The sequence below is a fragment of the Mesobacillus boroniphilus JCM 21738 genome, assembly GCF_000517385.1.
Taxonomy (GTDB): domain Bacteria; phylum Bacillota; class Bacilli; order Bacillales; family Cytobacillaceae; genus Mesobacillus; species Mesobacillus boroniphilus.
Genome location: NZ_BAUW01000009.1, coordinates 1 through 57,150, shown reverse-complemented (window position 1 = coordinate 57,150; position 57,150 = coordinate 1). Strand labels below are relative to the sequence as shown.

Genomic DNA, 57,150 nt, shown 5'->3' with positions numbered 1-57,150 from the left:
TGTCTATAGTGAATATCATACTTTTTGGAATCGCTTTCAAAAATTCAGAATCTTTATACCCAACATGAGAGTGGAAAGGTTTAAATTGTTGCGTTCCGGCTGCTTGCAAATTTAATCTACATAGTTTTAATGCCGGTTTATAAATAAACAAGGGGGATTTTTTATGAAAAAATCAGTAAAAGTTATTTCTCTTGTCCTGGCCAGTGCATTGCTATTGGCAGGATGCGGAGGAAAAGAAGCATCAAATGGTTCAGCTGACAAAAAGCAGTACAAGATTGGCTTGACCCAGTTTGCGGAGCATCCATCTCTTGATGCCGCAACTGAAGGCTTCAAGAAAGCTCTCGAGGACAAAGGCTTCAAAGAGGGTGACAATATAAAATTTGATTTCCAGAACGCGCAGGCTGATATGAATAATACGGCAAGTATTGCGAACAATTTTGTCGGTGACAAGGTCGACCTGATCTTTGCTAACGCCACACCAAGTGCTGTTGCGGCACTTAATGCAACAAAAGACATCCCGATCATCTTTACTTCGGTGACAGACCCTGTAGGTGCGGGACTTGTTGAGGCATTCGATAAGCCTGGCGACAATATCACTGGTACGACCGACAACCATCCGGATGCTACCAAAAAGACCATTGACTTTATGACGAACGAAATTGGTGCCAAGAAGATAGGCGTAATCTACAACGCTGGTGAACAGAACTCGGAAGTCCAGTTGAAGGAAGTCAAGAAGCTTGCGGAGGCGAATGGTGCGAAGGTTGTTGAAGCTTCAATCTCGACATCTGCAGAAGTTAAGCAAGCGGCAGAGTCACTTGTCGGACGTGTTGATGCTATTTATGTACCAACTGACAACACAGTAGTTTCTGCTCTTGAATCAGTTATTTCAGTAGCGAATGGCAAAAAGATTCCATTATTTGTTGGCGAGCTTGATTCGATGAAACGCGGTGCTGTCGCAGCAAGTGGATTTAACTACTATGACATTGGTTATCAGTCAGGCTTGATGGCTGCTGATATTTTATCAGGCAACAAGAAAGCTTCTGAAATCCCTGTTGAACTTCCAAAATCATTAGCACTGACAATCAATAAAAAAGCCGCTGAAGAACAGGGCGTCGAAGTGAAGGAAGAGTGGGGAGAAAACGCAGAGTTTTACGAAGAATAAAAGAAAGGATGATTCACCTTGTTTACTTCAATATTTGGAGCGTTTGAGTCTGGCATTATCTATGCGATCATGGCTCTGGGCGTATACTTATCCTTTCGGGTACTTGATTTTCCTGATTTGACGGTTGACGGCAGCTTCGTGACTGGGGCTGCGGTTGCCGCGATAATGATTGTAAATGGCGCGAATCCATTCGCTGCTACAATTGTTGCGCTAGTTGCCGGATTTATTGCCGGCTGTTTAACAGGGATTATCCATACAGTCGGGAAGGTAAACGCACTTCTGTCAGGGATCCTGATGATGATTGCTTTATACTCTATTAATCTCAGAATCATGGGCAAATCGAATGTTCCCCTTTTGAACACAGATACTGCCATGACATCGGTGCGGGAATTCTTCGATAAGACGGGAATCGATGGGTTCTTCAATGCCATTTTAACGGCAATCGGACTTGGAGACAGCCTGCCACGCACATGGGGAATCCTGCTGTTCATGATCGTTGTGACCTTTGCGATAAAATTCCTTGCAGATGCATTCCTGAAGACAGAAATCGGATTGGCGATCCGGGCTACTGGGGATAACAAGCGGATGATTCGCAGCTTTTCCTCCAATACGAATCTCATGATCATTCTCGGATTAGCCTTTCGAATGCAATGGTAGCTTTTTCAGGAGCATTGATTGCACAGCAGGGCGGCTTCGCAGACGTAGGTATGGGAATCGGGATGATTATCATCGGTCTTGCTTCGGTCATTATCGGTGAAGCACTGTTTGGGACAAAATCGATTGCAAGAACAACACTTGCGGTCATTGGCGGAGCGATCATCTATCGAATCGTTGTCACCCTGGCACTGAGGGTAGAATTCCTTGAACCGGGCGACATGAAGTTGATCACAGCGATTATCGTAATCCTGGCACTGATAGCTCCAAAAATGATCGAAAGCTACAAAGAGAAAAAACGGAAGGTAAAAAGACAGCTTGAAAACATGCAGATGGTAGCTGTTCCTTCTGAGGGAAAGGGTGAGGCTGGTGCTGCACTTAAATCAGATTCATAGAGTCTTCAATGAGGGCACTTCAGATGAAAAAATCGCCCTGGATAATATTAATCTCACACTGGATAAGGGTGACTTTGTCACAGTGATTGGCAGTAACGGTGCCGGAAAGTCAACGTTAATGAACATTATTTCCGGCGTATTGCTTCCGGACCATGGGCAGGTGGAGCTGGCCGGTAGGGATGTAACCTACATGACTGAATACAACCGCTCCAAAATGATTGGTCGTGTCTTCCAGGATCCAATGGCTGGCACAGCACCGAGTATGACAATTGAAGAAAACCTTGCGATTGCTTATTCAAGGAACAAGCGTCGCTCCCTTCGTATAGGCGTCACGAAGAAACGCCGTGAGCTTTTCCAGGAGGTGCTTGAGGCACTGAACCTCGGTCTTGAAAATCGACTGAATGCGAAGGTTGGACTGTTATCAGGAGGAGAACGTCAGGCATTATCACTGCTGATGGCGACATTCACGGAACCATCGATCCTATTATTGGATGAGCATACCGCGGCACTCGATCCTGCACGTGCCGAGTTGATTACCAATTAACTAGGGAAATCGTCGACAAATACCATCTTACTACGCTGATGGTAACGCACAACATGCAGCAGGCGCTTGACCTCGGCAACAGGCTGATCATGATGGACAATGGCCAGATCATCCTGGAAGTAAATGAAGAACAAAAAGCAAAGCTGACAATCGAAGACTTGCTCAACGAATTCCAGCGAATCCGCGGAACAAAAATGGCAAGCGACCGGGCTTTATTAAGCTAAACAAAAAACAACCAGCAGAAGTAGCTGGTTGTTTTGTTGTAGAAAGAAAGAGATTTATCATTGTGAGAACGGAAATATAAATTGTTTTGTATAGAAAGAGAAAATAGGTTCCTGGATGAGTTAATTATTATATCAAAATTATTTTTAAGAAAATACCAAAATTTCTTACAATTTATTGACCATTTATTTAACGAAATGTTATGATAACGTTAAATAAACGTTATACATATTTGTAACTTGGAAAGGTGGGATATGATGCTAGATGGTTTGATTGCTGGGCGAACGGCCTCTATCGGTTTCATTGTTACACCAGATATGTTTGCCCGCTTTGAGGGAAAAGTCGTCCATCCAGTATACTCCACTGTATCGATGGTGTATCACATGGAGTGGGTATCGAGGCAAATTATCGTTCCCTTCTTAGAGGATCATGAAGAAGGGATGGGCGGCGCGGCAACAGTTAAACACATAGCTCCATGTACCGAAGGGGCCGAGGTTACCGTAACTGCAACTGTCACAGGCCTTCGAGCCAATACCATTCTTACTAATGTAAGAGCTGAAAGCAATGGTCGCCTTATAGGAGTGGGAGAAGTAAAGCAAGTGGTCCTTCCTAAAGAAAAGATAACTGAATTACTCACAGGCAGCTAAAAATTGCGCAAAATGTAAGCGCTAACATGGTTTAACGGAATAAAGGAGGAAAGAATAATGGATATGTTTGAACAAATTCGTGAGCACGAGCAGGTAGTATTTTGTAATGATGAAGCAACTGGATTAAAGGCGATAATTGCGATTCATAGTACACGGTTAGGGCCAGCATTGGGCGGTTGCCGTATGTATCCTTATAAATCAGTGGACGATGCACTTGAAGATGTACTGCGGCTTTCAAAAGGCATGACGTATAAATGCGCTGCGGCTGATGTGGATTTCGGTGGAGGAAAGGCAGTTATCATTGGTGATCCTACAACAGATAAGAGTCCTGAACTGTTCAGGGCATTCGGCCAATTTGTTGAGTCGATCCAGGGGCGATTCTATACAGGAACAGACATGGGGACAGATCCAGAAGACTTTGTCCATGCATTAAAAGAAACGAATTGCATCGTTGGTGTAGATGAAGTATATGGCGGAAGCGGTGATTCTTCAGTACCAACCGCTCAGGGTGTCATCTTTGGATTGCAGGCAACAAGTAAAGCGGTTTGGGATACGGATGATTTGTTCGGAAAATCTTATGCGATCCAGGGACTAGGCAAGGTTGGCTACAAGGTAGCAGAGTATCTTCTCGAAAATGGTGCAGACCTGTATGTAACTGATATCAATCAAAAAGCAATCGACCAGATTGTCATGAAAGCTGAGGAAATGGGAGCGGGAATCAAGGTCGTAAAAAGCGACGAAATTTATTCCCAGCCCGCGGACATTTTCATCCCATGTGCAATGGGCGGCATCATTAACGATGACACAATTCCACAACTCCAGGTAAAAGCAGTCGTTGGTTCTGCGAACAATCAGCTCAAGGAAGAACGTCACGGTCACGTCCTTCAGGAAAAGGGAATCCTTTATGCACCTGATTACATCGTCAATGCTGGAGGGTTGATCCAGGTGGCAGATGAGCTGTACTCACCAAACAAGGAACGTGTCTTGAAGAAGACGAAGGCTATCTATAATTCTCTTTTGAATATTTATAAGCAGGCAGAGCGTGAAGGAATCACCACTGTTGAAGCTGCGAATGAATTTTGTGAAAAACGGATTGAAGCCAGAACAAGACGCAATAGCTTCTTTTCTCATATGAAGCGTCCAAAATGGTCAGTGAGAATGTAATGGAATCATAGACTTTTAATAAAGGGTGAGCCGATGGAAAAGCATTTTCCGATTTTTCAAGTGATGGACCAAAACGGAAACATTGTTTCCGAAGAACATAAGGATTTAGTGACCGCAGAGCGAGTGAAGAAGTTTTATTCGGAAATGGTGAGAATCCGGACACTGGACAGGAAGTCTATCAGTCTTCAGCGCCAGGGTCGGATCGGGACGTACGCGCCATTTGAAGGGCAGGAAGCTTCCCAGGTTGGAACCGCTCTAGCGCTGCAAAGTGATGATTGGATGTTCCCGACATACCGAGATCACGGCGCTGCCATGGTGTTTGGCCACTCTCTGAGAAATATTTTGCTGTTCTGGAATGGGCGAAATGAAGGCTGTGTTCCGCCGGATGGGAAAAAGATCTTCCCGCCAGCCATCCCGATTGCAACCCAGATTCCACACGCAGCGGGTGCAGCTTTTGCTGAAAAACAAAAAGGAACAAAGAATGCGGCTATTTGCTATTTCGGTGATGGAGCGACTTCGGAAGGCGATTTCCATGAAGGATTGAACTTTGCAAGTGTCTTCAAATCTCCGGTCGTATATTTTTGCCAGAATAATCAATATGCAATTTCAGTCCCAATCAGCAAACAGATGAATTCTGCAACCATTGCTCAAAAAGCGCTTGCTTATGATATTCCGGGTGTAAGGATTGACGGCAACGATATCTTTGCCGTTTTTGCTGAAACGGAAAAAGCACTTGAGCGAGCCCGCAATGGCGAAGGTCCCACATTGATTGAAGCGTTGACGTGGCGGTATGGATCACATACAACTGCTGATGATGCTTCAAAATATCGTGACCAGGGTGAAAGTGCGCTCAAGCGAATGGAAACAGACCCTTTGCTAAGGCTGGAACGCTGGCTGAAAAACGAAGGGCTTTATGATGAAGCATGGATGAAGGAAATAGAAGAGCAAGCAGCTGCTGAAGTTGATGGTGCTGTACAGGAAATGGAAAAGTTCCCTAAAGCTGACCCGGCAGTGATCTTTGATTATGTTTTCGAAAAGCCTACATGGACAATTGAGAAGCAAAAGCGGGAATACCTTGAGCTGATTGGATGTGAGGCGTGATGAATACGGCGATACAGACAAAGACATTGACGCTTGTCCAGGCGATTACCGATGGCCTTGATACGATGCTCGGTGAAAGCAAGGAAGTCATCCTCCTTGGTGAGGATATCGGAAAAAATGGCGGGGTTTTTCGGGCAACTGATGGCCTTCAGGAAAAGTATGGAGAGGATCGCGTCATTGACACCCCTTTAAGTGAAGCAGGTTTTGTAGGGGCAGCGATCGGTATGGCAGTTAATGGATTCCGGCCTGTTGTGGAAATTCAGTTCCTTGGCTTTATTTATCCTGCCTATGAACAAATCATGACCCATGCTTCGAGACTCCGGATGAGGACTCTTGGCCATTTTACTGTACCGATGGTGATTCGGGCTCCTTATGGGGCCGGTGTCCGCGCACCTGAGATTCATTGTGACAGCACGGAATCACTTTTTACCCATATGCCGGGAATGAAGGTAGTCTGTCCTTCGAATGCCTATGACGCAAAAGGCTGATGATTGCTGCAATTGAAGATCCAGATCCTGTCCTCTTCTTAGAGCCAATGAGAAGTTATCGTTCCTCACGCGTTGAGGTTCCGGAAGGGAAGTATACAGTTGAAATAGGAAAAGGAAATAAATTGACTGAAGGCGATGATGTGACGGTTATTGCCTGGGGCGCGATGGTTCCGGTAGCGATGAAGGCTGCTGAAGATATGAAACAAAAGGGTGTCCAGTGTGAGGTCCTTGATTTAAGGACACTTTATCCGATTGACAAAGAACTTGTCATAGAGTCAGTCCAGAATACCGGACGAACGGTGATTGTCCATGAAGCACATGCAACGGGAGGCACTGGCAGTGATTTGATTTCACTGATCAATGATGAGGCATTCCTTTATCAAAAGGCTCCGGCCGAAAGAGTTACAGGCTATGATACGCCTGTGCCGTACTTTGGGTTTGAAGATCATTATCTGCCGACCCCGAAAAGAGTCGCAGCTGCAATCGAAAAAGTAATGAAGTTTTAGGAGGCGTGCCGATGGTTGAAGTAAAGCTCCACGACATTGGGGAAGGCATGACCGAAGCGGACATCAATTGTTACCTGGTGAAACCAGGGGATTTCGTCAAGGCTGATGATCCATTGGTTGAAGTCCAGACAGACAAGATGACCGCGGAGATTCCCGCTCCCTGTTCAGGTGTAATTAAAGAACTATTGTTAACCTCGGGGCAAACGGTAAAGGTAGGGACTACCCTGCTGATCATGGAGGATCGTTCCGGTGGAGTTCAAACTAGCGAGTCCCAGATGGCCGCTGATGCTGTAAAAACAGAATCCGAACCTGCAGAAGCTGCAGTAGCTGTATTGGACAGACCCGCTGAATTCAAGGTGCCTATAGGTGTAAGCGCGCGACTTGGCAGATCCTGGCATCTCCCTATACGCGGAAAGTTGCCAGGGAAAACGGCGTAAACATTATGGAAGTCAAGGGAACTGGACCAGCAGGCCGGATTATCGAAGAAGACATAATGGCTTTTGTTAAATTAAGAGATTTTGGGGTTGCGAGCAATTCGGAAGCAGGTTTCGAACAGCATGTTCCGAGAGTTTCGCAAGCAGGTTCCGAACAAGAGGTTCCGAATGTTTCACAACCTGCTTCCGAACCGAGGGCTCCGAAAGTTTCAGAAGTGGGTTCTGAAGGAAGGGCTCCGACCGAGAAAACGCTCAGCAATCCGGATATAATGCCATTCCGCGGCCGCCGCAAGCAGATTGCGAAAAAGATGGTCCAATCCATGTATACGATCCCTCACTGCACCCACTTTGAGGAAATAGATGTTAGCGAATTGATCGCTTTACGAGAAGAAATCAAGGGTTCCGGAAGCTCTATATCTGCGACGGCCTTTTTCATTAAAGTTCTATCCATTGCTTTAAAGGAATTTCCGGTCTTTAATGCGAAGCTCGATGAAGAAAATGAAAGCATCCAGTTGTTGCGCAAACATCATATCGGAATTGCCGTGGACACTCCAGAAGGCTTAATTGTCCCGGTTATCAGGAATGTTGAGCAGAAGAACCTTAAGCAAATTCATGATGAGATGAAGCGTCTGACAAAGCTTGCCCTGGATGACAAGCTTACAGTTAAGGATATCTCGGGCGGTACATTTACTATCAGCAATGTCGGTCCTCTGGGCGGCAGCATTGGCGCTACACCAATCATCCAGCATCCGCAGACAGCGCTTGTTTCCTTCCATAAAACAAAGAAACGGCCTGTTGTGACGGATCAAGATGAAATTGCCATCCGGTCAATCATGAATCTTTCAATGGCGTTTGACCACAGAGTTGCAGACGGTGCAACGGCTGTTGCTTTTACAAACCGTTTCGCACAGTTGATCGAGAATCCGAAAATGATGCTGTTGGAATTGATGTAACTTGTATTTAGGGTTCATACTGTACCACGCAAAAGCATTATAGCTTTACATCGCGCTCTTGAGAGGGCAGTGATAATTACTATAAAATAATTTTAAATATTATAAATATTCTTTCAGGAGGTTTTACAATGCAAGAGAAAGTTATGGTATCGGGGCAAAGCACTGAGGATTTTTTCCCGGTTCAGGATGTTGACTATTTAGAGCTTTATGTAGGAAATGCCAAGCAAGCGTCTCACTTTTTCCAGACTGCTTTTGGCTTTAAGGTAGTAGCATATTCAGGTCTTGAAACTGGCAATCGCGAAACGGCATCCTATGTGCTTCAGCAGCGCAAGATCCGACTTGTTGTGACTGGCACATACAACGATTCATCTCGTGTAGCACAGTTTGTCAAGACTCATGGCGATGGTGTCAAGGATATCGCGCTGGCAGTCGATGATGTCGAGAAGGCATACGTGGGAGCGGTTAAGCGAGGCGCAATCGAAATCCAGCCGCCGCATGAGGTTTCTGATCAGCAAGGTACTTTAAAGAAGGCCGTCATCGGTACATATGGAGATACAATCCATACACTGGTTGAAAGAAAAAATTATAAAGGCCTTTTCATGCCGGGATTTGTTGAGCACGAAACGACTGTTCCTGTGAATGACGCAGGTTTCATTGGCATCGACCATGTTGTCGGCAATGTTGAGAGAATGGAAGAATGGGTTAACTATTATGCGAATGTCATGGGCTTCAAGGAAATGAAGCACTTCACTGATAAGGATATCGTGACTGAGTATTCAGCATTGATGTCCAAAGTAATGCACAATGGCGGCCGAATCAAGTTCCCGATCAACGAGCCGGCAGAAGGAAAACGCAAATCACAGATCCAGGAATACCTTGAATTCTACAACGGACCAGGCGTCCAGCACCTTGCGATTTTGACAGAGGATATTGTCAGCACAGTAGCACAACTCCGTGAGAATGGAGTGGAATTCCTGAGCACACCTGATTCATACTATGAAATGCTTTCAGAGCGTGTTGGCGAAATTGACGAAGAGATTGATAAGTTAAAAGAACTTAGCATTCTAGTAGACCGTGATGATGAAGGCTATTTGCTGCAAATCTTCACGAAGCCAATCGTAGACCGTCCTACGCTTTTCATTGAAATCATCCAGCGTAAGGGCGCAAGGGGTTTCGGTGAAGGAAACTTCAAGGCTCTATTCGAATCAATCGAGCGTGAACAGGAAAGACGCGGCAACCTTTAATAGCCGGGACAGAAGGGGGCGATTCGCTCCCTTTTCGTTATAAACGGCGGCAGAAAAAATGGGGGATGAACATGAATATTAAAGCAAGAGCAGAACTTGAAGGAATCACACCATATGCCCTCGGCCAGACGATTGAGGAAATCAAGGAACAGTATGGAATCACAACAGTAAGGAAGCTTTCGGATAATGAGAACGTCTATGGCACATCATCAAAGGTCAGAGAAGCAATCATGCAGGCTTCCGCTAATCTGTCATTCTATCCGGACGGAATGACAACAGGGATCGTAGAGAAACTGTCTTCACATTATCAATTAGACCAGAAGCATTTTCTTGTTTCGAACGGTTCAGAAGAAATCATTCGCCTGCTTACACGGGCATATATCGATAAAAATGATGAAGCGGTCATGGCGGAGGTAACTTTCCCTCGCTATAAAACGAATGTACTAATCGAGGGCGGCAGAGCTGTCACGGTTCCGATGGTTGACGGCAGGCATGATCTCAAAAAAATGCAGGAAGCCATCAACGAAAAAACTAAAATGGTATTCGTCTGCAATCCGAACAATCCGACTGGGACGATCGTCGCCAAACAGGAATTGCTTTCGTTTATCGCCAATGTGCCTCCAAACGTCCTGATCATCATGGATGAAGCTTATTTTGAATATGCAGATTCGGAGGAATACCTTGATACGATGTCGTTGCTTGATCAATATCAAAACATTGTCATCCTGAGGACTTTTTCAAAAATCTATGGGCTTGCAAGCCTGCGTGTTGGCTACGGCATCATGCATGAGGAAATTGCGAGGGAACTCCACAAAGTCAGGGATGTATTCAATGTCAACCAGCTTGCACAGGCAGCAGCGGTGGCTGCACTGAAAGACCAGGCTTTCGTCCAGGACTGCTCAGCTAAAAATAGTGCAGAAAGAGACTTCCTGAGTGCGAAGTTAAAAGAGTTGGAGATTGATAGTTTTCCATCACAATCCAACTTCTTATTTGCTTTTTCTAATAGACCGGTAATCCAGAAACTGACGGAAAATGGTGTCCTGGTTAGAGAGATGCCGCTTCCAGGTTACAAGGAAGCATTCCGAATCACACTCGGCACCCATGAAGATCATGAATTCATTCTGCAAATCGTCAGCCAGCTTTTTCACGAAAGGGCGGTGTAAGACATGGAAATCAAAACTAATACGCTTGAATGGAGAGACGCCTATAAGCTTTTGCAAGGCTCTGTCCTGCCGCGGCCAATCGCCTTTGTCTCCAGCCAGGATGAAAACGGGAACGCCAATTTGGCTCCATTCAGTTTCTTTACAGTCATCAGCGCGAATCCCATGATGATCTGCTTTTCGCCAATGAGAAGAGGGACAGATGGCGCAAAAAAGGATACTCTGAAAAATATTGAAGGCACAAAGGAATTTATCATCAATATTGTCAGTGAGGAGTTCGTCCAGCAGATGAATGACTGCGCTACTGAATTCGGATCCGATGTCGATGAATTCGAGGCTTCTGGCCTGAACAAGGCCGATAGTGTGGCGGTTAAGCCGTCACGGGTCAAGGAGTCTAAGGTCCACCTTGAATGTGTTCTTGATCAGGTCCTTCACTTTGGCGGAGAAGAAGCGGGAGCAGGCAGCCTTGTCATCGGCAAGGTCGTTCATGTACATGTAGCGGATGAACTTTATGAAAGCGGGCGCATCAATTCGGAAAAATTGAATCCGGTAGGCAGGCTGGCAGGAGCGACGTACACGCTGCCGCTGGCAAAAACCTTTGAGCTGCAAAGGAAATAGGTGATGATATGAGATTCATTACATTTATGAAAAAAGACGGTTCAATCCGTGCGGGCTGGATTAATTCAAAGAGTCAGGCTGTCGATATGCACGAAGCATCAAACGGCATATTGCCGGACAATATGCTTGCATTCATCGAAAACCACGAAGTATTCAGGGGGTATATCGAGGAAAATAAAGGTCTGATTGAAACTGGCAATGGTTCATATACCTTGGAAGAAGTCAACTTAAAATCGCCGCTGCCGAATCCGAAGAGTGTCCGTGATTTTTACGCTTTCGAGCAGCATGTAAAAACAGCACGGGAAAACCGAGGCCTTGAAATGATTCCTGAATGGTATGAGATTCCGGTTTTTTATTTTACCAATCACCTTGCCATCAGGGGTCCCGAGGAAGAAATCAACCGGCCCCAAGCCTGTGAATGGATGGATTACGAACTGGAAATCGCCTGTGTCATCGGCAAGGAAGGCCGGAATATCAAGGCGGAGGATGCCGAACAGCATATTTTTGGCTTTTTTATCATGAATGACTGGAGTGCCCGCGACCTGCAGCGACAGGAAATGAAGGTCGGACTTGGTCCGGCGAAGGGGAAAGATTTCGCTACTTCAATCGGTCCGCATCTGGTCACTAAAGATGAGCTGGAATACCTCAAAGCGGGGAAAGGCTATGACCTTGAAATGGTTGCCCGTGTCAACGGCAAGGAGCTGTCTAAGGGAAATATGAAGGACATATATTATTCATTCGGTGAAATGATTGAGCGTGCATCAACGGGTACGACTCTGTATCCTGGTGAAGTGATCGGCTCAGGAACAGTCGGAACAGGCTGTATCCTAGAACTTGGCACCGATGTCCATCGCTGGCTTGAGCCGGGTGATGAAGTAGAACTTGAGATTACAGGACTTGGTGTCCTGAAAAACAAAATTATAGAAGAGTAGAAAGAAGGTGTTTTCATGTACTACCGCCAGCTGGGAGAAATCCCGAAGAAACGCCATACCATTTTTAAAAAGGAAGATGGTTCGCTGTTCAGGGAGCAGGTAATGGGAACAAAAGGTTTTTCTGGCACACAGTCTATTCTTTATCACCACCATATGCCAACAGAGGTAGTGAAAAGCGAATTGATCGGCAGCTACCTGCCTGAATATGAGGAACAGGGTTCACTGAACCATCGGCACTTCCTGACTGACCAGATCACGCAAACTGGGGACGCGTTAAGTGGAAGGGAATATATCCTTGGCAATGACGATCTTTTGATTGGATTTGCGAATATTACCGAGCCGATGAAGCTATTTTACCGAAATGGCGATGGAGACGAGATGTTCTTTTTCCATCATGGATCCGGCAAGGTAGAAACAATGTTTGGAACTATAAACTATCGTCCTGGTGATTATGTCGTGATTCCAATCGGCACGATGTACAGGGTTGTTACAGACGGTTCCAAGCCGACAAAGGCATTGATTGTTGAATCGTTCAGCCAGATTACTACTCCAAGACGATATCGAAATGAATATGGGCAGCTGCTCGAGCACAGCCCATTCTGTGAACGTGATATCCGCGGGCCGGAAACGTTGGAAACCTTCTCTGAAAAAGGGGAGCATGAAGTGATCACGAAGACGCGCGGCTATCTGCACCGTCATGTGCTGAACCACCATCCTCTTGATGTTGTCGGCTGGGATGGATATTTGTATCCATGGGCATTCAATATCGAGGACTTTGAGCCAATCACTGGCCGAATCCATCAGCCGCCGCCAGTCCATCAGACGTTCGAAGGCCATAATTATGTTGTATGTTCCTTCGTCCCAAGGCTTTACGATTACCATCCTGAAGCGATCCCGGCGCCATATTACCACAGCAACGTCAACAGTGATGAACTGCTGTATTATGTAGAAGGCAATTTCATGAGCCGCAAGGGAATCAAGGAAGGCTCGATCACATTGCATCCAAGCGGAATCCCGCACGGACCACACCCAGGCAAGACAGAAGCAAGCATCGGCAAAAAAGAAACGCCGGAGCTTGCCGTCATGATCGATACATTCCGTCCCTTGAAGACAGTGAAGAAAGCAAAAGCTATTGAAGACGACCAGTATATGTATACATGGATTGAAAAATAAGTAAAGACGGCCAATTCGCTATTGAGCGAGTTGGTCATTCTTTTGACGAAAAAGAACTGGAAAAAACCTCGCTTTTTTTCCAGTTTGCGAATAAAATCATTTTTTTGCGAATAAATATATAGATTTTGCGAATAAAATCATTTTTTTGCGAATAAACTTATAGGTTTTGCGAATAAAATTTCTAATTTACGAATAAACATTTGGATTTCGCCAATACAATTGTAACTCCGCCAATAAAACGGATTTGCAACTCATTAAAGGGTATCGAAAGTATGGGTTATTCCTCTTCAAGCCTAAATAATCGGAAAAACAATTGGCAATACTAACAAAATCGATTACGGATTAGGAGGATTTGACGTGACTTTATCAATATTCGCCTTGGGCGGCATCAATGAAATCGGAAAAAACATGTATGTTGTCCAATATGAGGACGATATTTTTGTGATTGACTGTGGCGGGAAGTTCCCAGATGAGAGTTTGCTGGGAATCGATTTGATCATTCCTGAAATGACCTACTTGGAGGAGAACAGAGAAAAAATTCGCGGTCTGATTTTGACCCATGGCCACGAAGATCATATTGGCGGGGTGCCATACTTCTTCAAGAAGCTGAAAGCGCCTGTTTATGCTACGAATTTCACACTTGGATTAATCGAGTTGAAGCTAAGTGAGCACAAGCTTTTAAGAGGCACTGAACTGAAAAAAATCAACTCGGATTCAGAATTTGATTTTGGCAAGGTCAAGCTTTCTTTCTTCAAAGTTAGCCATAGCATACCTGATTGCCTGGGTGTTGTTATCTACACTCCAGAAGGGAATGTTGTCCATACAGGAGATTTCAAATTCGACCTTACTCCCGCAAATGATGAGCAATCGGAAATTCATAAGATGGCTAGAATCGGGACTGAAGGAGTTACGGTTTTATTATCAGAGAGTACCAATGCCGAACGGCCTGGTCTGACGCCTTCGGAGCGGATGGTGGAGAGCCATTTGGAAGAAGCATTCATGAGAGCAGATGGGAAAATCTTTGTTTCTACCTTTGCCTCGAATGTGAACAGGCTCCAGCAGGTTGTCGAAGCAGCGATCAAGACAAACAGGAAGCTTGCACTGCTTGGCAGGAGCATGGTGAATGTTGTAGACGTCGCAATTGAAAGAGGTTACTTAAATGTTCCGGAAGGCATGCTGATCGAACCAAAAGCTGCCGATCAGCTTGAACCTGATAAAGTAGCGATTTTATGTACAGGAAGCCAGGGGGAACCAATGGCAGCTCTTGCCAGGCTCTCCACCGGGAATTTCCGTGATGTTTCGGTTTACCCGGGAGATACGGTGATAATGGCAGCGTCCCCGATCCCTGGGAACGAAAAGGATGTCTCAAAAATAATCGACAACTTGTTCATGCTTGGCGCGAAAGTGATATACGGACTAGGAAACTCAACTGGCATGCATGTTTCCGGCCACGGCTACCAGGAAGACCTTAAGTTGATGCTGACCTTGATGAAGCCGAAGTATTTCATCCCGATTCACGGGGAGTACAGGATGCTGCATCACCACCGCTTGCTGGCAGAATCCGTTGGTGTAGAAAAAAGGAATACATTCATCGTTAAAAATGGCGATATTGTTGACATTGAAAATGGAGAAGCGCGCCAGACCCGCAATGTCCCAGCGGGTGATACGTATGTTGATGGTGTAAGTGTCGGGGATGTCGGTGAAATCGTGCTCAGGGACAGGAAGCTGTTATCCGAGGATGGAATGCTGGTCATTGTCCTGACATTAAGCAAAGCCGAAAGAAAAATCATTTCAGGACCGGATACTATATCCCGTGGGTTTGTCTTTGTGAAAAACTCGGAGGACTTGATGAAAAATGTAAACAATCTCGTGACGAAAACAGTAACGGAACTTCAAGAAGACAATGTCCATCGCTGGAATGTCATTAAGCAGGGCATCAAAAAAGCAGTTGGTCAGCACATCTTCCAAAAGACAAGAAGAAGGCCGATGATTTTGCCGATTATTATTGAGATTTAATTTAAAAGTGGACCAGGTACTATACTTTGTGCCTGGTTCATTTTGTTAACATGACACTAAAAGGTGTTATAAATTTATAAAGTGACACCAAATAGTGTTATTAGATAATGGAGGCTAAAAATATGGATACACAAAGAGAAATTCGTAAAACTATCGCTTTAAATGCGCCTTCCTATTGAAAAAGTATGGAAAGCAGTCGCAACATCAGAAGGAATTGAAGCCTGGTGGATGCCAAATACATTTGAAGCCGAAGTTGGTAAGGAATTCATTCTCCACGCAGGTCCATTTGGTGACTCACCATGCAAAGTGACAGAATTGGATCCACCGAATCGTCTCGGCTTTGATTGGGGGAAGGAATGGCACCTTGTGTTTGAACTGAAGGAGCTGGAAGGGAAGACAGAGTTCACCTTAATTCACTCAGGTTGGGATCCTGATAAGGTTACGGAATTTGGTCAGCCTCATACTGTTATCCAGGGAATCATGGATAATGGCTGGGATAAAATCATTAACGAAGCACTTCCATCCTACATCGAGGGTTAACATGCCATCTACTGCAGCGAGACATGATGTGTTCCAGGCAGTCGCGGATCCAAATAGACGAAAAATCCTGAAGCTGCTCGCAGACAAGGAGATGCCGGTTGCATCCATAACCGAAGAATTTCCGATCACCAGGACGGCCATTAATAAGCACTTATTTGTGTTATCTGAAGCAGGTCTGGTATCGAGTAAAAGAATTGGACGTGAAACTCGATATACATTACAGCCAGAACCGCTTCAGGAATTGCAGGAATGGCTTTCGTTTTTCGAGGTATATTGGGATAAAAAACTATCAGTACTTAAAAATTATGTAGAATCTAATGATGAATAGCTTGCATTCCTTTTTTAAAGAGCATGGAGAATTCTCCATGCTCTTTGCATTCCTGCTTAACAAATGAGCAGATAAAGTCTACACTAATAAATATTGATTAATGCATCTTCGAGGAGGGAGCAGAGCATGGATATAAAACTAAATCAAAAAGTCATCAAAGATATATGCGGAACTGTTTCCTTCAAGCGTGGGGATGCGTTTTACCGTGCGGGAAAAGTTGAGTTTACTGACTTCAATGAGCAACGGGTGATTGCAACTGTGACAGGGACAGATGTATTTCATGTCACTGTCACCAGTAATGGGGACGGCCGTTTCACAACTGAGTGCAAATGTCCAAAGCTTGCGTCTGTCAAACATGAGTGCCAGCATGTGGCCGCAGTATTGCTCGCTATTTTGGATGAGCAAAAGCAGGGGGCATCAAATGCGATAAAAAATAATGATTGGCCTGGAAATGGGCTCGCAGAAGGAGTGCTGAACATTTTCAGTGAAGAACCTCGAAGGACAAGCGGCCATCAGCTCCATTTTGAAAACAGAAAGGTACTGAATACCCAGTTCAATATCAAAACGGTTGAAGCAAGTGATCAGCAAATGATGCTGGGTGTCTCGATGAGCATTGGTCCAATCATAATCGAGGATATTTCGGGATTTCTGAAGAGTGTGGCGAACCGGGAGACTGCATTGCTTTCTGACTTGTTCACCTATAACCCAAAGCTTCATTGTTTTCAAAACGATATCGACTCTATCATCAAAAAGCTTATCGAAATCGTCCAGGACTCAGAGTTATCGTTGAAAGATGAGAATGACTACTCCATATTGATAATTCCGCCATCTTTTTGGCATCTGTTAGTGCCGCTGCTGGAAAAGGCTACGGATGTTAAATTAATTGAGGCTGGCGAGGTTACCGGGAGGTTTTCTGTTTCGAAAAAAAGGCTTCCGCTTTTGTTCAATTTTGAAAAGCTCACTGAGAAAGATTATACGTTAAAAATTGCTGGAATCTCCGATCTGATTGTTCTTCATAAATATGACCTCGTTTGGTTGAAAACCCAGTTGATCCAGCTCAGCACCGAGGATTGCAGCAGATTATTTGAACTGAGAAATATGCTTGCGCAATCAAAAACAGATAGCATACCGATTTTACAGGACCAGATGGGCTTCTTTGTGGAAAAAGTGGTACCAGGCCTGCGCCATATTGGGAAAGTCCAAATAGATGGCGACATAACAAAGCAATTTCTAACTGAGCCGTTGATTGCAATGCTGTATCTTGATCGGGTGAATAACCGATTACTGGCAGGAATCGAATTCCAATATGGAAAAATTCTTTTCAATCCGCTCGAGGAGAGGGAACCGAAAGTGAATTCGCTGTTAATCAGGGACATGGCCAAGGAGGACCAAATCCTTGAGTTGCTGGATGAAGGTTCTTTCGCGAAAACGGATGGCGGTTATTTTTTGTATAATGAAGAGCTTGAATATGAATTTCTGTATCATGTCATGCCAAAGCTGCAAAAGCTTGTTCATATATACGCTACAACAGCCGTTAGGAATCGGATTTTCAGGGAGCCGGCCCGGCCGCAAATACGTGTCAAGGTGAAAAAAGAGCGGACAAACTGGCTTGAATTCAAATTTGAAATGGATGGGATTCCTGAAAAACATATCAGGGAAATCCTTGAAGCTCTTGAGGAAAAACGGAAATATTATCGTTTAAGCAACGGGGCATTGATGTCTCTGGAAACGAGGGAATGGGAAGAAATCCAGCGTTTCTTGAAGGCAGGGCCAATCCAGGATGAAGATTTGGAAAAAGGGTTAAATATCCCGATTGTTCGTGGTATGCAAATGCTAGAATCATTCGAGGATGGATCCATACTGCAATTAGAGGATTCTTTTCGTGATTTTATGGATGAAATCAGCACCCCCGGAAAAGTTAAGTTCGATGTCCCTGATAAATTGGAGCCAATTTTACATGAATACCAGAAACATGGTTTCCAATGGATGAAAACTCTTGCAAGTTACGGATTTGGCGGAATCCTGGCAGATGATATGGGTCTTGGTAAAACACTTCAAAGTATCACCTATATTGCTTCAGAACTATCACATGTAAGGAAGAGAAATCAATCCGTCCTGATTGTTTGTCCATCATCCCTGGTATATAACTGGCTCAGTGAATTTTTGAAATTCACTCCTGAAATTCAGGCAGTAATCATCGATGGCAATAAAGAGGAGCGTTCCAAGCTGTTAAAGGATGTTTCGGGTATTGATGTTGTTATTACTTCCTACATTCTCCTGCGGAGGGATATTCACCTATACGAAAAAAATAATTTTCATACTGTCTTTTTCGATGAAGCACAGGCGTTCAAAAATCCGTTGACTCAAACGGCAAAAGCAGTGATGAACATACAGGCAGATCACCGGTTCGCGTTGACCGGTACGCCGATTGAAAACTCGATCGAGGAATTATGGTCTATTTTCCGGGTGGTATTTCCTGAGTTATTCCAAGGGTTGAAGGAATACAGCAACCTGACAAGCAAGACGATTGCCCGCAGGATTCGGCCATTTTTACTGCGACGGGTAAAGGAAGAAGTGCTTGGGGAACTGCCAGAGAAAATTGAATCAATCGATAGAGTTGAACTGCTGCCTGAACAGAAAAAGCTTTATGCGGCATACCTGGCAAAGCTTCGCCATCAAACCTTAAAGCAGCTGGATAAGAATACGATAAGGAAAAACCGGATCAAAATCCTTGCTGGCCTGACGCGATTAAGGCAAATATGCTGCCATCCCGCCTTGTTTGTGGATGGATATAAGGGAACATCGGCTAAATTTGAACAGTTGAAACAAATAATCGAGGAGTCCAGGTTTGCCGGAAGAAGGGTACTTATATTTTCACAGTTCACGAAAATGCTCGACTTGATCGGCAGGGACTTAGCATACGAGGGGATTCCATTCTTCTACCTGGACGGACAAACACCTCCTCAGGATCGAGTAGAAACCTGCGAAAAGTTTAACGCCGGAGAACGGGACTTTTTCCTGATTTCCCTGAAAGCAGGGGGCACCGGCTTAAACTTAACAGGAGCAGACACAGTCATCCTTTACGATTTATGGTGGAATCCGGCCGTAGAGGAGCAGGCCGCAGACCGAGCCCACCGAATGGGACAGAAAAATAAAGTCCAGGTTATTAAATTGATTGCCAGCGGGACAATTGAAGAGAAGATGAACGATCTGCAGGATAAAAAGCGGAATGTGATCGAAGAAATTATTGAAGAAAAAAGCTCAGCTTCCTTGACAGAGGAAGATATCCGCGAAATTTTGCAAATATAAGTACGGTAAAATCATTCGGGATATTAATGAGCAAGCTCATGTTAAAGCCGGGAGGAAAGCCCCTAGAATTAGACTAGGGGCTTTTGCTAAATTATTTCGTAACTTCTTTATCCAAATAGGACCTCAGTGTTTGCTGTAACGTACCTTTGGTTTCTGCCTTAAAAGTGATTCCTGCATGAATCATTTTTCTTACAAGCTCAGGACGCATTCCGGTAATGACGGCGTTTGAACCCATCATCGAAACGCCGCTCAAAACTTTTTGGAAATGGGAGATGACGTCCATTTCCATGTCTGCAATTCCCGAAAGATCCATAATCAATGTTTGGACCTTTAGTTTTGAAATATCCATCAGGACCTTCTCTTCGATAATCTGCATTCTGTAGTCATCCATCATGCCGATTAGAGGAAGTACGGCAACGGAACCGCTGACTGGGATAATTGGGACCGATAAGTGTTCAACCAATTTTCTCTGCGAGTTAAGCAGCTCATCTTTGTACTTCGTATAAGTCAGGAAGAAGGTATTCAGGAATTGGTCAACTCGGTCATTGATCTTTTTTTCAAGTTTGAAGAATTCCTCGCGGTCAGAAAATCGGTTATACATTTGATCATATTTGTTTAGGAAATGCCACAAAGTTCTGCGGATCGCCTGAATCCATTCCAGCTTGAAAGCAACAGTTAACGAATGTTCTGCCCAGGCAATCCCTTCTTGTTCAGCAAAAGCAACCAGATTCTCTTCTTGCTGCTCCACTATGTAAACAATTAAGATTTCAGCGTTTTTTAAAAGGTCAATATTCCCTTTTTGGAGAATCTCATTAATCTTCGAAGCGACATTCACCGCTTCTGATAACAAGTGTTGTTCAAAAAGTTCCCTGTTGGATTGGATGAAATCGGTCACTTCATCTCTTTGGTTAAAAGTTGATTCCATTTTTTTGTACACTCCCCGGCTATTTACTCAATTTATTTAACAACATCTAGATAGGTTTAAGTATCCTTAATTTAACTGTAGCAAACAATGAATGCAAACTCAAATAATCCTTGCCAGTCAGCCTGAGATTCATATTATTTAAAGGATATCTGCACAGAAAAACGAATTAATTATTTAGATTAAGTTCTAGGACTCAAAATTCAGCAAGGTTAAGGGGGAAAAAATGGGGTGGTTCATCATTGTCATTATTGCATACTTACCGATCATTTACCGGATTCATCGACGACTTGATTTTTTGGAAAAAGAAGTTGAGCGATTGAGTGTAGAAAAACGGGAAATTGGGGATTAGGCATAGAAATAGACAGAGCGAAAAATGGGGATTGTAATCTTTTTAGCCGCCTGGCACAAGAAATCGGGGAGAATTTGGGTTATCCATATCCAATGGAATATGAGCAGAAAATGAGGGAGTATTTATCAAAGGTTGCCTCGTAAACAAGCGGACGTAAATACCAAAAACATCGGTTAAGATTTTTATTTTTTATAGATAAAAAGGAGTAATTTTAGGATGTTGACTTTAAAGCCGATTACAAAAAATAACTAGGAAGACGCAATTCAGTTAAAGGTTAAGGAAGAGCAAATGAACTTTGTCGCTTCTAATTTGTATTCCATCTCCGAAGTCCAATTTCTTGATCAGTTCACAGCAAGTGGTATTTATGCCGCAGATCAATGGTGGGTTTCGCTATGTATGGAATTGACCCTGATGACAATAATTATTGGATTTATCGATTAATGATCGATGAGCTGCATCAGGGTAAAGGTTACGGGACTGCTGCGGTAAAATTAGTAGTTGAAGAGATTAACAGAATGAACACGAACGGAATCCCAATGATCATGATTGGCTATAATCAGGAGAACGAAGGGTTAGAGCTACATACACGAGGGCCGGATTTGTTGAGACAGAAATAGCACCATGGGGAGAGCAGTTGGCTGCTTACACCCTTTAGGCTGAGGTTTACTGGTATGACGGACAAAAATCAGTGAAAGCAAGGAAAGGAAAAAGAGTCCGTCATCAAGGCTATGACGGACAGAAAAGAGAAGAAATCCCGGAAAAGTGTCCGTCATCAAGGCCATGACGGACAGAAATAAGAGGAAAACCCGGAAAAGTGTCCGTCATCAAGGGCATGACGGACAGAAAAGAGAAGAAATCCCGAAAAAGTGTCCGTCATCAAGTTAAAAGGTCGTTAGTTGGCTTCAGGTTTGTTTCCGAATTTACTAAATGAAACGATTCGTGTCACCAAACTTGTCAGTGAACCAAGAAAAGCGCTTCCGATGATATCTGATGGATAGTGGTGACCAACCCAGACACGGGAGAAGCCGGTTAGCGCAGACATCCACATCATGATCGTACCGAGAGTCCGGTGAAACATGAATACAGTGGTAGAAGCCGCAAAAGCGAGCATTGTATGCTTGCTGGGAAAGGAAGAATCTATTTTTGACGGAATAAGGATTCCGACACGTCGTCTAATGAAGGGGCGAGGTTTAAAATAAAATATATGGATGAAGAAATGGGAAAGAAAGCTGATGGTAACCGCAATCCCCGTTTCTAGAGCAATTTTTTTGTTAAACCGGTTTTTGAACAGCATCAATACTATGATCAAAAGATAAGCATAGCGTACACGATTCGAAATAAGGATCATTAGTTGATCCACTGGTGAAAAGCGGCCAGAAAGTCTGTTGATTAGCTTGAAAAGTTTAAGATCCATCATGTTTCTCCTCAATGTTTTAGTCTTACTTTTCCCTGGCTGATTAGAAAAATGTACGAAAAAAAGGAGAGGATATGACAATGGTAACTAAGATCATCAATAAAGAAGCATTTAAGGCTATTGGGGTTAAATGGATCGGTACTTTTGAACAGGCAGCAAAGGGAGAAATCAAAAGCTTTCATAAGGGATTTCTTGAAAGGAAAAATGAAATAAAAAGCGCTGTAAATCCAGAGAACATTATTGGGCTTTCTTATCATATTAACGAAAATGGTTTTACATATTATCTGGCTTTAGAAGTTGAAGATACGACGGTTATACCTGAGAAAATGGAGCTTATTACGGTTTCGGCCTATGCTTTTGCCAGTACAGAGTATAAGGGAAAAGCAGTGCAGGAAGCTTATACAGGATTGTATGCTTGGATCAAACAGAATGGCTATTCATTAAAGCAGAGTGAATTAGAGCATCTGGAAGAGTATCCAGGAAGCTTTAATCCTTTGAAAGATACACCTGAACTGAAAATCAATATTCCGATTTTGGTTTAAAAAGGGATTTATATTAATGAAAGGTGATGTTTAGGGGGAAAGGGGTAGGCTTAAAAGTTTCCCAACTTCTTTTTTATCAAAAAAAAACAAGCACTCTGGAAGCTGCTTGACCAATGGCGTTAGCAAACTTCTTTCTCTTAGGCTGAGGTGTTGGTTTTTTCATTTGCCAATATCCTCCCCGCCCTGGCTACTGCTTCCTATTCGAAATAATTCAAGTCCTCTTAGTAAGGCATCACCCCCGAAACCCGCCATGATGGACATCAAAAAAACTCTAAGCAGTGAATCAGCTTCTGAAGAGACTACCAATAGTGCGGCCGCTAATGAACCGGTGAGGATTTCTTCCAAGAAACCAAGGTAAATGAATTTCTTTGTTCTTCTAGGCATGATGATCTTGCCTCGTTTTCTCACATGAGCTGTCAGTCCAACAAATCCACCGATGACCATTGCGAAAATAACGTTTTCTAACAAATTGATCACTCTCCTATTTTTGTTGGTCGACCTTCAGTAACTCTAGGTGTATTACTATTATACAAGTAGTAATGTTGGAAAAGCATGTGTAAATTTATCGAATTTTCAGTAAATTTTAATAGTAAATAATATGTGTAACTTTTTGGTAATAATTGCTTCCTGGGACCTTTGAAAAAAGTTACAGGCCTTTAGGCTTAAAGAAGGGATACAAATGAGTTATCCGAATTAAAATAGAGCAATTGGAAAGGGGATCTCGAATGTTTGTTTTGAATGTTGAAGGCGCTATTTACAGGGAAGGAAAGTGGCTTGTTATTGAAAGGAGTTCCAAAGAGGAACATGCCGGAGGGCTTCTTTCGCTTGTTGGCGGAACGGCAGAAAACGAGGGATTCTCAAAAGACTTACTTGAGCGAACTTTGAAACGGGAACTCTTTGAGGAAGTGGGCATCACAATAAAGAATGATGTTAAATATGTTCGGAATACTTCTTTTGTTCTTCCGGATGGAAGGGAAGTACTTGATCTCGTATTTTATTGTGAAATTGACGCCGGCGAACCATATCCAAAAAGTGTAGATGAAGTTGATGCAGTATATTGGATGACGGCAGCAGAAATTCTTGCCCATCCCAAGGCTCCCATCTGGTTAAAAGAAAGCATTGAAGAGGCAGAGAAAATAAATATCAAACTGCAGTACAAATAATGCCGCCTTGAATAGGTGGTATTATTTTTCCTTAAAAAGGAAATGCGTGTCGACTTAGCGAATAAGTATAGGTATTTTTCAACTTTGAAATGTGAGGTTACGATCATGGATGCGGTAGATATATTAATGACAAAAATCGTATCGGCAGTTCGTCAAAATAAACAGATTATTTTAGGTATAGATGGCCTGAGCAGGTCAGGGAAAACAACTTTTGTGAAGAAATTTGCTTCCGTGCTTTCTGAAAAACAGATTGAAAATATGGTCTTTCACTTGGACGACCACATAGTTGGACGGTCAAAAAGGTACAATACCGGCCACGAGGAATGGCAGGAGTATTATTTCTTGCAGTGGGATGTAGAGTGGTTAAGTAAATCCTTGCTTGGTAACTTGGTCCATTCAAATGAAATTGAACTCCCGTTTTATGATCATAAGTTGGATGAACATGTTTATCAAAAGCTGCAGTTGAACGGAAAAGATGTCTTTATTGTTGAAGGGGTTTTTCTCCAGAGAAAGGAATGGAGACCATACTTGGATTTTACCGTCTTTATAGACTGTCCGAGAGATATAAGGTTCGCACGGGAAAGCTATCAAACCCAGCAGAAAATCGCAAGGTTCAGGAACAGATACTGGAAAGCGGAGGGCTACTACATGGAAAACCTCCGGCCAGTAGAGAAAGCCGATCTAGTCATTCCTTATTATGAACTGATTAACTAAAACTGCAGGTGATGCGAAATGAAGTGGAAAAAGCTATTTGGCTTTGGCAAGAGTAAGGAAATCGAGTTTGAAGTAGAACAAAGCGGAATTTCACAAGAGGCACTGGCAATGGTCAAAAGAAGTATAAATGGTAAAATTCACCCTTTTTACAAAATGGATTTATATACTGAAAAACCAGCTGATATTGCGGGGATATATGTGGAAGTCAAACAGGAAGAAGCGGATCGATTGGTTTTGAAATTAAAAGAGGAACTTAAGTCAATAAACTACCTGGCTTTTATATGTGATTCTGATCATCAAAAAATCGGCATCATTCCTGGGTCAGACCAGTTTGATATCATTAGGGTCCAGCAGACGAATGGGGATAACTACGACATTAGTAATGAAAGGGTTATTTCTAAACTTAAGGAATGGTATAGACGTTATCCATTTATCATTATTGGCGCAGATTACGATTGGGTAGAAGCGAACTTTGAAGTTTTTCCCGAAGGAAAAGCCCTAAGAGTATTTGCAACAGAAATTTATAAATTCTGTCCTGATATCGTGGAACAGGGCTCAGGAAGCATCAATGGTTTAGTTGAAGAAATGAGAGAAACTATGAAGTTGATCTTATGGTGGGACTGATATGATACCCATGTTGCCAATCAAATGCCCGTCGAAACTAAGGAGAAGCTACTGGAGCAAGTAATAGAAATAGGAAAACGAAGGGCAATTTTTCATATATACAATAATATTTACGATGCAAAGCTTCACCTTGACTATTATTTCGAGGGACAAGAAAGCTTGAACACAATCGGGGAAACCGACGGCATGGCAGTTGGTTCAAATTGAGTTTGTAGGATGTTGAAATTTTTCTGTTAGGGTGACTTATATGGATAAAGGTTCTTTAATGATTTCTTTCATAGGTATGGCCATAGCCATTTTATACTCAACTTATCATCTATTTATCAGTAAAAAGACAGTTGGACTGGAGCAAGAAGTAGAAGAGGAGATAAAAGCCCGTCCAATCGCCAATGTTATTCGTTATTTGATCTTCCTTGCTATCAATTCATTCCTTGCAAATATGTTTTTCGACATTGGCTGGCTTTTATGGATTAGCTTTTTTTCAGCAGTTGCTTTATGGATCATGCTTGTTGAGCATCAGTTTAATTTTTCATACTTAATCAGTATCATTATTATTCTTTTGATTTTTTTGGGAGCTGCCGTACCGAAGCATCAACAATCGTTTCTAAATCATATCAGTGATCATACAGAATACAATTGTTTTAGCATTGAATGTGTGAAAGTCTCTCAAGTGGTGATATATGACGAGTTGAAGACGGAGATCGAAACTTATTCGATCCAGGGCTACTCGTTTGATTGGTATTTGCTGTTCGCCAAAGGAGCATTATTGCTAAAAGATGAACAAGGTAATATGGAGGAATTCACAGGTGTTAACATTGGTGGTCTGTGGCTGCTGGAAAAATAACTATGGTGCTGGCTTTGAAGTGGATTTGTGCTGAAAAGAGATTAGTAGCAGAAGATTGGCACAATCAATCTTTTATACAAAGGAATTCTGGTGTGAATGAAGAACCGACTACAGAAAAAACCATAATATTTTAGGAGGATTAAGCATGGCAGGGACAATATTTTGGTTATTGATTGTGGCGTCAGGCTTCCTGTTTATTTGGGGCTTGATAAATAAATCCTGGAAACTTCTACTTATGAGTGGAATGGCCGTTACCCTTCCGTCCCTTTATTTTCTGGGAGCGGAGAATGAATTTAGGCTATTGGCTCTCGTTCCTTTGCTTCCTTTTGGTTTGAGTTATTTTTTGGGGAAAATGAGAAAAGAAAGCAGATAAGTGGCAGCAGAATTTCACCTAAAAGCAGCGAACATCTTTTATATCAACGGAGGGGAATATGAAAATTAGATTAGCCAACCAAGGGGATATTGATCAATTAATAAAAATGAGATGGGACTTTACGCTCGAAGACTACCCCGAAATGGGAGAAGGTGTGGAGTATAGACCGTTTGAGGATGAATGCAGAGGGTTTCTCGAATCTGCGATGGATAGCGGCCAGTGGTTTGTCTGGATTGCCGAGAACAACGGGGAAATAGTTTCTCATATTTACATAGAATTGATCCATAAGGTCCCGCGTCCAGGCAGGGTCACAAATCCGTTTGCCTATATGACAAATGTATATACCGTTCCTGAATATAGGGGAAAAGGGACTGGGAGCAAGTTGCTGTCACGTGTCAATGAATGGGCTGAAGAAGAGAAGTACGAGTTCATCATAGTCTGGCCTAGCGATACGAGCATCGAGTTTTACGGAAGAAATGGCTACACACAGAGTACGGAGCCATTGGAAAAGCATTTTTAATGTCGATCGTTCAATAAATTTTAAGTAAATTTTTGGAATATTTGAAACCTTCTCCCTGATAAACGTATTAACATTTATCCAGGGAGAAGGAGGGAAAATAATGGCACGTTTAAGTTTAAATACAGAGAATTCATCTAATATAATCCTCGTGAGCGCAATTATTTTAATCATCAGCAGTTTGTTCATGCCTCTTGTTTTTGTTTATATTATTCAGGATTATCTTTACCTCTCAGCTGATAAATGGTTTTATGATACACCATCATCTGCATATGTAATTTTCATGATTGGCATGCTTTGGATAGCGGTATCTCTATTTCTGCATTTATTTTTCGCATGGAAGTTTGAATGGAAAGGCATCAAGTGGATTACACTTCTCATCATGATAGGATGCTTGCCATTCTTCATGTTCGGCGTGTCAAACTATTATTACCTTGATGACCAGGGAATGCATTTTAATGATTATAAAACGTTCAACACCATCAACTCCTATTATTGGGAGGACGTTATAGAAGCAAAAGAAATTTTCGTAAAAAGTAATGGTGTAACCGTAGTGGACCATTTAAATCTAGTCACAAAAGCTGGAGAAGTGGTCGAATTGCCTTATAACAGCAAGGTGAAGAACAACAGGTTCAAAATCATGGAGAAACTGCAAAAAAACAATATACCCATAACTAATAATTTGGGAGATTTATATGAATGATATAAAGTTATAGGTGGATTTGAGAGGTGTAAATGTGTTTGTGAAGATATATAGTTACCAAATAAAGTCAGGAAAAGAACAGGAATACCTGAAAATCCAGGAGGAAGCAGACCGGGTTTATTCTAGATTCCTAGACAACAAGACATTTCATCTCCAAAGCAAGCTTGATAAAACAAAATGGCTTGAGATACACACTTGTAAAAATGAAGATATTTATAATGACACCATTCAAATCATAGACCAACAACCCGAAATTCAGGTTTTGTTCAAAAGGTTTCGTGAAGTTATCACTTCATTCGAGGAAATCTCAGAAGAAAACTACCATCTGGTTGATTTAAAAGCAAATCGTAAACAGGATGAGGATTAAGATGAAAAAACTTACTATAGGATTACTTGTGATTTTCCTTTCCATTGCAGGATGCAGTGCCAGTTTTGAACCGGAGCTTACGAGGATAGATGTGCAAAAAATATCTGAAGAGGGCAAAAATGATGGTGAAGAAGAGATCATTGCCCTAAAAGAAAGGCTGAAGAAAATTCAGCAGGCATTCGATAAAATTAAATGGTCGCCTAACACAAAACCAGAAATGGCAAGAAAAGAAGATATAATTGCCACCTTCTTTATCCAGGAAGAAAAGAATATGCCTGAAACATTATATCATTATCGAATTTGGTTTGAAGGAGAAACGGCTACGATTATCAGCGATAAAGAAAATGAGGGTTACGGAAGATTAACAGATAAAGAGATGGTCAAGGCACTTGAATCTGAATTGTTTGTTAGGGAGTAGGGGAACTAACATTGATTAGCAAAAAAGAAAAGTTGATTACAATGCTGCTATATATATTTTTTCTGATCGGCCTGCTTGTAGCGATGAGTATTATATTAACAGATATCGACACTCCGAACTCCTTAAAATTTGTAATTGGGTTTGTTATATTCCTGCTTTTATTTGGGCTTTTTCAAATGAACCTTATCGCTATAAATGTTAAGAAGCTACCTGGCTTTGATATTAAAAGACGGATATTGAAATTCGCGGGAACTTTTGTATTCCTGATGGCAGTATCTTATACATCAAACTATTTATTTTGGCCAGAGCGGCTTGATAACCTGGATATTGGAGCTCCTCTGGGATTGGCTCTTGGCATCACCTTTTATGATCTATTGTTTAAAAAAAGTGAGGAGAGGCAGAGTCACGCTGTTTCTCCTCAGCATAAAACTAACTAACAGCATTAAATGCAGGTGGATACTCAATTTTCCACTCCCTCCATATCAGGTTTGAAGTTTTAGATTCCGAGTCAGTAAATTCTTTATAATTTTGTTTTTCATTTTCACCCGATATTGATTCTTCATTATTTTAAAAATTCACCTTTATTCATATAGAATTATTTTAACAATTAGTTCCTTATGATGGGATTAGAGTTTTTACCTATATATTATATTTCATTTCTTTCACTAAATGACTGATTATCTGTTATGATAAAAGCTGGCTTTTTGCCGGAATCAATAGTCGAGGAGAACCTGAATGACAAATAAACTTCCATTTACAATCAGTAAAAACGATACATTCTTTGATTTATTAGGAGATTACATTGGTGATGTCTTTTACGATATCTTGCCTGAAAAGGGCTATGAACTCCGTGATGAGCAGATTTATATGGCCTTCCAGGTGGAGCAGGCCTTTAAGAATAAAGGAATTGTTTTCGCCGAAGCTGGTGTCGGTACCGGAAAAACCTTCGTCTATCTCATTTATGCCATTCTATACGCAAGATACATGGGCAAGCCGGCGATAGTTTCCTGCTCTGATGAAACACTGATCGAGCAGCTCGTAAAAGAGGGCGGGGATATCGAAAAACTAGAAAAGGCGTTAGGGTTGAAGGTCGATGTCCGATTGGCTAAAGCAAGAGAGCAGTACGTGTGCGTGAAAAAGCTTGATGACCTTTCAAACACGTCGAATGAAAAAGAAATCCTTGACGTCCATGATCAGTTGCCAGATTTCATCTTTGATGAAGGGATTTCCATGAATTCATTCACTCGTTATGGTGACCGAAAGGAATATCCATGGGTCACAAATGAAAAATGGGCATCGATGGCCTGGGATCCACTTCAGCAATGCTCAACATGCAGCTGGCGCCACCGCTGCGGCCAAACTTTGAACCGTGATTACTATCGTCATGCAGGCGATTTGATTATTTGCTCTCATGACTTTTACATGGAGCATGTCTGGACGAAAGATTCCCGTAAACGTGAAGGGCAGATGCCATTGCTGCCGGAAGCAAGTACCGTGATTTTTGATGAGGGCCACTTGCTTGAGTTCGCAGCTCAAAAGGGACTAACATACCGATTCAACTCACAAACCTTGACCACTGTCTTGACGGGTTATATGCACCAGGATGTCCGTGAAGAGTCTCTTTATTTAATTGAAGATATTTTAGAACTTCATGATGCATGGTTTGACCTTTTAGTTGAAAACTCCTCTGCGATAGAAGGGTCTAATCGAAAAGAAGTGCCAATGCTACCGAGTATCAGAAATACAGCAGAAACCCTGGAGAAAAAGGTTAGCGATTTAATGGACCAGCTAGTTTTTGACGCGGAAATGTTCCTGATTGACGAATACCATTTAAAAATCATGGAAGAATATCTCGAGTTTTTCGCATATGGTCTTTCCGTTTTCTTGAAGAACGACGAAGGGATTTTCTGGCTAGAAGAAAATGAAGTGCAAACATCGCTTGTGATCATGCCTCGACTCGTTGAGGATATATTGAAAAAAGAAGTATTTTCCCAAAACATCCCGTTTGTATTTTCGTCAGCGACCCTGTCCCAGGCTGGAGATTTCAGCTATATAGCAAAAAGCCTTGGAATTGAAAAATACTCATCCTTTACTGTAGCTTCACCATTCGACTATGAAGAGCAAATGGAATTCGTGGCACACATTGAGGATGAAGAAATGAAGAAATGGAACAAAATAGGGGACGACCTTATAAGTAAGAATGGCAGCTCGCTTGTTCTGTTCTCGTCTATGCAGGAAATGGAACGATTCCGGGCATGGTCTGAAAAACAAGAATGGAATTTCCCTATCTTGTTTGAGGGAGACCGTGAAATCAGTGTGACCGTAAAAGAATTCCAGAATGATATCAAGTCCGTTCTCTGTTCCTACAGCCTGTGGGAAGGACTGGACGTGCCTGGAGAGTCACTGATTCAAGTCATCATTGCATCAATGCCATTCCCGCCTCATGACCCAGTCTTCCAGGCAAAAAGAAAGCATGCGGATAATCCAGCTGCTGAGGTAGATATACCATATATGCTCCTACGCTTAAGACAAGGAATGGGACGATTGATCAGAACCAATCAAGATAGCGGAACCGTACATGTATGGCTTAATCAAAATCAAAAAGCTGCGTACTATGAAGAGTTAAAAGGTGTACTGCTTGTTCAAAATATTCACTGGAAATAGAAAAATCCCGAAAGGACTAGTCCTTTCGGGATTTCTGTTAGGTGTTAGTTTCTGCAGCCACATTTCCTGCGGCGGCGGTCACGATCATCATCTCGATCATCCCGAGCACCGGCTACTAAGTCCTCAATCAAACAACGGCGCACAGCACGGCAAAGGTCATCAAAATCAACAGTAGCCCTGACTCTGTCGCGGTTAGGGTAAAATACACCTGCTACATCATTGTCATTTCGATTGTATCCCATTAGAAACTCTACTCCTTTCCATCATGAAAGATACTTACACAATATCTTATGTAGAGAGGGACGAGTTGTTAGGGTCTCTACCTATTTTTTCATAAATTTGCTAGTCCCATAAGATAAAAGTTAAATAGTTAGAAAAAAAGCAAGCGAAGCCCGCTTGCTTTTTTAATGCATATGACGATATACACCGATAACTTTACCAAGTATGGATACGTTACGAAGGATGATTGGATCCATCGTAGGGTTTTCCGGCTGGAGCCTGAAATAATCCTTTTCCTTGAAGAAACGCTTAACTGTTGCTTCATCATCCTCTGTCATCGCTACAACAATGTCCCCGTTATTAGCCGTCTTTTGCTGCTTAACAATAACATAGTCACCGTCGAGAATGCCTGCTTCAATCATACTGTCACCCATGATTTCCAGCATGAATACCTGCTCATCATGTGGAACAAGGCGATCAGGAAGAGGGAAGTACTCTTCTACATTTTCAATTGCCGTAATCGGCATACCAGCTGTTACTTTACCGACAACAGGTACATTAACCACTTTATATTTAGGAATGCGGCTATCTTCTTCTATTTCAAGTATTTCTATTGCACGCGGCTTGGTAGGATCGCGGCGGATCAAGCCTTTGCTCTCAAGTCTTGCAAGATGTCCATGCACAGTAGAACTTGATGCAAGTCCAACCGCTTCACCGATTTCGCGTACGGATGGCGGATACCCTTTTTTCTTGACTTCGCCTTTTATGAATTCAAATATATCTTGTTGCCGCTTAGATAACTTTGTCATATTCACGCACCTCATATATTTTCTTGTCCTAATTATACCATGTCTATTCCACAGACACAAACATAAGTTCGAATTTTTAAGTTGACACGAAACAAATGTTCGATTTATAATAAAATCAATTAGACGAACATACATTCGTAAGGGGTGCCGTAAATGAAAAAACTATGGGAAAACTATTCATATGCCTTGATCCTGCTTGCTGTCAGCTTAATCTTTTCATTCGTAGCAAAAGCGCAATTAAATAACGAAGATGCTTACATAACTGTTACTATAGAAGAAGGACAATCACTGTGGGAAATTGCAGAGACGTTTGCCAGCGAACATAATTTTACCGAGAATGAATTTATTGGCTGGGTAGAAAAAGAAAACGGAATTATTGGGGAGATGGTCTTTCCGGGGGATGAATTGGTAATCCCCGTTGTAGCTGAACAGATGGAACCTACCCAGATTGCCGGAGCAGAAAGATAGATTGGATTAGAATAAGGTGACAACATGAAAGCAATTATTTATTGCCGTGTAAGTACAACAAAGGAAACGCAGGAAACCTCGCTGGCCAGGCAGGAAGAAGAGTTGCTGCGTCTGGCAAGCACTTATGGATTTGAAGTAGCGAGTATCATTAAAGAACAAGCTAGTGGTTATGACCTTGAAAGGGAAGGGATCTTGGAGCTGCTGGATTTAATCAAGGACAAGAAGGTTGGGGCCTTGCTCATCCAGGATGAAACCAGACTTGGAAGAGGCAATGCCAAGGTGGCGATTCTACATTGTATCCTAAAAGAAAATGTAAAATTATATAGTATCTCCCACAGTGGAGAACTCCAGCTTTCTGAATCAGATTCGATGGTGCTTCAGATTGTCAGTATGGTGGAAGAGTATCAGAGGAAAATCCATAATATTAAGATTAAGCGTGGCATGAAACGAGCGATTGAGCATGGGTACAAGCCACAGCGCAATCTGAAAAATCAAGGTGAGCATTCAGGCCGTGACCGCAAAGAAATGCCGATTGAGGAAATCGTCAAGCTGCGGAATAACGGATTGACTTTCGCTGAAATTGCTGCAACATTAAGAGGATTTGGTATAACGTATCTAAGGCGACAGTGAACCGAAGATATCTTGAGTTCATAGAGACAAAAGAATAACAAAGCTCTATTCTTGTAAAATCGCAAGAATTTTAGTAAGATGTCATTTGACGTAATTTTTTACAAAGGAGCTTTACAATGCTATCAAGTGATAAAATTGCTAGAATCAATGAACTGGCAAGGAAAGCAAAATCATCTAAGTTGACGAAAGAAGAAGCAAAGGAACAGACGAAGCTTCGTGCAGAATATCTCCAGTCTTTCCGGTCTTCTATGCTCAATACACTTAAAGGTGTTACCATTGTCGATCCAGAAGGCAATGATGTTACGCCTGATAAGCTCAAGGAAGAAAAAGCGAAGAATAAGCTTCATTAAATATATACTAATTTGGAATACATGCGACATGTATTCCATTTTTATTTAGTTGACTACTTTATTTCGTCTCCCTATTAAAGTGGAAAATAGACTAAGGGTAAGATACATAGTTAATTAGGGCATTAGGGCTTCAAACTGAAAAAGCACTCCTATTGCAATTATTTCTTCATCCACAAAGGCTTTCATTTACATAGCAACAGCGAGTTTGTGTCAAAATAGATAACAATACGTTCATTTCTGTCTCTTTCAGGCATAATTTGTTGTATAATAATTTCTCTCGCTATAATATTAGGATGTAGCCAGTACCTATAGAAAGGATGTATTTAATGTTTAAAGAAATTGATATGCTTTCAATTGATTCCATTCGTACTTTATCAATTGATGCAATTGAAAAGGCAAACTCCGGCCACCCAGGCATGCCAATGGGGGCAGCTCCAATGGCATACACATTGTGGACTCGTTACATGAACATCAATCCTAAGAACCCAGAATGGTTTAACCGCGATCGTTTTGTATTGTCTGCAGGACACGGTTCAATGCTGTTATACAGCTTGCTGCACCTTGCAGGATATAATCTGACAATGGATGATATTAAACAGTTCCGCCAATGGGGTAGCAAGACTCCAGGACACCCCGAGTTCGGCCACACTGCTGGTGTAGACGCAACAACTGGACACTTGGCCAGGGAATTGCTATGGCAGTTGGTATGGCAATGGCTGAACGTCATCTTGCTGCTGTTTACAATAAAGATAACTATAATCTCGTTGATCACTATACATATAGCATTTGCGGTGACGGCGATCTAATGGAGGGTGTATCTGCTGAAGCAGCATCACTGGCAGCTCACCTGAAGTTAGGCAGAATGATCGTTCTTTATGATTCAAACGATATTTCTTTGGATGGAGATCTTGATAAGTCATTCTCAGAAAGTGTTGAAGGCCGATTCAAGGCATATGGCTGGCAATACATTCGAGTAGAAGACGGCAACAACCTTGAGGAAATCGCCAAAGCAATTGAAGAAGCTAAGACGGATGAAGACCGTCCAACAATGATCGAAGTCAAGACGGTCATCGGATATGGTTCTCCTAACCTTTCTGGTAAATCGGATGTTCACGGTGCTCCACTGGGTGCTGATGAATTGAAGCTTACTAAGGAAGCTTATAAGTGGACTTTTGAAGAAGACTTCCATGTACCGAGTGAAGTATATGATCACTTCAAACAGCAAATCGCTGACAAAGGTGAACAAGCAGAACATGCTTGGAACGAGCTTTTCTCAAGTTATAAGAGTGAATATCCTGAACTAGGAGCCAGCTTGAGAAGGCAATGAAGGGCGAGTTAGTTGAAGGATGGGATAAAGACATCCCTGCATACGAAGAAGGAAAGAGTCTTGCGAGCCGAGCTTCCTCTGGAGAAGCACTTAACGGAATCGCGAAAAACCTTCCTTACTTGGTTGGTGGATCGGCTGACCTTGCCGGATCAAACAAAACTATGATCAAGGGGTCAGGTGACTTCTTCCCAGGTTCATTCGAAGGGCGCAACATCTGGTTTGGTGTTCGTGAATTCGCTATGGGTGCTGCGATGAACGGTATGGCACTTCATGGTGGACTTAAGGTATTTGGCGGAACATTCTTCGTGTTCTCCGATATTTAAAGCCGGCAATCAGACTAGCTGCACTAATGGGCTTGCCTGTAACATACGTATTCACTCATGATAGCATCGCGGTAGGAGAAGATGGTCCTACGCACGAACCAGTCGAGCAGCTTGCTGGACTTCGCGCTATGCCGAACCTGTCTGTTATCCGTCCTGCAGACGGTAATGAAACAGCGGCTGCATGGAAGCTTTCAGTTGAATCAACTAAGACGCCTACAGCTCTTGTGTTGACTCGCCAAAATCTGCCAACAATCAAAAATACTGATAAGAATGCGTACGAAGGCGTATCTAAAGGTGCTTACGTCATTTCTCCAGCTGGGAAAGACAATGCTGATGCATTGCTTCTGGCAGCAGGTTCAGAAGTCGGTCTCGCAGTGAAAGCACAAGAGGCATTAGCTTCTGAAGGTATCGACGTGGCTGTTGTAAGCATGCCTTCTTGGGATCGCTTCGAACAGCAGTCCAAGGAATACAAAGAAAGTGTTATTCCGAAGTCTGTCAAGAAGCGCCTTGGAATCGAGATGGGCTCTTCACTAGGCTGGCACCGTTACGTTGGTGACGAGGGTGAAGTACTTGCGATCGATACATTTGGTGCATCTGCTCCAGGCGAAAAGATTTTGGAAGAGTACGGTTTCTCCGTGAACAATGTAGTCGCTCGCGTAAAGGCATTGCTCCAACAAAACTAAATGAATTATATGAAAAAACGAGTATGGATTGAATTCCGTACTCGTTTTTTGATTTTACATAAGAGCTATTCGACGATCCACCTCATCCAAATTAGTAAATTACAAAAAATGTTTAGGTGCAGCCTAAACGGTAAACAGCCTTGTTCTTTTAGTTAAAAAACAGGATTAATCTCGCTACCATGAGGGTATTATAAGACATTGTTTTATAATTAAAAATGTGGTAAAATCATAAAAACGAACAGATGTTCTTTTTATAAAAAGGGGTGCTGTCATGATAACAGGTATTGTTCCTTATCTAGTAACAAATGGAAACGGTCAGGAGGCCGTGAAGTTTTATCAATCCGCATTAGGCGCAGAGGTAATCAGTCTGCAAACATTTGGTGAGATGCCTCCCAATCCAGAATATCCGCTTCCTGAAGAAGCAAAAGATCGGGTCTTGAATGCACAATTGAAAATTGGCAATGCCAGCTTAATGTTATCCGATACTTTCCCCGGCCATCCATATCAACTTGGATCCCAGGTAACGATTGCAATTATGGTGAATGATGCTTCAGAAGCAAAAGGAATTTTTGAGAAGCTGCAGGTGGATGGAAAGGTTACAATGCCTATGCAGAAAACCTTCTGGAGTCCTGCTTATGGACAGGTGACTGATAAGTTTGGAGTAGAGTGGCAAGTATCAACAGATGTGAAGAAATGATCCTGAGCTGGACTGTTAAGGCAGTCTGGCTTCTTTTACTTTATAAGAAAGCATAAACTTTTTACACTTTGATTAGTGCCTAGCTCCAGCGCCTAGCCCCTCGAGACGCTTCGGTCCGCCCAATGAAGTCAAAGAGCGACTTCACTGGTCGGCCCTCCAGCGCTTGTCGGGGCTGACCAAGGCGCTTGCGCTTTTCTAAATTACAAGGATTGAAATGATAATCGATGTGGAATCAATAATATTAATAATTTCGCTTAATAGGAGGTAATGGAATGCCAGGTAAGTTTGAAGGAAAGACGGTCATCATAACCGGTGGATCAAATGGGATAGGCAAAGGAATTGCCGAAGCATTTGCAATTGAGAAAGCAAATGTTTGTATTGCGGATATAGATGAAACAAAGGGGAAAGAATTGATTTTCAGAGTAAAAGAGTTAGATGGACAAGCTTCCTTTTACAAAACAGATGTCAGGATAGAAAAGGATCTTGTCAGCCTGGTGGATCATGTTATGCATGATTTCGGGCAAATTGATGTATTAATCAACAATGCTGGGGTTTCAAGATTCAAGCCTTTATTTGAGCTGACGACTGCCGAGTGGGAGGATGTCGTGTTTACCAATCTCAGGAGTGTTTTCATCGGTTCACGTGAAGCTGCCCGCAGGATGGAGGCAGGAGGCCGGATCATCAATATTGCTTCTACAAGAGCAACCATGTCTGAGCCAAACTCAGAAGCTTATGCTTCATCCAAAGGAGGGATCCTTGCATTGACCCATGCCCTGGCAGCTTCACTTCAAGAGAAGGGAATCACGGTCAACTCGATAAGTCCTGGCTGGATTCAAACAGAGGACTATGACGAGCTCAGGGAGAAAGATCATCTTCAGCATTGGTCCAACCGTGTTGGTAAGCCAGACGACATAGCAAAAGCCTGCCTCTATTTAGCTGACCCAGATAACGATTTTATAAATGGACAAGACCTGGTCATCGATGGTGGAATGACACGTAAAATGATTTATGAAGAATGATTAAATGGGAGGGAGGTGCAAAAATGATTGCGGCTCCCTTTCAACTTTTAATATTTTTTTATAGAATAGGAGGAAGAGAAAGTACGCAATTGGGAGAGAAGTAATGGATGAAATACACGAAAAAAAAGCCCCAAAAGAAAAAGCAAGTCCAGAGAAACTTCAATCTGGCAATCTTATTATTTATTGCTTCATTGGTTTTTTCCTGCTTGATAGATTCCTGGATTTATATAATCAGAGTTTCAAAAAAATGAAAATGGGTGTGAATAGTTCAATTGGAGAAGTTGCCAAGTATACTCCGATGATTGAGGAAGAACTGAAAAAGGTTGGGCTGGACGGACATACCGTCACAGTCGCAGCTTTAATGATGCAGGAAAGCCGGGGAAAGGGCGGGGATCCTATGCAAGCCTCTGAATCTGCTGGCCTTGCACCAAATACGATTCAGGATCCTAAACAAAGCGTCCAACAAGGTGTAAAGTACTTCAATCGAGTTGTAGAATATGGAAATAAGAAGCAGGTGGACTTCCCGACAATCATCCAGTCATACAATATGGGAATCGGCTATATTGATTTCGTAGCTAAAAACGGCGGGAAGCACAGCGAGGAGCTGGCAAAGCAATTTTCAATGATTCAGGTTGAAAAAAATCCGCAAACATATAACTGCGGCGGTGATAAGAACAATTTCCGTTATCCATATTGCTATGGTGATTTTACCTATAGCACAAAGGTAGCAAAACATATGGAATCAATTACGGTCAGTAATCCAGCTAATTTAAACGAGGCAAGTACGAAGCGTTCTTTTTAAATTCATTGATAAGTCAACCAGTCCAAACATCCGAATATTCGGGTGTTTTTTTGTTGAAGAAAATTTTTCGAATAAAGCAGGAAAAAAAGAATGAACACGGTAAATATATTAGTAACAAATACCCATACTAATAATCAGGAGGTGTGTTTAAATGTTTGAATATGGAAAGGACATTCCACTGGACGGTGCGGCAGTAAATCAGGCGTCCCAACAAGGGAACTCTGAAGAACAGGCAATCTCAGAAGGTGCTGTTTACAGTTTTGATCATCGCAAAGACATTCCGTTGGACGGAGTAAAATAATTCATTCAGTAAAAAAGCCTGAAAACAGGCTTTTTTTACTGGGTTAAAATTGTTTAGCAAGCTCGTTCGCGCGTTGAATTGCTTGTTGTTTGATGTCCTGTGCTTTATCTGGTGTAGCTGCCATACCTTCTACCGCCAGTGTTTCAACATCAGTCACACCCATAAAGGCAAGAACTGCACGAAGATAACGGTCGCCAAATTCCAGGTCTTTAGCTGGGCTCTCAGAGTATACACCACCGCGTGCCTGGATATGGAGGGCTTTTTTACCACCTAGCAAACCAACCGGTCCTTCTGCCGTATACTTAAATGTCTTACCAGCGATCGCAATATTGTCAATGTAGGCTTTCATTTTTGGAGGGAAGCTGAAATTCCATAAAGGAGTCGCAAAGATGTACTTATCTCCTGCGATAAATTGGTCTGTCAGTTGATTAATGGCGCTGACTTTTTGTTTTTCATCGTCACTAAGCTGTTCGAAAGCTGATCCTTGCTGTAATTTGCCCCAGCCGCTGAAAACATCTGTATCAATGAATGGAACATCCATTTTATAAAGGTCCAATCTGACGACCTCATCTTCAGGGTTGTTTTCACGGTAAGCTTTAATGAACTCCTCCCCAACCGATAAACTAAACGATTCTTCAACCGGTTTTGGATTCGCTGTAATATAAAGTACTGTAGCCATGCATAGTCATCCTTTCTCTTTCTGATTAACATTGATATATTCCCCTGATTACAACCTAGTATTCCTTTTCTTGCATGAAAAGTTGTTAATTTTCTAATTCCGTGACAACTGAATTTTGGGATTTTATAATGAAAAAGTAAGAAAGTTTTGAATTCGACATAATTAGTGGATTTTTCGGCATCTTTAGACAAACGCTGACTGAACGTTTTCCTATAATAAAGACAAAAGCTTGTCTGCAGAGGAGGGGATCATTTGAGATCCTACCAGCTATATCTAATAGAAGATGAATTTGCCTCCCATTATTTCGGAAGAGAACGGATGTTTTATCAATTGTTTTTGGAATATAGTCAAGCAAACAACGATTTGAAATCTATCATTGCAAAGCAAGTCAAGTTCGTTACAAAATCCATTCCTGTGCTTCGTATCCATCAGCTTCTGCATCAACAGCTTTCCAAGTCTAAAGGTTTTCATGTTGAGGACGGCATATATATTTATGAAAATAACATAAATAACAGTTCAGCCACACTCAGAGTGCATGAGAGATGGCTGGAGTTGGATTCCCATGGACAAGTCGACGCGGAAACTGTCTTTTTTGAAATCCTCCGGAAATGTGAATCATCATTCCTGGCTATCGATCTTGATTCGAATAAATATGGCTGGCTCAAGCCGATTAAAGAACGAAAATATGTATAATGAAGGTAGAGGCACTAGTTGCTGATGCTCATTCATGGCTGATAAATGCAAAAAGTTTTGAAAATGAATTGATTTAATAGAGAAAAAAACCTGCAGATATTGTATAATAACTGTTGGTTTAGTACACTGTATGTTAGACAACATGAAGGAGGAAGTTTTTATGTGGGAGTATATTCTAGTTGGTATACTGGCACTAATTGTCGGTGTAGCACTAGGATTTTTCATTGCTCGTAAATACATGGAGAGCTACTTGAAGAAAAATCCGCCAATCAACGAACAAATGCTTAAAATGATGATGATGCAGATGGGTATGAAACCATCCCAGAAGAAAATCAATCAAATGATGTCAGCAATGAACAAGCAGACAGGAAAATAATAAAGGACAAGCACTCATTCTTCAGCGATGGGTGCTTTTCTTATTTGTAGAGTCTCTTTTAGACATTTTAATGGGTGGATGAAATTAAAATGTCTAAGAAGAAGGTTTTAATGGACATTTTGAGGTGTGGAATGGATTGAAATGTCTAAGAAAGTGGGTTTAATGGACATTTTGTAGCGTGGAATGAATTGAAATGTCTAAGAAGAACTAAATACATTGCTTTCATTAAAATGACTAGATAAAAATAACGCCGGAAATGGCGTTATTTTTGCTTCTTTGCTTTATCTCCAACCTTATTTTTAGTGCCTTGCTGAAAAATCGAATCGAAAAATTCGTCCGCAGTTTCCATTACGCCTCCATGAAGCTGGCCGTCAGCACCGACTTTATTCTTATCACCTTTAACTGGATTATGGATTCTTACCATAGAAAATACACCTCCTATAATTAGGCTTTGTTATCAAAGATCAAAATAACCAGGCGAACAGCAAATGTTAAACACTGGCAGGACATCTGTTGGCAAATACAGAATAAGAAAACTAAGGAATTTCAAAAAGGGGAATATATATGTATCAATATTTCAACGGACTTGCCAAACCTTCCATTTTCCTAACAGACACAGATTCTGCCGTAATCGATGTGGGCATGCTGAGGAAAGATTTAGAAGCAGAGCTGGGGAAGTATTGAATTTAAAACATATCCAAATTATACCCAATATGGTATAATTGCATCATCTTGATTTAAGAAAGAGAGAGCTGAAAAAATGTCACGTCAAACTGATGATGCAGCAGCTTTGGAGAGTCAACCAGAGTGGCTGCAAGCATATGTAGAATCACCTGAAAAACAAAAAGCTCTATATAAAAGAACATTATTAATAGTTGTTTTCTCCCAGATTTTTGGGGGTGCAGGTCTTGCTGCAGGCATAACTGTGGGGGCGCTCTTGGCTAAAGATATGCTTGGCACAGATAGTGTTGCCGGTCTTCCGATAGCCCTGTTCACCCTGGGATCTGCTGGAGCGGCTCTCGTAGTCGGACGCCTTTCACAACGCTATGGCAGGCGCGCGGGCCTTGCTTCAGGATTTCTAACAGGCGGAATTGGCGCCATTGGGGTAATCATTGCAGCGATAACGAACAACATCTTCTTGCTTTTTGCGGCGCTTTTAATATACGGTGCCGGAAGTGCGACAAATTTACAGGCGCGGTATGCAGGGACAGACCTGGCCAGTTCTAAACAGCGTGCCACAGCAGTCAGTATCGCGATGGTGTCCACGACGCTTGGTGCTGTAGCTGGTCCTAATCTTGTCGAGGCAATGGGGGAGTTTGCCATATCCATAGGGTTACCGGCTTTGTCCGGACCATTCATTCTCGCAGCCGCAGCTTATATCGTTGCTGGATTAGTATTATTGTTTTTTCTTCGCCCAGATCCGTTTGTGGTGGCAAGGGCGATTGCCTTGGCAGAACGGAATGCTAAAGCCAGCTCTCCTGATTATGTAGAGGAAGAACTCGTAACGGACAAGAGGGGTATCGGAGTTGCCGCCCTTATAATGGTCCTCACGCAAATGGTGATGGTAGCGATCATGACGATGACTCCGGTGCATATGGGCCACCATGGACACGGTTTAAGCGCTGTTGGAATGGTAATTGGGTTCCATATTGGGGCTATGTATTTGCCTTCTTTATTGACTGGTGTACTTGTTGATAAAATCGGTCGTGCCACAATGGCGGTGGCTTCAGGAGTTACTCTTTTGATTTCCGGGATTATAGCTGCTGTTGCTCCTGGTGAATCCATGTTTTGGATTACCCTTGCACTCATTCTTCTCGGCCTCGGATGGAACTTTGGCCTAATCAGTGGAACCGCACTGCTTGTCGATGCGACAAATCCAACGAACCGCGCAAAAATGCAAGGAACTGTGGATGTGACGGTCGCGTTGTCTGGAGCCACGGGCGGGATGCTTTCCGGGATGGTTGTTGCAAATTCAAGCTTTGCCTTTTTGTCGCTGGCAGGAGGGTACTATCCTTAGTTTTAATACCATTTGTAATTTGGTCAAATAAAAAGGAATAGTTTATCTATAGAGTCTGGATGATACCAGGCTCTTTTTATTTGGCTCTTTTGCAGGTTTTTACTGTTTCATTAGCGAACTTATCATGATGAAAATTTGCAGAAAGAGTTGGTCTGTATGAGTAAACTAGTGCTGTTGAATGATTTAAGAAATATGAATCCTGCGTTAAAAAACAGAATCAAGGAATTAACAGGTTCAAAGCCTTTTAAGTTAGCTTATATCCCATCGCGAACTGATAAAGAAAGATGGTATTTTGAAAAGGCCAGGCCGGAGTTAACGGGTTTGGGTTTTACTGACTTCTTTTATTTTGACGTAGACCAGGAGTATGAGGAATCACAGCTGGAGGAGTTCAAAAGCTGTGACGGCATTTTTCTGTCAGGGGAGAATACATATCTATTTTTGAAAAACCTGCAGGAGAGGAACATCATTAGCTTTATTAAAGAAATGGTACAGGAAGGGAAACCTTTAATCGGAGTGAGTGCGGGAAGCATGATCATGTCCAAAACGATCAAGATCGCCACGTTTCATGATGAAAATGAAGTTCAGTTAAATGAATTAAATGGGTTAGGCCTGGTGGGTTTTGAGTTTATGCCACATTGGAACAGAGAAAAACATCAGCTGGATAGATTATTAAAATATTCCCTCCTACAGGAAGAAAGTATTTATACTTGCGACGATGGCGATGGAATTGTCATTGATGGAGATACAATCGAGTTTTATGGAGAAATAAAAGAAATCCTAAAAGGTGAATTGTTATAAATTCAAAAAAATGCATGCTATACAATGCTCTATCGGACAAACAGAAGGCGGAAACCGAGAAAAGTGTCCGATAGAAGAGCTCTATCGGACAAATCGCAGACGGAAAGCAGAAAAAATGTCCGATAGAATAGCTCTATCGGACAATCAAAGGTCGGAAATCAAAAAAGTGTCCGATAGAGGCCTAAACTATAACAGCTCTTTAATTTTCGAAACTACATCCTTCGGGCTGAATGGCTTCAAAATGTATTCGCTGGCCCCTAATTCTTCTCCTCGTTTGAGGTCGTGAGCTTCGCCTTTAGCAGAAAGCATGATCACGGGTGTGTCTTTAGTTTTCCTGAGTTCCTCCAAAACTGAGAAACCGTTTCTTCCTGGCATTAAAATGTCAAGAATGATTATATCAAAGGAATCTTGTAACGCTTTCTCCAAAGCTTCATCGCCATTGTCCGCGACTTCCACATCAAATGCTTCTCTTTCTAAGTACATCTTTAATAAATGGCTAATTCTTTGCTCATCCTCAGCAACTAGCACTCTCTTCCCCATGTTTTCCCCCTGAAATGTCTTTGTTTATAGTAAGTATACACTATTGTTGAGTTGTTTTCTTCAATGCTAAGGCAATTTAATTCCGATAAAATAAATTGATTTAGAAAATTGAGTGTGCTAATATGTGACCTATAATATTTTAATTCATACTATACGTATAGGAATTATAATAATTAAAAAGCGGGTGAATATTTTGGGCAGAGAATTTATCCCCTTGTTTGACGAATGGGCAGAGTTTTACGACGAAACGGTTTCTGGGCAAGACGCTGAATATAAAGAGGTTTTTGAAAATTACGAGGATATTTTAGATTTAGTAGCTCGAAAGTCAAAGGGTAGGGTACTTGAATTTGGTGTTGGGACAGGGAATCTTACCGAAAAACTAATCGGCTTGGGCAGAGAAGTTTATGGTGTGGAGCCTTCAAAAGTCATGAGGGAAAAAACGAAGGCTCGGTTCATGAATCTAGAATTATACGATGGAGATTTTATTCAATTTCCAAATCTTCCTGGAAAAATAGACTCTATTGTCAGTACCTATGCATTTCATCATTTAACTGATGATGAAAAGGAAACCGCGATAAAGCTATACAGCGAAATGTTAGAACCAGGTGGGAAAATTGTATTTGCGGATACTGCTTTTTTAAATGAAAGAGACCGTAATGAAAGGCATAGGATAGTAAAGGAACAAGGGTACGAGAATCTCCTTAAGGATCTGCAGAGGGAGCACTATACGACTCTTGAGATATTAAAGCAGATCTTCGAGATACATGGTTTCCAGGTTAATTTTGAAAAGTTGAACTCCTTCGTTTGGCTAATGGAAGCCGTGAAAGAAAAATAAAATAAAGATAGTATGGGGGAGAGGCACGATGAGAGTTGGGATTATCGGTGCAATGGATGAAGAAGTAGATTTGCTTCGCAGTAAACTCAAAAACAGGGAAGATATCTATCTTGCTGGAAGTGAATTTTATCAAGGAGAGATTGATAGCTTGCAAGTGGTCCTGCTGAAGTCAGGAATCGGCAAAGTAAATGCTGCAATGGGTACAGCAATCCTTATTGATAAATTCCAACCCGATGTCATCATCAATACAGGTTCTGCAGGCGGTTTTCACAAAAACCTTAATGTCGGTGATGTCGTCATCTCAACAGAAGTAAGGCATCACGATGTCGATGTCACAATCTTTGGATACGAATATGGCCAGGTACCAAGGATGCCTGCTTACTTCGCCCCAGATGAAAAGCTTGTCACAGTCGCGTTAAGGAGTGCTGAAAAGATTGATGGCATTCAGATTGTTAAAGGCTTGATCGCTTCTGGTGATTCCTTCATGAATGACCCGGAGAGGGTAGAGTTTATCAGGGCAAAGCTGCCTGATTTGTATGCAGCAGAAATGGAAGCAGCAGCAATCGCCCAGGTAGCTCATCAATTCGAAGTCCCATTTGTTATTATCAGGTCGCTTTCCGATATTGCAGGGAAAGATTCAAACATTTCGTTTGATCAATTCCTTGAAACGGCCGCAAAAAATTCAGCAGAACTGATTTTACTAATGTTAGAGGAGTTGAAAAAGTAATGGTAAAGAAAATGAATGTTGAAAGCTTTAATTTAGATCACACGAAGGTGGCCGCACCATATATCCGTTTAGCAGGTACAACACAAGGAGCAAGTGGCGATGTCATCCATAAGTATGATATCCGATTCTGCCAGCCGAACAAGGAGCATATGGAGATGCCAGGACTTCATTCTCTTGAACACTTAATGGCTGAAAATATTCGTAATCATCATGCCAGTGTAGTAGACATTAGTCCAATGGGCTGCCAGACGGGGTTTTATTTATCGGTGATCAACATGATGATTATGACAATATTCTTGAAGTGTTAGAAAAAACTCTGAATGATGTGCTAGAGGCAGATGAGGTACCTGCCTGCAATGAAATTCAGTGCGGATGGGCTGCAAGCCACAGCCTTGAGGGAGCAAAAGAAATTGCAGCGAAAATGCTGGCAAAGAAAGATGAGTGGCGCCAGGTATTTGCTGAATAAGGGGAGTTAAATGCAATGACGGTTTACCGCAGTATCCATGAAATAATTGGCCATACACCCATGGTTGAACTTACCCAATTCCATATGCCTAGCGATGTCCGTTTATATGCAAAGCTGGAATACTTAAATCCAGGAGGCAGCATTAAAGACCGACTGGGATTAGAGTTGATCGACGAGGCTTTCCGTACAGGCAAACTGGTTAAAGGCGGTACATTAATTGAGCCAACTGCAGGAAATACAGGGATTGGTCTGGCGATGGCAGCGATCAACAAAGGTATTGATGTAATTTTTGTAGTGCCAGAAAAATTCAGCATTGAAAAACAGACGGTAATGAGGGCCCTCGGCGCTACCATCGTCCATACGCTTACTTCGGAAGGGATGTCTGGAGCAATCCGCAAGACTGAACAATTGCTGAAAGAAATTCCTAATTCCTACTCACCATCCCAATTTTCCAATCCGTCAAATCCAGAAACTTATTATAAAACTTTGGGACCTGAGATTTGGCAAGACGTAGATGGTGAGATTGATATTTTCGTAGCTGGTGCTGGTACCGGAGGAACATTCATGGGTACTGCGAAGTTTTTAAAAGAAAAAAATCCAATGATAAAGACCGTTATTGTTGAACCGGAAGGATCGATTCTAAACGGAGGCCAGTCAGGTCCCCATAAAACAGAAGGAATCGGAATGGAATTCCTTCCGCCATATATGGATTCTGCTTTCTTTGACGAAATCTATACCATTTCCGATAAAGATGCATTTGACACCGTGAAGGAACTCGCGGCTAGAGAGGGAATACTCGCTGCAAGTTCATCTGGCGCAGCTCTTCACGCAGCTTTGCAAGAAGCACGTAAAGCCCCTCCTGGCACAAACATCGTTACGATCTTCCCAGACGGAAGTGAAAGATATCTTAGCAAAAAAATATACGAGGGGGGAATTTAAATGAAACGCAAAACAAAAATGATCCATGGCGGTATTCCCGGCGATAAAACTACTGGCGCTGTTTCGTTTCCAATATACCAGGTAAGTACCTACAAACAAGTTGATGTGGGAGTTCATAAGGGCTATGAATATTCAAGGACAGGGAACCCGACGAGGTTTGCCCTGGAAGAGTTAATCAAAGATTTGGAAGAAGGAAAAAGAGGGTTTGCCTTTGGTTCCGGAATGGCGGCAATCTCAGCAGTGATGATGCTCTTTAACTCAGGAGACCATATCATTTTGACAGATGATGTATACGGCGGAACTTACAGGGTTATGAACAAGGTCCTTAACCGAGTCGGAATTGAATCGACATTTGTAGATACAACGGACCTTGAAGCAGTAAAGGCAGCGATTCAGCACAACACCAGGCTCTATATATCGAGACACCAACAAATCCACTTTTAAAAGTAACGGACATTAAGGCATGTGCAGAACTGGCAAAAGAAAATGACTTGCTGACAATCGTGGACAATACCTTCAGCACACCATACTGGCAGACTCCGTTGACCCTGGGTGCTGATATGGTCCTTCATTCTGCGACTAAGTATCTAGGTGGCCACAGCGATGTAGTGGCTGGATTGGTCGTCGTGAATGATGAAAAGCTTGCAGATGATCTTCATTTTGTCCAAAATTCAACCGGAGGGATTTTAGGGCCTCAGGATTCCTGGCTGCTTGTGAGGGGAATCAAAACTTTGGCTCTTCGGATGGAAGCGCATGAGGCGAACACCAAAAAGATCGTCGAGTTTCTAAAGAAACACAAGAGTGTGAAGAAAATTTATTATCCAGGTCTCGAATCTCACCCTCAGCATTCAATCGCCAATGAACAAGCAGGAGGATTCGGAGGCATGGTCAGCTTTGATGTAGGAAGCGGTGAAAAAGCAGCAGAGGTACTGAGCAAGGTAAAATATTTCACCCTTGCTGAAAGTCTTGGAGCAGTAGAAAGTTTAATCTCAGTTCCGGCAAAAATGACCCATGCATCCATCCCGGCTGAGCGCAGAGCTGAATTAGGAATTACAGACGGGTTAATCAGAATTTCGGTTGGAATTGAAGATGCCGAGGACTTAATAGAAGATTTGGAACAGGCATTACAATAGAAGCCACTTGAGCCGATTGGTGACCTAAAATTCGGGATTTTGGAAAAACAGGTCATTAATAGAATAATAGAATGAAAACAGGCACCGGATTTCCTCCGGTGCCTCATTTTCTATGATTCTAAATTGCATTGATATTTTTATGACGCTTTCTGCTCAGTAAACGAAGCTTGCTGGGCTGCTTTATTGCCTTTAAAAACATTGAATACCAGATTCAACACAATAGCAGTTAAACTGCCGGCAACGATTCCGTTATCTGTCAGGATCCGGATGCTGGAAGGCATTTGCGCGAATAATTCCGGCACGGCTGTCACGCCGAGTCCCATCCCAACAGAGCAAGCAATGATTAATAAATTTTCCTGTGATGAGAATTCTACCGCGCTAAGCATTTTGATCCCATAAGCGACAACCATGCCGAACATCGCAACCATAGCACCGCCCAAGACAGGTGTTGGAATGATTGTGGTCAGCGCGCCAATTTTCGGTACGAGCCCCAGCAATACAAGGAATGCGCCTGCTGTGTATATGACATTCTTCGTCTTCACTCCAGATAACTGAAGTAGTCCAACGTTTTGCGAATAGGTGGTATAGGGAAAAGCATTAAAAAATGCTCCGAGGATAATCGCAAGGCCTTCCGCACGGTAGCCACTCGCAAGATCTTTTTCTTCAAGCTTTTCTTCACAAATATCTCCAAGAGCAAAGTATACTCCGGTTGATTCTACAAGACTGACCATCGCTACGAGAATCATAGTCAAGATGGCTGATACTTCAAATGTTGGCAGGCCGAAATAAAAAGGTGCTGGCATATGAAGCCATGATGCTTCCGCAACAGCCGTGAAATTCACCATTCCCATGAAATATGCAACGACCGTCCCTGCACCAAGTCCCAACAATATGGCAATGGCACGAACAAATCCTTTAAAGAAACGGAACAACACAATAATGAACAGTAGAGTACCAAATGCAAGACCGATATTTGTAAGTGAACCAAAGTCCGGGCTGCCCTGTCCACCCGCCATATTATTCATCGCAACAGGAATTAAAGTGATCCCGATGATGGTTACAACAGATCCGGTCACAACTGGAGGGAAAAACTTGACAAGCTTTCCAAAGTACTTTGAAATTGTGACGACAAATATACCTGAGACAAGAATGGAACCGTAAATTGCTGATATACCATATTGTCCGCCAATCGCGATCATCGGCCTACGGCAGTGAAGGTACAGCCCAACACGACAGGCAGGCCGATTCCGAAGAATTTATTGCGCCATACTTGCAAAAGGGTAGCGATACCGCACATGAAAATATCAATCGAAACTAAATAAGTCAACTGTTCTCCTGTTAACCCGAGGCTCCACCAACAATTAGCGGAACAATCACCGCTCCTGCGTACATCGCCAGTACATGCTGAATTCCTAAGGAAGCTATTTTTATTGGATTTTGTTTCATCTCGTCAATTCCACCTTTGTCTCAGTTGTTTGTTGTTCGAAGCTGACTAAGCCATCCTCAAGCGAGTTTATGATCGCTAATGATTCAACCCGATAGCCCTGTCCTCTCAAAAGAGAGCCGCCGTCCTGGAATCCTTTTTCTATCATAATACCGATTCCTGCTATCGATGCTTTTGCCTTGCTGGCTATTTCCACAAGACCAAGTGCCGCTTGTCCGTTTGCGAGGAAATCGTCAATGATCAACACCTTATCGTTTTCCGATATGTACTGATTTGAAACGGAAATTTCGCTTGTTTCTTCCTTTGTAAAAGAGTAGATAGATGCAGTAAACAAATTATTTACAAGAGTTAGAGATTTTCTTTTTCTGGCAAAAACCACTGGTACATTCAGCTGTAGTCCAGTCATCACTGCAGGAGCGATACCTGATGATTCAATCGTCAGTATTTTGGTGATTCCACAATCTTCGAACCGCCTTGCAAATTCCTTTCCGATCTCAGCCATCAGCTGCGGATCAATCTGGTGATTCAGGAATGAATCAACCTTTAATACTGATGATGACAGGACAATTCCTTCGTTTTTGATTTTTTCAATAAGCAGTTCCATTGTATTCCTCCTCTGTAAATGGGGGCTCTAAATACAAAAAAGCCCAAAACATTGCATTCACATCATAAAATGAGTGAAGCAATGGCCTTGGGCTAATAAAAGCTGCGGACAAATAGAGGTTGAGTTGGTCCCCTGCATTGCTCACTCATAGTCGGATCATTTACGGTAATCCGGTAGAAACTTGCAGGCCATATCCCCGCGATTATATGAGTGAATCTATTAATTTATAGATATTATATCACTATTTTAAAATTATACAACAAATAATGTTTAAAAAACCGAACGAATTATTATTAATTTACCTAAATATTCGTCTATTTAAGTTTGATGAAGCAGCTATTCAATATATTCAAAAGAAAAAATCTTCCCCATTTTACAAATATTTGATAAACTATTTAAGCATTTGAGGGGTTTGGGGGATATACATATGAGCGTATTCAAGGATTTATTATGGTATTTCAAGTCGGAGAAAAAGGCTTATCTGACAGGGGTTTCCCTGCTTTTATTTGTGGCATTGCTCCAGCTTGTACCGCCGCGTGTCATTGGAATAATCGTAGATGAAATTACCAATGGTACGCTTACGGCCGGGAAACTTGGAAAATGGATGTTTGTTTTAGCGGCTACTGGCTTGGCGATGTATTCGCTTCGGTATTACTGGCGGATCATGATTTTTGGTTCAGCGGTAAAACTGGCGCGTTTATTAAGGAATCGGCTGTATGCCCATTTCACTAGTATGTCGCAGTCTTTTTACCAGAAGAGAAGGACAGGGGACTTGATGGCTCATGCTACAAATGACCTTTCGGCGATTCAGCAGACAGCAGGCGCAGGTGTCCTGACGTTTGTTGACTCTGTCTCAACCGGCGGCTTTGTCATCATCGCAATGGCAGCGACAATCAGCTGGAAACTGACTTTGATCGCTTTGATTCCAATGCCGTTCATGGCTTTGCTGACAAGCTGGTACGGGACGATGCTTCATAAAAGGTTCCATAAGGCTCAGGAAGCATTCTCTGATTTAAATGACAAGACGCAGGAAAGCATTACAGGAATTAAGGTCATTAAGACATTTGGCCAGGAAAAAGAAGATATTGAGGATTTTCGCAAACAGTCAGAAGATGTTGTGAAAAAGAACATTTCCGTCGCGAAGGTTGATGCTTTATTTGACCCGACGATTTCTATCATTGTTGGCATCTCATTCTTCTTGTCGATTGCTTTTGGGGCAAGGTATGTGATGAACGGTGAACTGACAATTGGACAGCTGGTCTCTTTTACTTCCTACCTTGGCTTGCTGGTTTGGCCGATGCTTGCGTTCGGCTGGTTTTTCAATATTGTAGAACGTGGAAGAGCTTCATACGATCGCGTTTCAGCCTTGCTTGATGAAAAGATCGACATCCAGGACAAACCAGACGCCCTGGACATTGTCCCGAATGGCGACCTTAAATATGATATCGAGTCATTTACCTATCCTGGCGACCAGGAGCCTTTATTAAAGGATATCAATTTTGGTTTAGGGAAAGGGCAGACGCTAGGAATCGTAGGGAAGACAGGAGCAGGTAAAACGACACTATTGAAGCTCCTCATCCGTGAATTCGACCTTTCGAAAGGAAGCATCAGCATTGGCGGCAGGAACATTCAAGACTATAAGATGGATCGATTGAGACAGGCAATTGGATACGTCCCACAGGATCATTTCCTTTTCTCGGCAACTGTCCAGGAGAACATTGCTTTCGCGGATCCTACTGTTGATAAGGAGGTCATCTATAATTCAGCCAGAGTGGCAAACATCCATGATGACATTCTTGAATTTACCGATGGCTATCAAACTGTTGTCGGGGAGCGCGGGGTTTCACTCTCAGGCGGCCAGAAGCAGAGGATTTCGATTGCCCGCGCATTGGTGATGAATCCGGAGATCCTTATCCTTGATGATTCACTATCGGCGGTCGATGCGAAGACCGAGGAACAGATTTTATCAGCATTGAGAGAAAATCGTAAAGATAAGACAACAATTATCACTGCCCACCGCTTAAGTGCCATTCACCATGCTGATCTGATCGTTGTCCTTGAAAATGGGCAGATTGCAGAGCGCGGCACCCACGACCAGCTGATGGAGAACGACGGCTGGTACAAGGATATGTATTTAAGGCAGCAGCTTGAAGAGCTTGTCGAGCAGGGAGGGTAAGTCATGGAAAAAACGCCTGTATTAAACGCTAAAGAGCAGCGTTCTGTGCTGTTCCGGCTTCTTGCTTATGCAAAGCCGCATTTAAAAATGATTTTTGTCGCATTCGGATTCCTGCTGCTCGCCACAATTGGGGACGTTCTCGGACCGATTTTGGTGAAAATTTTTATCGATGATTACCTGAGGGAAGGCTATTTGCCTTTCAAGCCATTATTGATGCTCGGTGCTGCTTATATAGGCATCCAGATCCTCAATGTGCTCGTCTCTTATTATCAGCTTCTGAAGTTCCAGGAAATTGCGCTGAAAATCATCCAGCAAATGAGGATTGATGTATTCACAAAGGTGCAGCAGCTTGGATTGAGATACTTCGATAAGACGCCTGCCGGCTCACTTGTATCCAGAGTGACCAATGATACCGAGGCGATTAAAGATATGTTCGTCAGTGTCATTGCGACTTTTATCCAGAGCGGCTTCTTATTGTTCGGAATATTTGTCGCCATGTTCATCCTGAATGTGAAACTGGCTTTGTTCACAATGCTGATTTTACCATTCATCGTGTTCATCATGAGCTTGTACCGGAAACTGAGCTCGAGGTTTTACCAGGATATGCGTGAACGCCTGAGCCAGCTGAATGCAAAGCTCAGCGAATCACTCCAGGGTATGTCGATCATCCAGATGTTCCGTCAGGAAGAAAGATTGAAAAACGAGTTCGGTGAAATTAACGATAAGCATTTTGACGCGGGTATGAAGAACATCAAGGCAGATGGACTGTTGTTGCGTCCTGCTGTTGATCTTGTCTATACTTTAGCGTTAATCATCGTACTCAGCTTTTTTGGGATTACTTCGTTTGACAGTCCAATTGAAATTGGGGTTCTGTATGCATTCATCAATTACCTTGACCGCTTTTTCGAGCCGGTGAATAATATGATGATGCGACTTTCCATGTACCAGCAGGCGATTGTCGCTGCATCACGTGTATTCAAACTGCTTGATGAAACTGAGCTTGCTCCGGGTCATACTGGAAAAGAAGCTGACAAAATCAATGAAGGAAAGATAGAATTCAAGGATGTCTGTTTTTCCTATGATGGAAAAAGGGATGTCTTGAAAAATATCAGTTTCACCGTGAATCCGGGAGAAACTCTTGCATTTGTAGGCCACACCGGAAGCGGGAAAAGCTCAATCATCAACCTGTTGATGCGTTTCTATGAGTTTGAACGCGGCGATATTTTAATTGATAATCATTCGATAAAAAATTATCCGGTAAAAGAACTGCGCGATAAAATGGGACTTGTGCTACAGGATCCGTTCTTGTTCTACGGAACACTCGGGGATAATATCAGGCTGCACAATAGCGATTTGACGGAAGCAGATATTAGGAGGGCGGCTGAATTTGTCCAGGCGGATTCCTTCATTGAAAAACTTGAAGATGGATATGCACAAAAAGTGACAGAGCGAGGCTCGACTTTTTCGAGCGGGCAGAGGCAATTGATCGCTTTTGCGAGGACAATTGCGGCTAATCCGAAAATCCTTGTGCTGGATGAAGCCACTGCAAATATAGATACGGAAACCGAAGAGGCGATCCAGACCGCACTATCCAAAATGCGCAAAGGCAGGACACGATTGCCATTGCCCACAGGCTGTCGACTATCCAGGATGCTGACCAGATCATCGTCCTCCATCATGGTGAAATAGTTGAACGCGGCACACATCAAGAACTGCTCACTCACCAGGGACTTTACCATAAGATGTTTCTCCTTCAGAATGGTTCAGTAGAACGACTGGAAGATGTGGTTGGGTAAATAATTACATTATGTGAAATGGCGATTACTAAGAGGTAATCGCCTTTATTTTGATTTAAAATAGGAATATATTAATACTATCCTGACTGGCAGGTTAGATCATAACGATAATTAACTATTCTTATCAAGGCAGAAATGAAACTTTTTTGCCTAAAGAATCGTACTATTATCCAATAAAATAATTATTTTTGGGGAAGAGGGAAAAAGATGGGGTTAAAGAGCATGATAAAAAAGGAAATTAAAAAACAAGTGAAGAAGCAAGTAACAAAGAAAGCTGGAAAGAGTGCTGGAAAAATAATCGGAAAAGTAATGAAAAAGTTTTAAGATATGTTTATACAGTGTAGGAAAACCGAGCCATTTTATAAGAGACGTATTGTACAAAGGCGTCATCCAATATAATGAATAGGCAATGAACTGTTTAGATAGACAAAAATAAAACAGCTATAACGCTTATGGCGATTAGCTGTTTTTTAATGGGCTGGTATCTTTTTTATGTAGACGCGGTTATATTCATTTAATAATTCATCCAGTTCCTGGCTATAATGGATGGCAATTGTAGAGCTTAAGCCGTTCTTGGAAGCGATTTGTATCAGTTCTTCGCGTTTTTTCTCAATGAGGGTGATCAGTTGCTCTTTAGACAATGTGAAAATCCTTTCTTGTTTTATCTCTTAGCAGTATATTAAAAATAGTTATGTAAAATCATTATCAAATATAGAAATTATTACAAGTGCTATATTAGTATATAGCATATACTGCCAAATTTCAAAAGAAACATTTGTAAAATATTTTCCTGTAAAAAATATACACCGTCCTTTATTACCCAGTTTTTAAGAAGGTAAACACCTTTTTTATAGAAATTAATAAATTGTTCACAGTTAAACTATAATAATAGTAAATGGTTTTGTTAGAATGGGACTAACGAATATGGACTGGGGATGGAATTATGACAGATGTAAATATTTTCATTGCTATGGGAGCGGGGTTCCTTAGCTTTATTTCTCCATGCTGCTTGCCGCTTTATCCAGCATTTTTATCTTATATTACTGGGATGTCTGTAGGAGAACTAAAGAGCGAAAATGCGATGCTGCAAAGGCGCAGTCTGCTCCATACATTATTTTTCTTGCTGGGCTTTTCGGTGATTTTCATTGCAATTGGCTTCGGGACATCTTTCGTAGGCCAATTCTTCATGCAATACCAGGACCTCATCCGTCAGCTGGGTGCGATTTTTATTGTTGCTTTCGGGTTGATGGTGCTTGGCTTCTTTAAGCCTGAATTCTTGATGAAGGACAGGAAAATAGAATTTAAGAACCGCCCATCTGGGTATTTTGGTTCCTCATTAATCGGTATGGCCTTTGCGGCTGGGTGGACTCCATGTACTGGGCCGATCCTTGCTTCGGTCATCCTGCTTGCAAGCTCAAACCCTGGCTCAGGGATGCTTTATATGATTGCGTATACTCTTGGTTTTGCGATTCCCTTCTTCATTCTGTCATTCTTTATTGGAAAGATGCAGTGGATCCGCAAACACAATGTGAAAATTGTAAAAATCGGCGGCTATATCATGATACTAGTCGGAATCATGTTGTTCTTCGACTGGATGACAAAGCTGATTTCAATTCTATCAATGTTTTTTGGCGATTTTACAGGATTTTAACGAGCATATTAAAGCTTGAGTTCTATAAATCCTATATGAGATTATTTTCATAAGAAATTTTTATATGTGAGAAATTTGTCGGTGTCTTTACATTGAAAATAATGGTTAAATATAGTTATATAGTAATTAAGGGTAAAATTTAACAGATTAATCTATTTGTTGTGATTGTCGGGGAGGATACAGCGATGGCCAGAATTTTGATAGTTGACGACGCAAAATTTATGAGAATCACCTTAACCAATATTCTGAAGAAAGCGAACCACGAAATAGTGGGGGAAGCTGAAAATGGACGTGAAGCAGTCGAGCTGTATCGTGAGCTGAAGCCCGATCTTGTGACAATGGATATTACAATGCCGGAAATGAGCGGACTGGACGCCGTAAAAGAAATCAAAAAGGATTTCAATGATGCAAAAATCATCATGTGCTCAGCGATGGGCCAGCAGAAGATGGTAGTGGATGCGATCGAGGCAGGAGCAAAGGATTTCATTGTAAAGCCATTCGATGATTCACAGGTAGTCGATTCCGTATCAAGAGTGTTAAGATAAAAAACAGCCATTTAAGTCTATCTTAAATGGCTTATTTTCATTATAATAATGTGGAAAACTACTTAATAAGGGATGAAATATAGAATGAATTACGTTCTGGCGTCAACAGTTGGAGCAATTGGCATGGCCATCTTTGTGACATTCATGAGGATGAAAGCAGCCAAAAAACCAGCATCTGCCAAGAAAATTATTTTACCGCCAATCTTTATGAGCACGGGTGCGCTTATGTTCATCTTCCAATATTCCGGGTGCATTTTTTACAGATTATAGAGGCACTTTCGGTAGGAATACTATTCTCAATTCTGCTCATCAAAACCTCGAAATTCGAAGTCAGAGGACGGGAAATATTTCTTAAGAGATCCAAGGCTTTTGCCTTCATTTTAATCGGACTGTTGATTGTACGTGTCATAGCAAAACTGGTACTAAGCAGCACAATTGATTTCGGAGAGATTAGTGGAATGTTCTGGATTCTTGCGTTTGGAATGATTGTCCCGTGGCGAGTCGCTATGTATCTGCAGTTTAAGAAACTTCATAATGAATTGCATAACGGTTAGGAAAAACAAATAAGGATAAATCATGATCCCCTTGCCATTTGGTGAGGGATTTTTGGTGTTTTGGAAATTTTGGATATAAATGTATTGAATGGTATGATGGAAATAGTAGGATTTTCCAAAAAAAGAAAATGGGATTGAAGATAACATTTAATTGACTACTACAGTACGATGAAAAGCTACTAGGTTGGAAGGTGAATGTATTATGTTAAATATCCAGGCTGTTTTTATTGACCGGGATGGCACTCTTGGGGGAAGTGACAAAGTGATTTATCCTGGAGATTTTGAGTTATTCCCCGGTGTCAAGGAATCAATCAAGCTATTAAAACAAAACAATATTTTACC

52 protein-coding genes, 14 pseudogenes and 1 riboswitch are annotated in these 57,150 nt (G+C 42.1%); of the genes and pseudogenes, 55 read left to right on the top strand and 11 right to left on the bottom strand.

Features of this window, described 5'->3' with window-relative positions:
• Positions 1 to 163 precede the first annotated feature (163 nt).
• The 17 genes and pseudogenes from JCM21738_RS04740 (at position 164) to JCM21738_RS04660 (ending at position 19,590) form a co-directional block, all read left to right on the top strand.
• Positions 164 to 1,162, top strand: a complete 999-nt coding sequence (locus JCM21738_RS04740) for an ABC transporter substrate-binding protein (RefSeq protein WP_023614761.1) — start codon at positions 164 to 166, stop codon at positions 1,160 to 1,162.
• An 18-nt stretch (positions 1,163 to 1,180) separates the two neighbouring features.
• Positions 1,181 to 2,211, top strand: a pseudogene (locus JCM21738_RS04735) (ABC transporter permease).
• A pseudogene (locus JCM21738_RS04730) lies at positions 2,186 to 2,979 on the top strand (ABC transporter ATP-binding protein). Before JCM21738_RS04735 ends, JCM21738_RS04730 begins: the two co-directional pseudogenes overlap by 26 nt.
• A 255-nt stretch (positions 2,980 to 3,234) precedes the next feature.
• Positions 3,235 to 3,624 (top strand): thioesterase family protein, encoded by a 390-nt coding sequence (locus JCM21738_RS04725; RefSeq protein ID WP_023614758.1) that lies wholly within the window; start codon positions 3,235 to 3,237, stop codon positions 3,622 to 3,624.
• Between the two features lie 57 nt (positions 3,625 to 3,681).
• On the top strand, positions 3,682 to 4,788 hold the full coding sequence (locus tag JCM21738_RS04720) for a Leu/Phe/Val dehydrogenase (RefSeq protein ID WP_023614757.1): 1,107 nt from the start codon (positions 3,682 to 3,684) through the stop codon (positions 4,786 to 4,788).
• A 33-nt stretch (positions 4,789 to 4,821) separates the two neighbouring features.
• Entirely contained in the window at positions 4,822 to 5,889 is a 1,068-nt protein-coding gene (gene pdhA / locus JCM21738_RS04715; RefSeq protein WP_023614756.1) for a pyruvate dehydrogenase (acetyl-transferring) E1 component subunit alpha, read from the top strand.
• A pseudogene (locus JCM21738_RS04710) lies at positions 5,889 to 6,883 on the top strand (alpha-ketoacid dehydrogenase subunit beta). Before pdhA ends, JCM21738_RS04710 begins: the two are co-directional and overlap by 1 nt.
• Before the next feature lie 11 nt (positions 6,884 to 6,894).
• Positions 6,895 to 8,270 (top strand): annotated as a pseudogene (locus JCM21738_RS04705) (dihydrolipoamide acetyltransferase family protein).
• 128 nt (positions 8,271 to 8,398) lie between these two features.
• Positions 8,399 to 9,514 (top strand): 4-hydroxyphenylpyruvate dioxygenase, encoded by a 1,116-nt coding sequence (gene hppD, locus JCM21738_RS04700; protein ID WP_023614753.1) that lies wholly within the window; start codon positions 8,399 to 8,401, stop codon positions 9,512 to 9,514.
• Positions 9,515 to 9,585: 71 nt separating this feature from the next.
• Positions 9,586 to 10,677: a histidinol-phosphate transaminase gene (hisC, locus tag JCM21738_RS04695; protein ID WP_023614752.1), complete on the top strand. Its 1,092-nt coding sequence runs from the start codon at positions 9,586 to 9,588 to the stop codon at positions 10,675 to 10,677.
• Positions 10,678 to 10,680: 3 nt separating this feature from the next.
• Positions 10,681 to 11,292: a flavin reductase family protein gene (locus JCM21738_RS04690; protein ID WP_023614751.1), complete on the top strand. Its 612-nt coding sequence runs from the start codon at positions 10,681 to 10,683 to the stop codon at positions 11,290 to 11,292.
• Positions 11,293 to 11,300: 8 nt separating this feature from the next.
• The gene (locus JCM21738_RS04685; RefSeq protein ID WP_023614750.1) at positions 11,301 to 12,224 is read left to right on the top strand and encodes a fumarylacetoacetate hydrolase family protein; all 924 of its coding nucleotides are present in this window, start codon (positions 11,301 to 11,303) and stop codon (positions 12,222 to 12,224) included.
• Positions 12,225 to 12,239: 15 nt separating this feature from the next.
• The gene (locus JCM21738_RS04680; protein WP_023614749.1) at positions 12,240 to 13,397 is read left to right on the top strand and encodes a homogentisate 1,2-dioxygenase; all 1,158 of its coding nucleotides are present in this window, start codon (positions 12,240 to 12,242) and stop codon (positions 13,395 to 13,397) included.
• 357 nt (positions 13,398 to 13,754) lie between these two features.
• A complete protein-coding gene (locus tag JCM21738_RS04675; RefSeq protein ID WP_023614748.1) occupies positions 13,755 to 15,413 on the top strand; it encodes a ribonuclease J in 1,659 nt (552 codons plus the stop codon).
• A gap of 122 nt (positions 15,414 to 15,535) precedes the next feature.
• A pseudogene (locus tag JCM21738_RS04670) lies at positions 15,536 to 15,953 on the top strand (SRPBCC family protein).
• 1 nt (position 15,954) lies between these two features.
• The gene (locus JCM21738_RS04665) at positions 15,955 to 16,281 is read left to right on the top strand and encodes an ArsR/SmtB family transcription factor (RefSeq protein ID WP_023614746.1); all 327 of its coding nucleotides are present in this window, start codon (positions 15,955 to 15,957) and stop codon (positions 16,279 to 16,281) included.
• Between the two features lie 126 nt (positions 16,282 to 16,407).
• Positions 16,408 to 19,590, top strand: coding sequence for a DEAD/DEAH box helicase (locus tag JCM21738_RS04660; RefSeq protein WP_023614745.1), 3,183 nt, complete (start codon positions 16,408 to 16,410; stop codon positions 19,588 to 19,590).
• A 91-nt stretch (positions 19,591 to 19,681) separates the two neighbouring features.
• Here JCM21738_RS04660 and JCM21738_RS04655 read toward each other — a convergent pair whose 3' ends face one another.
• Complete coding sequence (locus tag JCM21738_RS04655; protein ID WP_023614744.1) at positions 19,682 to 20,515, bottom strand: STAS domain-containing protein; 834 nt, start codon at positions 20,513 to 20,515, stop codon at positions 19,682 to 19,684.
• 223 nt (positions 20,516 to 20,738) lie between these two features.
• Between JCM21738_RS04655 and JCM21738_RS26595 the strand changes: the two genes are divergently transcribed.
• The 3 genes and pseudogenes from JCM21738_RS26595 (at position 20,739) to JCM21738_RS04650 (ending at position 21,519) form a co-directional block, all read left to right on the top strand.
• Positions 20,739 to 20,864, top strand: a complete 126-nt coding sequence (locus tag JCM21738_RS26595) for a hypothetical protein (RefSeq protein ID WP_023614743.1) — start codon at positions 20,739 to 20,741, stop codon at positions 20,862 to 20,864.
• Positions 20,831 to 21,007 carry an aminoglycoside 6-adenylyltransferase gene (locus JCM21738_RS27095; protein ID WP_148296057.1) on the top strand — a complete coding sequence of 59 codons (177 nt, stop codon included), beginning with the start codon at positions 20,831 to 20,833 and terminating at the stop codon, positions 21,005 to 21,007. Before JCM21738_RS26595 ends, JCM21738_RS27095 begins: the two co-directional genes overlap by 34 nt.
• Positions 21,008 to 21,152: 145 nt before the next feature.
• A pseudogene (locus JCM21738_RS04650) lies at positions 21,153 to 21,519 on the top strand (GNAT family N-acetyltransferase).
• 237 nt (positions 21,520 to 21,756) lie between these two features.
• Here the strand turns inward: JCM21738_RS04650 and JCM21738_RS04645 are convergent.
• Positions 21,757 to 22,278 carry an undecaprenyl-diphosphatase gene (locus JCM21738_RS04645; protein ID WP_023614741.1) on the bottom strand — a complete coding sequence of 174 codons (522 nt, stop codon included), beginning with the start codon at positions 22,276 to 22,278 and terminating at the stop codon, positions 21,757 to 21,759.
• A gap of 80 nt (positions 22,279 to 22,358) precedes the next feature.
• Here JCM21738_RS04645 and JCM21738_RS04640 point away from each other — a divergent pair, with 80 nt between their 5' ends.
• Positions 22,359 to 22,820: a GyrI-like domain-containing protein gene (locus tag JCM21738_RS04640; RefSeq protein WP_023614740.1), complete on the top strand. Its 462-nt coding sequence runs from the start codon at positions 22,359 to 22,361 to the stop codon at positions 22,818 to 22,820.
• A gap of 159 nt (positions 22,821 to 22,979) precedes the next feature.
• Here the strand turns inward: JCM21738_RS04640 and JCM21738_RS04635 are convergent, their stop codons facing one another.
• Complete coding sequence (locus JCM21738_RS04635; protein WP_023614739.1) at positions 22,980 to 23,288, bottom strand: DUF4257 domain-containing protein; 309 nt, start codon at positions 23,286 to 23,288, stop codon at positions 22,980 to 22,982.
• Between the two features lie 257 nt (positions 23,289 to 23,545).
• Here JCM21738_RS04635 and JCM21738_RS04630 point away from each other — a divergent pair, with 257 nt between their 5' ends.
• The 12 genes from JCM21738_RS04630 to JCM21738_RS04575 all read left to right on the top strand — a co-directional run bounded on the left by JCM21738_RS04630 (position 23,546) and on the right by JCM21738_RS04575 (position 31,207).
• Positions 23,546 to 23,983, top strand: coding sequence for an NUDIX hydrolase (locus tag JCM21738_RS04630; protein WP_023614738.1), 438 nt, complete (start codon positions 23,546 to 23,548; stop codon positions 23,981 to 23,983).
• 105 nt (positions 23,984 to 24,088) lie between these two features.
• Positions 24,089 to 24,697, top strand: a complete 609-nt coding sequence (locus tag JCM21738_RS04625) for a kinase (RefSeq protein WP_031307860.1) — start codon at positions 24,089 to 24,091, stop codon at positions 24,695 to 24,697.
• 18 nt (positions 24,698 to 24,715) lie between these two features.
• On the top strand, positions 24,716 to 25,321 hold the full coding sequence (locus JCM21738_RS04620) for a DUF4253 domain-containing protein (protein ID WP_023614736.1): 606 nt from the start codon (positions 24,716 to 24,718) through the stop codon (positions 25,319 to 25,321).
• 24 nt (positions 25,322 to 25,345) lie between these two features.
• A complete protein-coding gene (locus JCM21738_RS04615) occupies positions 25,346 to 25,528 on the top strand; it encodes a hypothetical protein (protein WP_035208956.1) in 183 nt (60 codons plus the stop codon).
• Between the two features lie 40 nt (positions 25,529 to 25,568).
• On the top strand, positions 25,569 to 26,165 hold the full coding sequence (locus tag JCM21738_RS04610; protein WP_023614734.1) for a hypothetical protein: 597 nt from the start codon (positions 25,569 to 25,571) through the stop codon (positions 26,163 to 26,165).
• 145 nt (positions 26,166 to 26,310) lie between these two features.
• Complete coding sequence (locus JCM21738_RS04605; RefSeq protein ID WP_023614732.1) at positions 26,311 to 26,538, top strand: hypothetical protein; 228 nt, start codon at positions 26,311 to 26,313, stop codon at positions 26,536 to 26,538.
• 58 nt (positions 26,539 to 26,596) lie between these two features.
• Positions 26,597 to 27,058 carry a GNAT family N-acetyltransferase gene (locus tag JCM21738_RS04600; RefSeq protein WP_023614731.1) on the top strand — a complete coding sequence of 154 codons (462 nt, stop codon included), beginning with the start codon at positions 26,597 to 26,599 and terminating at the stop codon, positions 27,056 to 27,058.
• Positions 27,059 to 27,158: 100 nt separating this feature from the next.
• Positions 27,159 to 27,758, top strand: coding sequence for a hypothetical protein (locus JCM21738_RS04595; protein ID WP_023614730.1), 600 nt, complete (start codon positions 27,159 to 27,161; stop codon positions 27,756 to 27,758).
• A gap of 34 nt (positions 27,759 to 27,792) precedes the next feature.
• Positions 27,793 to 28,125 (top strand): hypothetical protein, encoded by a 333-nt coding sequence (locus JCM21738_RS04590; protein WP_023614729.1) that lies wholly within the window; start codon positions 27,793 to 27,795, stop codon positions 28,123 to 28,125.
• Between the two features lies 1 nt (position 28,126).
• Positions 28,127 to 28,543 (top strand): hypothetical protein, encoded by a 417-nt coding sequence (locus JCM21738_RS04585; protein WP_023614728.1) that lies wholly within the window; start codon positions 28,127 to 28,129, stop codon positions 28,541 to 28,543.
• Between the two features lie 11 nt (positions 28,544 to 28,554).
• Positions 28,555 to 28,980: a hypothetical protein gene (locus tag JCM21738_RS04580; protein ID WP_023614727.1), complete on the top strand. Its 426-nt coding sequence runs from the start codon at positions 28,555 to 28,557 to the stop codon at positions 28,978 to 28,980.
• A 298-nt stretch (positions 28,981 to 29,278) separates the two neighbouring features.
• On the top strand, positions 29,279 to 31,207 hold the full coding sequence (locus tag JCM21738_RS04575; RefSeq protein WP_023614726.1) for an ATP-dependent DNA helicase: 1,929 nt from the start codon (positions 29,279 to 29,281) through the stop codon (positions 31,205 to 31,207).
• A gap of 44 nt (positions 31,208 to 31,251) precedes the next feature.
• On the opposite strand, the gene JCM21738_RS04570 is transcribed toward JCM21738_RS04575, so the two are convergent.
• Both JCM21738_RS04570 and lexA read right to left on the bottom strand, forming a co-directional pair.
• On the bottom strand, positions 31,252 to 31,449 hold the full coding sequence (locus tag JCM21738_RS04570; RefSeq protein ID WP_023614725.1) for a hypothetical protein: 198 nt from the start codon (positions 31,447 to 31,449) through the stop codon (positions 31,252 to 31,254).
• A gap of 162 nt (positions 31,450 to 31,611) precedes the next feature.
• Positions 31,612 to 32,235: a transcriptional repressor LexA gene (gene lexA / locus JCM21738_RS04565; protein ID WP_023614724.1), complete on the bottom strand. Its 624-nt coding sequence runs from the start codon at positions 32,233 to 32,235 to the stop codon at positions 31,612 to 31,614.
• 153 nt (positions 32,236 to 32,388) lie between these two features.
• On the opposite strand from lexA, the gene yneA reads away from it, so the two are divergent.
• From yneA to JCM21738_RS24185, 8 genes and pseudogenes are all read left to right on the top strand, one after another.
• Positions 32,389 to 32,703, top strand: coding sequence for a cell division suppressor protein YneA (gene yneA / locus JCM21738_RS04560; protein ID WP_023614723.1), 315 nt, complete (start codon positions 32,389 to 32,391; stop codon positions 32,701 to 32,703).
• Positions 32,704 to 32,727: 24 nt separating this feature from the next.
• Positions 32,728 to 33,371: pseudogene (locus JCM21738_RS04555) on the top strand (YneB family resolvase-like protein).
• 78 nt (positions 33,372 to 33,449) lie between these two features.
• On the top strand, positions 33,450 to 33,683 hold the full coding sequence (locus JCM21738_RS04550; protein ID WP_023614721.1) for a DUF896 domain-containing protein: 234 nt from the start codon (positions 33,450 to 33,452) through the stop codon (positions 33,681 to 33,683).
• Between the two features lie 326 nt (positions 33,684 to 34,009).
• Positions 34,010 to 36,016, top strand: a pseudogene (gene tkt / locus JCM21738_RS04545) (transketolase).
• A 271-nt stretch (positions 36,017 to 36,287) separates the two neighbouring features.
• On the top strand, positions 36,288 to 36,713 hold the full coding sequence (locus JCM21738_RS04540; RefSeq protein ID WP_023614719.1) for a VOC family protein: 426 nt from the start codon (positions 36,288 to 36,290) through the stop codon (positions 36,711 to 36,713).
• A gap of 272 nt (positions 36,714 to 36,985) precedes the next feature.
• Positions 36,986 to 37,732, top strand: coding sequence for an SDR family NAD(P)-dependent oxidoreductase (locus JCM21738_RS04535; protein ID WP_023614718.1), 747 nt, complete (start codon positions 36,986 to 36,988; stop codon positions 37,730 to 37,732).
• A 103-nt stretch (positions 37,733 to 37,835) separates the two neighbouring features.
• On the top strand, positions 37,836 to 38,534 hold the full coding sequence (locus JCM21738_RS04530; RefSeq protein ID WP_052019560.1) for a lysozyme family protein: 699 nt from the start codon (positions 37,836 to 37,838) through the stop codon (positions 38,532 to 38,534).
• Between the two features lie 151 nt (positions 38,535 to 38,685).
• Positions 38,686 to 38,835 (top strand): hypothetical protein, encoded by a 150-nt coding sequence (locus JCM21738_RS24185; RefSeq protein ID WP_023614716.1) that lies wholly within the window; start codon positions 38,686 to 38,688, stop codon positions 38,833 to 38,835.
• A gap of 43 nt (positions 38,836 to 38,878) precedes the next feature.
• Here JCM21738_RS24185 and JCM21738_RS04525 read toward each other — a convergent pair whose 3' ends face one another.
• Positions 38,879 to 39,514, bottom strand: coding sequence for an FMN-dependent NADH-azoreductase (locus JCM21738_RS04525; RefSeq protein ID WP_023614715.1), 636 nt, complete (start codon positions 39,512 to 39,514; stop codon positions 38,879 to 38,881).
• Positions 39,515 to 39,766: 252 nt separating this feature from the next.
• Here JCM21738_RS04525 and sirA point away from each other — a divergent pair, with 252 nt between their 5' ends.
• Positions 39,767 to 40,207, top strand: a complete 441-nt coding sequence (gene sirA / locus JCM21738_RS04520) for a sporulation inhibitor of replication protein SirA (protein ID WP_023614714.1) — start codon at positions 39,767 to 39,769, stop codon at positions 40,205 to 40,207.
• A 160-nt stretch (positions 40,208 to 40,367) separates the two neighbouring features.
• Positions 40,368 to 40,583: a YneF family protein gene (locus JCM21738_RS04515; protein ID WP_023614713.1), complete on the top strand. Its 216-nt coding sequence runs from the start codon at positions 40,368 to 40,370 to the stop codon at positions 40,581 to 40,583.
• A 262-nt stretch (positions 40,584 to 40,845) separates the two neighbouring features.
• On the opposite strand, the gene JCM21738_RS24180 is transcribed toward JCM21738_RS04515, so the two are convergent.
• Positions 40,846 to 41,007, bottom strand: coding sequence for a hypothetical protein (locus tag JCM21738_RS24180; RefSeq protein ID WP_023614712.1), 162 nt, complete (start codon positions 41,005 to 41,007; stop codon positions 40,846 to 40,848).
• A gap of 336 nt (positions 41,008 to 41,343) precedes the next feature.
• On the opposite strand from JCM21738_RS24180, the pseudogene JCM21738_RS04510 reads away from it, so the two are divergent.
• Together JCM21738_RS04510 and JCM21738_RS04505 are read left to right on the top strand one after the other, a co-directional pair.
• Positions 41,344 to 42,641 (top strand): annotated as a pseudogene (locus JCM21738_RS04510) (MFS transporter).
• A 115-nt stretch (positions 42,642 to 42,756) separates the two neighbouring features.
• Positions 42,757 to 43,398, top strand: coding sequence for a Type 1 glutamine amidotransferase-like domain-containing protein (locus JCM21738_RS04505; protein ID WP_023614709.1), 642 nt, complete (start codon positions 42,757 to 42,759; stop codon positions 43,396 to 43,398).
• Positions 43,399 to 43,584: 186 nt separating this feature from the next.
• On the opposite strand, the gene JCM21738_RS04500 is transcribed toward JCM21738_RS04505, so the two are convergent.
• Positions 43,585 to 43,938: a response regulator transcription factor gene (locus tag JCM21738_RS04500; RefSeq protein ID WP_023614708.1), complete on the bottom strand. Its 354-nt coding sequence runs from the start codon at positions 43,936 to 43,938 to the stop codon at positions 43,585 to 43,587.
• 193 nt (positions 43,939 to 44,131) lie between these two features.
• Between JCM21738_RS04500 and JCM21738_RS04495 the strand changes: the two genes are divergently transcribed.
• The 5 genes and pseudogenes from JCM21738_RS04495 to JCM21738_RS04475 all read left to right on the top strand — a co-directional run bounded on the left by JCM21738_RS04495 (position 44,132) and on the right by JCM21738_RS04475 (position 48,038).
• Positions 44,132 to 44,773 (top strand): class I SAM-dependent DNA methyltransferase, encoded by a 642-nt coding sequence (locus JCM21738_RS04495; RefSeq protein WP_023614707.1) that lies wholly within the window; start codon positions 44,132 to 44,134, stop codon positions 44,771 to 44,773.
• A gap of 28 nt (positions 44,774 to 44,801) precedes the next feature.
• On the top strand, positions 44,802 to 45,500 hold the full coding sequence (mtnN, locus tag JCM21738_RS04490) for a 5'-methylthioadenosine/S-adenosylhomocysteine nucleosidase (protein WP_023614706.1): 699 nt from the start codon (positions 44,802 to 44,804) through the stop codon (positions 45,498 to 45,500).
• Positions 45,500 to 45,966: pseudogene (locus JCM21738_RS04485) on the top strand (S-ribosylhomocysteine lyase). Before mtnN ends, JCM21738_RS04485 begins: the two are co-directional and overlap by 1 nt.
• A 15-nt stretch (positions 45,967 to 45,981) precedes the next feature.
• Positions 45,982 to 46,905, top strand: coding sequence for a PLP-dependent cysteine synthase family protein (locus tag JCM21738_RS04480; RefSeq protein ID WP_023614704.1), 924 nt, complete (start codon positions 45,982 to 45,984; stop codon positions 46,903 to 46,905).
• A pseudogene (locus JCM21738_RS04475) lies at positions 46,906 to 48,038 on the top strand (bifunctional cystathionine gamma-lyase/homocysteine desulfhydrase).
• Between the two features lie 137 nt (positions 48,039 to 48,175).
• On the opposite strand, the pseudogene JCM21738_RS04470 reads toward JCM21738_RS04475, so the two are convergent.
• Positions 48,176 to 49,484 (bottom strand): annotated as a pseudogene (locus tag JCM21738_RS04470) (nucleobase:cation symporter-2 family protein).
• Entirely contained in the window at positions 49,481 to 50,086 is a 606-nt protein-coding gene (locus tag JCM21738_RS04465; RefSeq protein WP_023614701.1) for a xanthine phosphoribosyltransferase, read from the bottom strand. The pseudogene JCM21738_RS04470 and the gene JCM21738_RS04465 overlap by 4 nt, the downstream one beginning before the upstream one ends.
• Positions 50,087 to 50,214: 128 nt before the next feature.
• Positions 50,215 to 50,316, bottom strand: a riboswitch (purine riboswitch).
• A gap of 197 nt (positions 50,317 to 50,513) precedes the next feature.
• On the opposite strand from JCM21738_RS04465, the gene JCM21738_RS04460 reads away from it, so the two are divergent.
• Together JCM21738_RS04460 and JCM21738_RS04455 are read left to right on the top strand one after the other, a co-directional pair.
• Entirely contained in the window at positions 50,514 to 52,262 is a 1,749-nt protein-coding gene (locus JCM21738_RS04460; RefSeq protein ID WP_023614700.1) for an ABC transporter ATP-binding protein, read from the top strand.
• A 3-nt stretch (positions 52,263 to 52,265) separates the two neighbouring features.
• Positions 52,266 to 54,058, top strand: a pseudogene (locus tag JCM21738_RS04455) (ABC transporter ATP-binding protein).
• Positions 54,059 to 54,528: 470 nt separating this feature from the next.
• On the opposite strand, the gene JCM21738_RS04450 reads toward JCM21738_RS04455, so the two are convergent.
• Positions 54,529 to 54,699, bottom strand: coding sequence for an aspartyl-phosphate phosphatase Spo0E family protein (locus tag JCM21738_RS04450; RefSeq protein ID WP_023614697.1), 171 nt, complete (start codon positions 54,697 to 54,699; stop codon positions 54,529 to 54,531).
• A 302-nt stretch (positions 54,700 to 55,001) separates the two neighbouring features.
• Here JCM21738_RS04450 and JCM21738_RS04445 point away from each other — a divergent pair, with 302 nt between their 5' ends.
• The 3 genes and pseudogenes from JCM21738_RS04445 (at position 55,002) to JCM21738_RS04435 (ending at position 56,808) form a co-directional block, all read left to right on the top strand.
• Entirely contained in the window at positions 55,002 to 55,709 is a 708-nt protein-coding gene (locus JCM21738_RS04445) for a cytochrome c biogenesis CcdA family protein (protein ID WP_023614696.1), read from the top strand.
• 185 nt (positions 55,710 to 55,894) lie between these two features.
• Positions 55,895 to 56,254, top strand: a complete 360-nt coding sequence (locus JCM21738_RS04440; protein WP_023614695.1) for a response regulator — start codon at positions 55,895 to 55,897, stop codon at positions 56,252 to 56,254.
• A gap of 84 nt (positions 56,255 to 56,338) precedes the next feature.
• Positions 56,339 to 56,808 (top strand): annotated as a pseudogene (locus tag JCM21738_RS04435) (CcdC family protein).
• Positions 56,809 to 57,150 lie beyond the last annotated feature (342 nt).

Excerpts from the sequence above, each read along its gene's own strand:
- JCM21738_RS24185 (WP_023614716.1), top strand. The coding sequence starts at position 38,686 with ATGTTTGAATATGGAAAGGACATTCCACTGGACGGTGCGGCAGTAAAT.
- JCM21738_RS24180 (WP_023614712.1), bottom strand. The coding sequence starts at position 41,007 with ATGGTAAGAATCCATAATCCAGTTAAAGGTGATAAGAATAAAGTCGGT.
- JCM21738_RS04550 (WP_023614721.1), top strand. The coding sequence starts at position 33,450 with ATGCTATCAAGTGATAAAATTGCTAGAATCAATGAACTGGCAAGGAAA.
- JCM21738_RS04460 (WP_023614700.1), top strand. The coding sequence starts at position 50,514 with ATGAGCGTATTCAAGGATTTATTATGGTATTTCAAGTCGGAGAAAAAG.
- JCM21738_RS04645 (WP_023614741.1), bottom strand. The coding sequence starts at position 22,278 with ATGGATCTTAAACTTTTCAAGCTAATCAACAGACTTTCTGGCCGCTTT.
- JCM21738_RS04690 (WP_023614751.1), top strand. The coding sequence starts at position 10,681 with ATGGAAATCAAAACTAATACGCTTGAATGGAGAGACGCCTATAAGCTT.
- JCM21738_RS04575 (WP_023614726.1), top strand. The coding sequence starts at position 29,279 with ATGACAAATAAACTTCCATTTACAATCAGTAAAAACGATACATTCTTT.
- JCM21738_RS04465 (WP_023614701.1), bottom strand. The coding sequence starts at position 50,086 with ATGGAACTGCTTATTGAAAAAATCAAAAACGAAGGAATTGTCCTGTCA.
- JCM21738_RS04535 (WP_023614718.1), top strand. The coding sequence starts at position 36,986 with ATGCCAGGTAAGTTTGAAGGAAAGACGGTCATCATAACCGGTGGATCA.
- JCM21738_RS04480 (WP_023614704.1), top strand. The coding sequence starts at position 45,982 with ATGACGGTTTACCGCAGTATCCATGAAATAATTGGCCATACACCCATG.
- JCM21738_RS04600 (WP_023614731.1), top strand. The coding sequence starts at position 26,597 with ATGAAAATTAGATTAGCCAACCAAGGGGATATTGATCAATTAATAAAA.
- JCM21738_RS04740 (WP_023614761.1), top strand. The coding sequence starts at position 164 with ATGAAAAAATCAGTAAAAGTTATTTCTCTTGTCCTGGCCAGTGCATTG.
- JCM21738_RS04655 (WP_023614744.1), bottom strand. The coding sequence starts at position 20,515 with ATGGAATCAACTTTTAACCAAAGAGATGAAGTGACCGATTTCATCCAA.
- JCM21738_RS04725 (WP_023614758.1), top strand. The coding sequence starts at position 3,235 with ATGCTAGATGGTTTGATTGCTGGGCGAACGGCCTCTATCGGTTTCATT.
- JCM21738_RS04610 (WP_023614734.1), top strand. The coding sequence starts at position 25,569 with ATGGATAAAGGTTCTTTAATGATTTCTTTCATAGGTATGGCCATAGCC.
- JCM21738_RS04630 (WP_023614738.1), top strand. The coding sequence starts at position 23,546 with ATGTTTGTTTTGAATGTTGAAGGCGCTATTTACAGGGAAGGAAAGTGG.
- JCM21738_RS04570 (WP_023614725.1), bottom strand. The coding sequence starts at position 31,449 with ATGGGATACAATCGAAATGACAATGATGTAGCAGGTGTATTTTACCCT.
- JCM21738_RS04540 (WP_023614719.1), top strand. The coding sequence starts at position 36,288 with ATGATAACAGGTATTGTTCCTTATCTAGTAACAAATGGAAACGGTCAG.
- hppD (WP_023614753.1), top strand. The coding sequence starts at position 8,399 with ATGCAAGAGAAAGTTATGGTATCGGGGCAAAGCACTGAGGATTTTTTC.
- JCM21738_RS04515 (WP_023614713.1), top strand. The coding sequence starts at position 40,368 with ATGTGGGAGTATATTCTAGTTGGTATACTGGCACTAATTGTCGGTGTA.
- JCM21738_RS04505 (WP_023614709.1), top strand. The coding sequence starts at position 42,757 with ATGAGTAAACTAGTGCTGTTGAATGATTTAAGAAATATGAATCCTGCG.
- JCM21738_RS04525 (WP_023614715.1), bottom strand. The coding sequence starts at position 39,514 with ATGGCTACAGTACTTTATATTACAGCGAATCCAAAACCGGTTGAAGAA.
- JCM21738_RS04615 (WP_035208956.1), top strand. The coding sequence starts at position 25,346 with ATGCCCGTCGAAACTAAGGAGAAGCTACTGGAGCAAGTAATAGAAATA.
- JCM21738_RS04620 (WP_023614736.1), top strand. The coding sequence starts at position 24,716 with ATGAAGTGGAAAAAGCTATTTGGCTTTGGCAAGAGTAAGGAAATCGAG.
- hisC (WP_023614752.1), top strand. The coding sequence starts at position 9,586 with ATGAATATTAAAGCAAGAGCAGAACTTGAAGGAATCACACCATATGCC.
- mtnN (WP_023614706.1), top strand. The coding sequence starts at position 44,802 with ATGAGAGTTGGGATTATCGGTGCAATGGATGAAGAAGTAGATTTGCTT.
- JCM21738_RS04640 (WP_023614740.1), top strand. The coding sequence starts at position 22,359 with ATGGTAACTAAGATCATCAATAAAGAAGCATTTAAGGCTATTGGGGTT.
- JCM21738_RS04680 (WP_023614749.1), top strand. The coding sequence starts at position 12,240 with ATGTACTACCGCCAGCTGGGAGAAATCCCGAAGAAACGCCATACCATT.
- JCM21738_RS26595 (WP_023614743.1), top strand. The coding sequence starts at position 20,739 with ATGGGGTGGTTCATCATTGTCATTATTGCATACTTACCGATCATTTAC.
- JCM21738_RS04605 (WP_023614732.1), top strand. The coding sequence starts at position 26,311 with ATGGCAGGGACAATATTTTGGTTATTGATTGTGGCGTCAGGCTTCCTG.
- JCM21738_RS04685 (WP_023614750.1), top strand. The coding sequence starts at position 11,301 with ATGAGATTCATTACATTTATGAAAAAAGACGGTTCAATCCGTGCGGGC.
- JCM21738_RS04720 (WP_023614757.1), top strand. The coding sequence starts at position 3,682 with ATGGATATGTTTGAACAAATTCGTGAGCACGAGCAGGTAGTATTTTGT.
- JCM21738_RS04500 (WP_023614708.1), bottom strand. The coding sequence starts at position 43,938 with ATGGGGAAGAGAGTGCTAGTTGCTGAGGATGAGCAAAGAATTAGCCAT.
- pdhA (WP_023614756.1), top strand. The coding sequence starts at position 4,822 with ATGGAAAAGCATTTTCCGATTTTTCAAGTGATGGACCAAAACGGAAAC.
- yneA (WP_023614723.1), top strand. The coding sequence starts at position 32,389 with ATGAAAAAACTATGGGAAAACTATTCATATGCCTTGATCCTGCTTGCT.
- lexA (WP_023614724.1), bottom strand. The coding sequence starts at position 32,235 with ATGACAAAGTTATCTAAGCGGCAACAAGATATATTTGAATTCATAAAA.
- JCM21738_RS04660 (WP_023614745.1), top strand. The coding sequence starts at position 16,408 with ATGGATATAAAACTAAATCAAAAAGTCATCAAAGATATATGCGGAACT.
- JCM21738_RS04665 (WP_023614746.1), top strand. The coding sequence starts at position 15,955 with ATGCCATCTACTGCAGCGAGACATGATGTGTTCCAGGCAGTCGCGGAT.
- JCM21738_RS04595 (WP_023614730.1), top strand. The coding sequence starts at position 27,159 with ATGGCACGTTTAAGTTTAAATACAGAGAATTCATCTAATATAATCCTC.
- JCM21738_RS04530 (WP_052019560.1), top strand. The coding sequence starts at position 37,836 with ATGGATGAAATACACGAAAAAAAAGCCCCAAAAGAAAAAGCAAGTCCA.
- JCM21738_RS04440 (WP_023614695.1), top strand. The coding sequence starts at position 55,895 with ATGGCCAGAATTTTGATAGTTGACGACGCAAAATTTATGAGAATCACC.
- JCM21738_RS04585 (WP_023614728.1), top strand. The coding sequence starts at position 28,127 with ATGAAAAAACTTACTATAGGATTACTTGTGATTTTCCTTTCCATTGCA.
- JCM21738_RS04445 (WP_023614696.1), top strand. The coding sequence starts at position 55,002 with ATGACAGATGTAAATATTTTCATTGCTATGGGAGCGGGGTTCCTTAGC.
- JCM21738_RS04625 (WP_031307860.1), top strand. The coding sequence starts at position 24,089 with ATGGATGCGGTAGATATATTAATGACAAAAATCGTATCGGCAGTTCGT.